This is a genomic window from Butyrivibrio sp. XPD2002 (assembly GCF_000423945.1).
Taxonomy (GTDB): domain Bacteria; phylum Bacillota; class Clostridia; order Lachnospirales; family Lachnospiraceae; genus Butyrivibrio.
The window spans coordinates 184988-242658 of the sequence record NZ_KE384114.1; the positions used below are offsets into that span (position 1 = coordinate 184988).

Below are 57671 nucleotides of genomic sequence, written 5' to 3' on the forward strand. Positions count from 1 at the left end.
TGTGGGCAGCTGATTATCTGTGTAAATCTTACCGTTTATTTCTTCATTGTCAGCAAGTGTTGTGAAGCCGAAGTTTTTCAGGTAGTCAAAACCAAGCTGAGGAGTGATGACCGTCAGAGTCTTAACTGCAATGACGTTCATGGAATCCTTGATGGCGTTTCTGATGGTTGTAAGTCCTCTGTAGGATTCGCCGTACCAGTTGTTAACGGGGCGTCCGTCAGGATAGTTAAACGGTGCGTCGTTGAATACTGTTGCAAGCGTAAGTCCGCCGCTGTCAAGAGCGGGAGCGTAGGTTGAAAGCACCTTGAAGGTTGAACCGGGCTGACGAACTGTGTCAGTTGCGCGGTTAAGTGTTCTTGATGCAGTCTTACTTCCGCGACCACCGACCATAGCTACAACGTAGCCCTGCTGGTGATCCTCGATGGTAAGTGATACCTGAGGCTGAGGTGTGAGGTTTATTGTCTCACCTTCAACTGTGTTGCTTCCTACTACAGCAGCTTTGTATTCTTCAATCTTGGCCTCTGCTTCCTCTCTTGAAGTGAAGAGCATGTTGAAGCCTTTGGATTCCTGCTGGAAGTAGCTTTTCATCATCTCTGAGCTGTAGTTGGTTCTGTTGCCCTCAGCGTCCACTGTGGTAAGTGCATACTCGAGAAGATACTTGGTTCCCTCAGGGTAGTTAGCTTCATCACCGAAAACTGAATCTGCAATCTCCTGAATGTGAGGATCCTGAGTTGAGTAGATCTTAAGACCGCCACTGTACAGAAGTGAGTAAGCCTGAGTCTCGTTATAGCCTGCATCGATGAGGTCATCGATAAGCTGATTGGTAAGGGCATCGACGAAGTAGGAGTTAGGACTTGAATCTGTGTTTTCCTCGTCTACGACCTGGATTCTTGAATATACATCATCGTTAATTGCTTCATCATACTCAATCTGAGTGATGTAGCCATGCTTGAGCATGTTGTTCAGAACCTTTTCACGGCGTTTCGCGTTGTTCTCCGGATGTGTGATGGGATTGAAGCGGCTGGGGTTCTGTGTAATACCTGCGATCACCGCGCACTCTGAAAGTGTCAGGTTGGTAACAGGCTTATTGAAATAACGAAGAGAAGCAGCCTGCACACCAAGTGTGTTACTTCCAAGGTTGATGGTGTTCAGATAGTTAAGAAGGATCTCGTCCTTGCTCATGTTTTTTTCAAGCTGAATAGCAAGGTACTGCTCCTGAATCTTTCTCTTAATCTTGGCGATGTCTGAATTCTCACTGGTCCAACCTGTAAATACGTTGTTTTTCAGAAGCTGCTGGGTGATGGTACTGGCACCCTGTGACAGGTCGTGGCTTGTGATTCCGACATACGCTGCTCTGAAAATACCCTGGATATCGATTCCGTTGTGCTGATAAAAACGCTCATCCTCGATAGCTACGAATGCATGAGCGAGGTTCTCGGGAATCATGTCCCAGGTTACCGGGATACGGTTGGAATCAGTGGATACGAGCTTCGCTGTCTGGTTACCTTCCGTGTCATATACAAAGGTTGAAAAACCTGTAGGAGTTACGCTGATATTTCCAATCTCAGGAGCGGTGTCGATTATACCTCTGAAGACGCCAATGCCTGCGCACACGCCGATAACTCCAAGTCCAATGCAAGCAATTAGTATGAGCTCAAAGGATATGAGGGAAATTTTCTTTCCCCACTTTGTGGTACTTGAGACAATATTATGCTGTTGATCTCGTATACCTTTTCTGCCAAAATTCATATTTTCCTCCGATTGATGTTTGATGATATAATGAACGGGTGATCTTCGCAGGAGCGGAGCGTTTCGTATATCACTTATTTTTTTGCATGGTAATTCATTTTCAAATTACAATTATACCAAATTAGAATAATAAAGGGTAGTTTCAATAGAATTATGGGAAAGACAGACAATTATAAGGTTATTCTTACGCCTGGATGCGATGAGATAGTTGAGAAGAAATCAAGGTTCATAGCTAACGTTTTACCTGTTACAAGCGTGCAGGAGGCAGAGGAGCAGATAGCGGCCTTTCAGAAGAAATTCTGGGACGCAAGGCACAACTGCTATGCCTTCATGATCGGATCAGACTTCGGAATCACACGCTGCAGCGACAACGGAGAGCCCTCCGGCACCGCCGGCAAGCCTATTCTCGAGGTCATAAAGGGCGCCGGAGTCACAAACGTTCTTATTATAGTAACAAGATATTTCGGTGGAGTTCTTCTTGGAACCGGTGGCCTTGTCCGTGCCTACACTCAGGCAGCCCAGGCCGGCCTAGCTGCCTCCGAGATCGGTGAGATGGTGTACGGCAAGCGCTATCACCTCACGGCGGACTACACCCTTATCAACAATATTCAGTACTATCTTCGCCAGGAGGAGATTCCGCTGGAGAACGAGACCTACACTGACAAGGTCGAGTACGACATCACTGTCCGCATGGAGGATTCTTCCAGAATCGTTGAGGGCCTCACCCAGAAGACAGAAGGAAGACTGGGGATTGAGGAGGTAGAAGAGGGATATTTCGCATTTTGATGGGATGATGATTTAGGAGCGCCTTTGGGCGCTCTTTTTTGTGATGTTTTGCGCTTTTTTTGCGCTGTTTTAGGAGGCTTTTTGTAGAAATAGGTCTTTATGAACTACCATGACCGATGACATCGGAAATGGTTTCAACAATACCTTGCGGTATAGTAAGGCACGTTCACGGTGCCACTACTCCGTCAGGCAAAGCCCTTCGGCATACTTGAAAATGTTATTTGATGCGCCTATGGCGCGTGGGAACTAACACCTTGTATATTTTACGCACCACAGGTTCTTGGTTTGTTAGATTCGTGGTACAACCCTATATATACAGTTTTCAAGGTTCCGATTGACTTATTCTATCACGAACAACTGTTTGTGTAAAGGCGATTCATCCCACGACCGACTTTATCGGAAGGGGTTTTCTCGCTGAATTTTATAATAGAGCGGGACAACTAGGCGGAAGATTTATGTAGAAATAGTTGTCTAGGAAAATAATCAGAACAACTAAGTAGTGAATTTTTGCTGAAATAGTTGTTCGGAAAAATAATCAGAACAACTAAGCAGTGAATTTTTGCTGCAATAGTTGTCTGGAAAAATAATCAGAACAACTAAGTAGTGAATTTTTGCAGAAATAGTTGTCTTGGAAAAAAATCAGAGCAACTAAGTAGTGAATTTTTGCTGAAATAGTTGTCTTGGAAAAAAATCAGAACAACTAAGCAATGAATTCTTATGAAAATAGTTGTTCTGAAAAAGGTTTTATGTGTAATGGTACACCTAAAAGGCGTCCCCGCAGGGGAACCAACATAAATAATTGTTCGCGAGTAAACGTAATAATTCCCCTGCAAGTAATACCCGCAGGGGAACGTTAATATAAAAATGACGCCAGGCACAAATTTGTCGTGCCTGGCGCTAATCTACCACAGTTTACAAAACCTGAGCATTTTCGAGATCAAGATCATCCTCCATGGTTTCTTCTTCAGAAACAGAAGGCTCCTTTGTTTCTGTCAGAGATTCAGCAGCAGTTTCTTTGCTTTCATCATTATTTGACACAGACTCAGCAGCAGTTTCTTTGCTTTCATCATTATTGGACACAGACTCAGCGGCAATTTCTTCCTCTTCATCATTTTCTGTAGAAACTTCCTCGTAGCTATCGTCGCCCATAAGCTCCTTTAGCATCTGCTGTAGCATGAGCTGAATCATCTGCTGCAGTTCATCAAGAATCTGGCTTTTCTTATTTTGAGAAAGTGAACCGGTACCGGAATCGGAGTTGTCACTTCGAACACTCATAGCGGTCTGGCCTGAGTCTGAAGGAGAAGCACTGCTAAGATCCAAAAGCTTTGTGAAGAAGGTCTGCATCTGCTCAAACAGTTTCTTGGCACCTGAGAGGTTGCCGTTTTCCTGAGAAATCAAGCCAACCTTCAGAATATAATTGCCATTTTCGTTCATGTCTTCTGGCATGGCATCACGTACAGCCTGCATGGCATTGTCGGCCATTCCTTCAGTATCCCTTAGGTAGGCGCAAAGTGTTGCAAAGCCCGGGTAATCAGTGTCTGTCGGGTCAACGTTGTAGGGATCGATTTCTTTTGAGAACTTATTCCCATCCTTGTCTATCCCCTGAGCTGTATAAATGCGGTTAGGGCCATCCACCTTCACTGTAATCTGAAGATCCTGGCCGCCATTTTGGGCACTAAACACAGAATCCGTATCACCATTTTCAATAGCTGAAGTCATGTCATCGGGGATGTGGGCGGTGATTATTCTGGTGTAGGAGAGGAATGCACCGTTATTAAACAGATCAGTTTTTGCACTCTGAACAGACAGATCATCCTCGGTTTCTTCTGCTACATCTGCCTCGTAATCATCTACTTTATTGGTTGCAAGATTAAGAGCGGACATAAAAGAGGCATCTTCATTTTCATCCGTTTGGGCTACCTTCGCTCCAGCCTGTGACTGCGACGGATTTACCTTGAACGCCCCAAACGCCATGTAAACACTGCGATAACCGCTAATGCTGTCAATATTATCCATATGGTATCCTTTCTGCGTATCCTCTGTCAGTCAGATACGCGCCACTCTCCATAGGACCGAGTGGGTGCTGCCAATTTTTCCGATATCTCCTTCCAGGGACAAAAATCAAGCGCCCTAATGCAGTCCCTTTGCACTAAAGCGCTATCCTTAGCTTTTATATATTTCGGTCTCATGAAAGGAGAACATAATAGAAAAAATGTGAAGAATGTGTGTAGTTTTTGAGGCTGCCCGATGACGTTTGCTTTGAAAACATGGTATTATACCGATTGAAAATAAAACATCTATCCCGTAGGTAGGTGCTTTTGCAATAAATTCCGGGTAGGTGAGGATTGTATGAAAAAAGGTCTGAAAATATTTAGCATTGTGATTCTTAGCATTATCTCTGCCGTAGCAATTTTAGGTGCAATTGCTTTTGTTGTGATTATGGTGATTGCGCTTGATGCTGATCCTATAATAAGGGAGGCTTACCCTTCACCCAATGGTGATTGCCAGATTGAGGTGGTGGATTACTGGATGGATGATAAGGAATACGCCGTTTATCTCTATGTGGATTACCCCAATTGGTTAGGAAAATATCCGGAGCCTGGGAAGGAGGTTTCCTCCAAGGCTATACAAATCAAGGAATATTCAGGATTTGCTGAGCAGGATTACCACGTTGTGTGGACTTCGGATAACACCTTCGAAGTAACAGCAGCGGGTAATGATGAAGTTAAATTCATAAGGGGCGAGGTGACAGACCACCATTATACAGTGGAGCAGGGGAGCTATGAAATTGTCATGCGAGAGTCCTGGTTTGATGATTTTGAGATAAAGGATGGAAAAGTCTACGAGAGATGCACGATTCACGTAGAGAACACCATGGATGTACCCGCTGTTTTCGGGCTTGAAGGCAGAGACTGGGATGAAAAGGGAAAGCTTTTAGATTCGGAAATGATCGTCGCTGTTGATGAAAATGACAATGAAGCTGTTTTCAGAGTTGAGCCTAATACAACTGAAAATATTGAGGTGACGTTCGTTGGCGATAAGGGGCCTGAGGATACCAGAACCAGCAGGGAGCTTCCATCGATTTTAATATTCAGACCGGTTTACGAATAAGATGATAATGGAAGTGTCTTGCTGGAAAGCAGGGCACTTTTTTGTTAATTAGTATTGGGGTAGTTCCTCTGCGAGGATAGTTTACATTTGTGAGTTACGTCTAATCGCGAACAAGTCTTTGTATTGGTTGAAGTTTGGGATTGCTTTTTTGGGAGGCGTTACACCTATTTCTGAGATTTCTTCTATTCCGGATGAACGGTTCTGAAATTAGTATACGTTATTTAGTGAATATTATTTTGTTGTTAAGTCAGTATGTAGGCCTTTTGCTATACTGACTGATTTATTTTACCTACAGGTTATTCTGGCTTCCTTAATAAATGTGATTTTCTGAAATTCCTTACGCCTATAATCAACATTTCTGTCACACCGGTGTAACACCCCCTGAAATTCTATTCTATATTCTGTACATTTTCTGGCAACCGGTACGTCTATAATAACAATTGTTCGCGAACAGACGCAACGGCCGCTGTAAGGTATATCCGCAGGGGGATCAATATCAACAATTGTTCGCGGATAGACGTACATCCCTCCGACACCTTATCCCCGCGAGTGAAATGCTATCATCATTTCATTCCATCAGAACAAAGCTACCATTAAAAAGATGCCTGCAGCATTGCGACAGGCATCTTACAAATTCTATTCTGTTTTATTTTACAGAAGCATTTGTCTGCTTTCTGATTGCTTTAACAAGCTTTTTCTTAGCTTTTCCTTTTATTCCATTAACCTTGATAGTAGCGTCTTTATTTATCTTCTTGAATGCTCCCTTGCCAATAGTCAATGATGCATTTGCATTGATGGTTACCTTCTTAAGCTTTTTGCATCCCTTGAAAGAACTCTTTCCGATTGAAGTAACGCCGCTTCCAATAGTCAACTTCTTGATTTTCTTGTTGTTCTTGCAGGCATTTTCTGCAATATCTGTAACAGGATATGTAACGCCCTGGACAGTTACTTTTTCAAGAGAAGCCTTCTTAACCTTGTCAATTTTAATTACTGTTGCTTTTGCATTTTTGCCGATTGTATAAGTTACGCCATCAATTGTTACAGTCATGGGTAGTTTTGAGTTTTTCTGACTACCACCATTGCCGGAAGCTGTCTTTTCATTTTCGGCATCAACGACATCCGGAACATCTTTATTTTTTAACACAATATATTTATGGCTCTTATTAGCTACCGGAAGCTTGGCATATACAGTAGAGTTATCGGCAACGCCATCGTTATTATCATCCAGAATCATCGCTCCAATAGGCTCACTTCTTATCATCCAGTAACCGGTAGAATAGTCATAATCCAAAGGCCTTACTATTTTCCTGGGAGCATATACGTTCTTCAATTTGTGACAGCAACTGAAGAAGTTTTCTATTTTCTTATCCTCTTTTATTGATGAAAGATCAAAAGAGCTGATATCAAGTGTCTGAAGGCTTGAACATCCCCCGAACATGAAAAGCATATCAGTTACCTTTTCAGTGTTAAAGCTTCTAAGATCAAGCCTTGTCAGACTTTTGCAATCGCCAAACATGATATCCATTTTTTTTACATTCGAAGTATTGAAATTGCTAAGATTAAGTGATGGTACCTTTTCCAAACCACGGAAGGTAGCATGCATATCTGTTACTTTTGAAGTATTCCATGTGCTTACATCTAACTGTTTTAAACTATGACAAAATGCAAAAAGCTGGCTCATTGTTGTTACATTTGAAGTATTAAAGTTAGTAGCATCAAGCTGTTCAAGATTAAAACAACCCATAAACATACTGAACATATTTGTCGGCTTGGCATTTTTAAAATATGTAGTATCCAATGCCTTCAAGCTGCTGCAGTGATAGAACATATCGGTCATGTCCTGGATATTTCTCATGTCGACAGCATTATTGAAATCAATACTTTCAACCTTTTTTAACCCGGTAAAGGCATGATCACTTGCTGCAGGAAACATGATTTTTGATGGACTGTAAATGTACACGATTTTCTGGTTGCTGTCATAATAGGCAGTAACATTTGAGCCGACTCCTTTTGTCTGAAAATTACCGGAAGGCGCCTTGTTGGTAAAAATGATTTTCTTCAGATTGTAATCAAAATCGTTATAGCTTTTACATGAAGAATTACCAAACTGTTTAAGCGCTACATTGAAATTAGCGCCATTAGAAAGCGTTCCTGCACCAGCAGCCCTGGAGTTTATGGATACGCACCCAAATAAGACCATCACACACATGAGTGTAGTGATGAAGAACAATAGATTCCCCAAACGTTTTTTCATTTTTAAAATTTCCCCTTTGATTTTTATTCTGCGAATACGCAGTGTCCCCTCGCAATGAATGATTATAACAAATGTATATAAAGTGTAACAAGGATTTATTTATGCGCCTTTTTTTAGTACAATTGTGAATCGGAAAGTGGGGACATTATGAGAAAATTTTCAAGCATTGTTGCTCTGAGCCTGATATGGGGAATAGCTCTTAGCAATATAAATAGTATTAATTCAAAAGCAGTAGCAATTGAGATCAGCTCAGGTGATGCGGAGGAACCAATCGATACAAAGGAAGCTGATTCTTCAAAAACAGAAGTTTCTTCTGGATATTCAGATACAGACAATATATCAGTATCTTCCGGTGATGCAGGCCCTTCAGAGGACGATATCCACGGAATTTATGTCAGTGCACACGTTGCAGGAACCACAAGCATGATGGAAGAAATCATCCAGCACATAGATGAGACTAACATAAATGCAGTTGTCATTGACGTAAAAACAGACGAGGGCACAATCTCCTTCGATATGGATTCCGAGCTTATTGACGAGCTGGGCGTTGAGGATATTCTTGTAAAGGATATGCCCGGTCTAATGAATACACTTCACGAGCACGGCGTTTACACAATTGCAAGATGCGTTGCCTTCAGGGATCCTTTTATTGACAGTGTTAAGCCTGAATGGATGCTGAAAAATGCAGATGGCAGCGTGTATGAGGATGCCAAGGAATTTAATTGGATTGATCCAAGAGTTAAGGAAGCCCGCGACTATCTGATCGAGGTTGCGAAGGGCTGTAAGGCAGCAGGTTTTGATGAGGTTCAGTATGACTATGTGAGATTTCCTACCGGAATAAAGGAAGAGGATCTGGGAATCAACGGCTACGGCAGGCGCAGGGCGGTATATGGGTTCGTTCGCTATGCTCACGCTAACCTTAGTGCAGAGAATATCCCCTTATCTCTTGATGTTTTCGGAACAATTATAAATTCTGCCGTTGACAGCAACATTGTTGGGCAGGAGTATTCCTGGCTTTCCATGGACTGCGAGTACCTCTCACCCATGATCTATCCCTCTCATTACTATGAAGGCTCCATGGGAATTGATTATCCGGACCTTCACCCTTATGAGACCATAGATGGTGCGATGAAGAACTCAGATGCGGCATTAAAAGTAGTTAATCCCAAGGGCACACGCAAACAGGCAAAGGTACGTCCATGGCTTCAGGGCTTTACTGCTTCATACCTTAGTAAATACAAGGACTACGGCGTAGAAGAGCTAAAGGACCAGATCAAAGCTGTGAATGATAACGGCGTATATTCCTGGATTATCTGGAATCCTTCATGTAAGTATCAGTGGGATGCTTTTAAATAAAATCCTCACTGCACCTGAACCTTCGCGTGCTGTCCGACGTTCCTTCTCTGGAAATAAGTCCAGTAACGAACCCATGCGGTAGCGCCGCTGAGGAACCATACGATTCCGGAGGAGAGCCATATTCCCATAGCGCCAAAGCCAAGGTAAGAGGTCATGAGAAGCGGAATTGTGAATCTGCCGATAACCTCGATCACTCCGTTGAACAGGGAGAAGAAGGCATCGCCGATTCCTGTGAGCACTCCGCGGACAACGTAGATCATTCCAAGAGCAAGATAGAACAGACTTGTTATCTTAAGTCCATTTGCGCCGAGGGCGATGACCTGCTCATCTGTCACGAACATACTGGTGATGGCTCTTCCGAAGAGTTGCATTGCTACAACAAGAACTGCAGTCAGCACAGCCATGATAAAGAGTCCTGTTTTGTAGCCTGCATATACGCGGTCATTTCTCTTGGCACCGTAGTTCTGCCCGCTGTAGGTTGAAAGTGAAGCGCCGAGAGTCTGGTAGGGCTGGTGGATCAGCTGCTCGATACGGTTTGTTGCTGTAAAAGCTGCTACAACAACAGTTCCGTAGGAGTTGACGATCCTCTGGACTGCCATGGCAGATATCGCGATAAGACTAAACTGAATCGACATGGGTACACCCAGGCGAACGATCTTGTAGGTCATATCGAAGGTTATGGACATGTCTTCCTTACTGAATCTGAAGTAAGGGTTAGTCTTATAAGCGTAAACAGCGCTAAGAAGCACGGAAATGAACTGTGCCAGCACTGTTGCAAGGGCAGCACCCATTATTCCGAATGAAAAGACGCAGACAAAAATGATATCCAGAACAATGTTGATAACTGTAGAAATAATAAGGAAATACAAGGGTGTTCTGGAGTCACCAAGGGCGCGCAGTACTGAGGACAAATAGTTGTACAAAGAGACAAACAAAAGTCCTACGCACATGTAGCGCACATACAAAATGGCGTCAGAAAGAATAAGCTCCGGAGTACCCAAAAGCTTAAGCAGAGAGGGGGCCATCACAAAGCCAGTAACACCAAAAAAGACCGGAACAAGTAGCATTATAAGTCCGGTGTTTACTATACATTTTTTTACATTGCTATCATCATGTGCCCCATAGAACTGGGATACCACGATTCCGCCGCCACCGCCGATTCCGTTGCACAGAGCAAAGAACAGGAAGGTGATGGAAGTGGTTGCGCCTACTGCTGCGAAGGCATCTGAACCGATGAATCTTCCTACGATCACTGAATCAGCGAGGTTGTATATTTGCTGGAAGATATTACCAATCAGGGTAGGTAGTGCAAACAGCAGGATGTGCCTTGCGGGGCTGCCCTTTGTCATATCTGTTATATTATTTTTCATTTTCAAAATCTCCATGAAAACATTTTTCAGTTTAGATGATTATAGTCCCACTGAAAAATAAAAATACTCAGTTGCTGTCATAAAAGTTATCATTTTTTGACATAATTGCACGACATTTGATTGTGTAAGTAATATAATGGTAAATGAGCGGCAACTAAGAAGTAGATGAAAGAGCGATATAAAGGCTTGTATTTATAGAGAATAAGAGCATAGACAGGGTATATAAAGCATGGATTACAGCAATTACGAGATATACGATTTTGATCACTACAGCGCGTTTAACATGGCGACCGGCTACAAGGAGAGAAGCTACCAGATGCACTGGCATTCCTATGGTGAGATTCTGCTTGTTGGTCCCGGAAAAACGAATATATATATGGTCGGAAAAAATACTTATGAGCTTGTGCCGGATGATATAGTCCTGGTGTGGCCTATGGAAATGCATGCGATCGTGGATGCAGACAGGGAAAAGGCGGTGGTTATACAGTTTTCAAACTCTTTCATGAACTCCCTTTTCGACCTTCAGAGGGTCATGCATCTGTATAGAAACCTCCATATTATCTGCGTGGAAGCCCATCCTGAGCTTGCGGCTAAGCTGAAGGTACTTATCGAAAAGATGAGGGATATCTTCTTTTCGGATAATCAGGAAAAGGAGATTAGGTGCTGCATGCTGCTGATGGAATTCATGCTGACGCTCCTTGAGCACAGAAATGAGCTTGCACCCGAGATGGACGAGGAGCCTTACGGCTATGCCGATGACGTGATGCAGCGCATGATAAGGGTCACCGATTATATCAAGAATAACCTCACAGCTGACGATCTCTCCCAGGGCACCATGGCTGAGATGGCAGGAATCAGCAGGGATTATTTTTCAAGGATATTTAAAAATGCCACCGGCATGAACTACAGCAAGTGGCTCAACATGATAAGGCTTGAAAAGGCATCGGAGCTCCTGACAGAGGATGGCAGAACCCTCACGGAGGTCGCCATGTTATCGGGCTTCCAGAGCATCCCCAGCTTTAACAGAGTGTTCCGCGAGGAGAAGGGCATGACTCCCAGGGACTACAGAGCGCTGTTTGTAAGTCAATCTGATTAAAAAACATGGCAGTCCGGAGTCACATTTCCGGATTGCTTTTTTTTACATATTCTGTATTGTATAATTTACATAAAAATAATCAGATACATGGATTTCCCAGAGGTGGAATGAGTATATTAGATTCAGACATAGAGGAGCGTGCTACGGAGGTAATAAAAAAATGGATACAGTTGTAAAAGAGGGATGGTTCAAGTTAAGTCTCCCTGAACAAATGGTTAACATTGGAAATGAAGTTAAAAGAGCAGTACGTTTCGATAAAGATAATGAAAAGAAAAGGAGTTTTATAGAGAAGGCTCTGCAGTATATGGAATTAACAATGAGTGATCCCAAGAATAATAAAGTGCTTCCAGAACTAAGGATGGGAAAGGAAGTACTAGAGGATTATATTGGAAATCATTACTTGAATTACACCAAGGAACAAATAATAGATTATTATTTAAGCTTTGTTTATATGCTTAAAGCATAATAGACAATATATATAATTATGACAAAATTTCAGGAGCAGTACTTTAGGGGATCCTTGATCAGGATTAAGGAAACGTAATGCAAATGACTAAATTGCCATCTGTCAGAAATAAAACGGAGATAATAGCTTAGAAGAAATAGCTGTTATCTCCGTTTTATTTCATTATAATCAATATCCCTGATAGGCGTCGATCAGCTTGTTCAGCTCCTTGTATGGATTGACGATGAGCCGGATTGTGTCGTTCAGCTCAAGTAGCTGGTCCTCCTCGCTGTTCCACTGAGGCCAGTGTGCCAGACCTCCCTCATTGGGATCACCGGTCTTGGCGAAGTTGGTCCAGTAGCTCACCATGAGCTCAGAGAGTGCTTCGTCCTTTTCGCTGTACATTCCGGGATGGCGCCAGAGATTGCCGTAGGCGTAGACCATCTCACCGGCGTGATTGTTGCTTAAGTACTTATTTGTTTTTGTGAAAAAGTACTGATATACAGGCTTTCCCTGCTGCTCCATGTACCTGCTCCATACAAAGTGGCTGTAGGAAAACCAGGCATCACTGTAGATAAAATTGGCACTTCCCTTGGCTTCTCCGCCGGCATCTATGATAAATGCCTCATCGCGGGTTATACTATCTGGAGGAACTACGGCAATAGCCTTTCTTGTGTAGGTTCCAAGAACCGGTACCAGTACCTGTTCGTAGTTGTCGTTTGTAACCTTGGTATCGAGCATGAAGGCATCTGCTTCCTTTAAATTGGAGCCGTTTAAAAGCGCCTGCTCGTGATTTTTGCCCTTTTCGTAGGTGAGGTAGGGCGCTTCCGTTATGGCGTAGCCATCGATGCACATGCTGTCATTTACGGAGCTTGTGGTTATCAGCTTTTTAGCGCTTACCTTTCGGAGATCCTCAATATTTTTAGCCCTGAATTCCTCCATGACTGTCTTGCCCTCTTCAAGAGCTTCCGGCATGGTGCGGAAGGTGTGATAGGGCTTCTTTACAGCAATTCCGCTGCTTTCTGCGATCGCCCTTACGAAAAGTCCCTCAGTCAGAGGAGATACGCACAGCGCATTTACGCTGGAGGAGCCTGCGGATTCACCCGCAATCGTGATGTTATCGGGATCGCCACCAAAGGCGCCGATATTTTCATGCACCCATTTTAGTGCCATTATCTGATCGAGAAGTCCGTAGTCACCGGTGGTTCCATTGGGGGATTCAGCCGCCAGCTCGTCATTTGCCATGTAGCCCAAGACACCAAGTCTGTATGCAAAATTGACCAGGATGACACCCTTTTTAGCGAAACTTTCTCCGCGATATTCCGTATAAAATGACTGGCCTGTGGTGAGGGAACCGCCATGTATGAAAAATACTACAGGGAGCGGTTCACCTGCGTAGTCAGCAGGCGCGAAAACATTCAGATAAAGGCAATCCTCGCTCATGGCATTTTTATACTGATCATCCAGTGAAAACCTGTAATCATGGGTACCAAGAATGCTCGAAAGAGAGGAGAGAAGCGGTGAAGTAACAGGCTGCATTGCCATGGGACCAAAAGTGTCGCAGACTCTTACGCCTTCCCACTTTTCAGAGGCCTCTGGCTCCTTCCAGCGAAGCTCGTCGATTGGCGGCTTGGCGTAGGGGATTCCTGCGAATATCTGAACCCGCTGATCCTCGCTGTACACGCCAGTAAGGTCGCCCTGAGCCACATGAACAACCTCGGTGGCCTTGGGATTTTTATAGGTCACTGCTGGTGTCAGCTTTTCCGGAGGCGCGGTCACCAGATAGTTTATTAAAAGAGTAAGCCCTAAAACCGCTGAAGCTATGACAAGCCTCTTAAAGTTCCACTGGTCCTTCTTTTTCAGGAAAAATCTGACACAGAAAAATGCCGCAAAAAGAAATATACCGACAGCCCATCCTGCCAGTATATTCTTAGATAACTCAAGTAAACATATGTAAATAGCTGCTATTATTATCAGTAAAATCATTTCTTCTCGTCTTTCATGAATTGCATCTTGTTGTCGCCGGCTGCCTTAGGCTGAGCGATGGCAACGCCGATCTGCTCGGCCCTCTTCTTGTCACGCATGCACTGCGGACAGATGGTTCCGAAGTTGGTAGGGGTTCCGCAAACCTGACAGTAGTTTCCCATGATTATCTGCTTCATGCTGGGGTCGTCCTTGTACTGGATGCGGCCCTGCTTTATCCACTCCTTCACCTTGGAGAGAGGGAGATTGAAGTGCTCAGCAACCTGGTAATCCTTGACATCGTTTGCACGGATGTAATCGCGGACATCACAAAAAAGCTCCTGCTCAGCGCACTTTGGACAAAGGTTCTTTTTCGAATCCTTCAGGAGCCTTCTGCCACAATTCAGGCATACCCTGGTCTGCGGCTCATTGTCTTTATGAAGTTTGAGTTTATCACCCTGAAGAGCTTCAAATCTTTTCAGGTTCTTCTCATAATCATCCATACTTATATTTTAAATCGTATAGAATCAAATTTAAATATGTGACAAGCAGTTTATATTTATTTAATGATATTACGGTGTTTTATTTTATTGCATATGATAATACCTCGTGATATACTTACTGAGTTTTGAAAACAAATAACATTGATTTCCTATTATTAATAGTAACAATGTCCAATCAATAGAAGCATTTATGTACGGAGGAAAACCATGAAACAGACAAGAAACGATGTCAGAAACGTAGCAATTATCGCCCACGTCGATCACGGTAAAACAACACTGGTTGACGGACTGCTTAGACAGAGCGGAGTATTCCGTGAGGGCCAGGACGTCGTAGAGCGTGTTATGGACTCAGGCGATATCGAGCGTGAGCGTGGAATCACCATCATGTCCAAGAACACAGCCATCAGCTATAAAGACATTAAGATCAACATTATCGACACACCCGGCCACGCAGATTTCGGTGGAGAGGTAGAGCGAGTTCTTAAGATGGTTAATGGCGTTATTCTTGTTGTTGACGCTTTCGAGGGTGCAATGCCCCAGACCAAGTTCGTTCTTGGTAAGGCCATGGAGCTTAAGCTTCCCGTAATTGTTTGTATAAATAAGATCGATAGACCTGAGGCTCGTCCTAACGAGGTTATTGACGAGGTTCTTGAGCTTCTTCTTGACCTTGGTGCAGATGATAAGCAGCTTGACTGTCCTTTCGTATTCGCATCTGCTAAGGCAGGTATTTCATCAATGTCACTTGATGAGCCCGGAAGCGACCTTAAGCCTCTTCTTGACACTATCATCAACTACATCCCTGCTCCTGTAGGTGATCCTGATGCCAGCACACAGATGCTCATCAGCACAATCGATTACAACGAGTATGTTGGTCGTATCGGTGTAGGAAAAATTGATAACGGTACACTTAAGGTTAACCAGGAGGTTGTTATCGTCAATCACCATGAGCCTGATAGAATGATCAAGACTAAGGTAAGTAAGCTTTATGAGTTTGAAGGCCTTGGCAAGGTTGAGGTTCAGGAGGCAGGAATCGGTGCAATCGTTGCTGTATCCGGTATTTCAGAGCTTAAGATCGGTGATACACTTTGTGCAGTTGATGCTCAGAATGCTATTCCTTTCCAGAAGATTTCCGAGCCTACAATTTCAATGAACTTCATCGTTAATGATTCACCTCTTGCAGGCCAGGAAGGTAAATATGTAACATCACGTCACATCCGTGACCGTCTTTATAAGGAGCTTAACACAGACGTATCCCTCAGAGTTGAGGATACAGATACCACAGAGACCTTCAAGGTTTCAGGACGTGGTGAGCTTCACCTTTCAGTTCTTATCGAGACAATGCGTCGTGAGGGCTATGAGTTCGCAGTAAGTAAGGCTGAGGTTATCTACAAGACCGACGAGAACGGCAAGAAGCTCGAGCCTATGGAGAAGTGCTACATCGACGTTCCCGAGGAATTCTCAGGAAGCGTTATCCAGAAGCTCGGTGAGAGAAAGGGTGAGATGATCAACATGGGACTTGCAAACGGTGGTTACACACGCCTTGAGTTCCTTATCCCTTCAAGAGGACTTATCGGTTACAGAGGTGAGTTCATGACAGATACCAAGGGTAACGGTATCATGAACACAATCTTTGATGGATATGCTCCTTACAAGGGAGATATCTCCTATCGTAAGCAGGGTTCACTTATCTCTTTCGAGACAGGTGAAGCCGTTACTTACGGTCTGTTCAATGCACAGGAGCGTGGACAGCTCTTTATCGCTCCCGGCGACAAGGTTTACTCAGGAATGGTAATCGGTACATCAGGTAAGAGCGAGGACATCGAGGTTAACGTTTGTAAGACAAAGCACCTCACAAATACAAGAACCTCTTCAGCAGATGAAGCTCTTAGACTTGTTCCTCCGCGTATCATGTCACTTGAGCAGTGCATCGACTTCATCGATACAGACGAGCTGCTTGAGGTTACACCTATGACTCTCAGAATCCGTAAGAAGATTCTTGATCCTACTCTTAGAAAGAGAGCAGGCTTCGCTGCTAAAAACAAAAAGTAAAGAATAATAAACAGTGCCCTGGCAGATGCATCTTCACTTCCAGCCTCCGATAAGCTTCGCTTAAATCGGCTGGGCAGTGAACAAACATCCGCCAGGGCTTTTTATTACCCTTTAGACATTAATGAGCTTGTAAAAGACAGGGAAAATGCTGACTTCCAGAAATGGATCAGTAAGTATGCAGAGCGGTTTAAGGATATCTCAGATCTTCAGGATATACCGACAGCGCCCTGCTTCTATGATCCGATTCGTCCGGATTATGTGAGAAAATTCTTCCACGAGATTTTCTTTGGTGTATAAGGAAGTAGCATAAATTATTGTGTCCACAAAATATACTTGACAGTATATTTTGTGACAATTATAATCGTGTCTAATTATTTTCAGAAAATTGGAGGAGCAAAGTATGGAAAAAAGAGAGACGATTGTAAAGGGTTTTTATGCGAAATATCCGGAGGAAAACAGGCTGGATGCTTCCAGGCAGGGACAGGTTGAGTACATAACCACCATGCACTATATCCACAAATATTTAGGTGAAGGCAAAAAGGTTGCCGAGATAGGTGCAGGCACAGGAAGAATTTCTATAGCACTTGCTAACGAAGGCTTAGACGTAACAGCGATTGAATACTCTGATTCCAATTTTGATAAACTCCAAAAGAATGCAGAAGGCATTGATAACATTAAGACATATCACGGTGATGCGGTAAATCTTAATATGCTTGAAGATGAAAGCTTTGATATGACACTTTTGTTTGGACCAATGTATCACCTCTATACAGAGGAAGAGCAGCTGGCAGCGCTCAGAGAAGCAAAGCGTGTAACCAAGAAGGGCGGTGTTATCCTCATTGCATTCATTTCTGTTTATGCGATCATGGACACTAACTATCTGTGTAACCAGTGCGGAACCTTCCAGGAAGGATTTCGTGAGAACTTCACAGAAGATTTCAAAAACAGACATTTCGCGGAGCAGCTTTTTACTGGCTTCGATATTGTTGAATTCGAGGAACTGCTTGGTAAGACACCGCTTGAAATCATAACTACTGCCGCTACGGATGGTGTTCTTGAGCTTGCACAGGGTCGCAGCGACTTTGACTTAGACGGAGAGAATTTTGATAAGTACGTCAAATATCATCTCGCATTTTGTGAAAAGAGAGAGCTTCTAGGTCATTCAAGCCACTTGCTGACTGTATGTAGGAATTAGTAATTAGTTTAAACAATAAGAGCTGATTATCACAGTATGGTGATAGCTGGCTTTTTTTGAGAGGATGAAGTGTGGCGTTAGAAAGGCGTTACACCAGGTTGTGAGAACATTGAATACTGGTTGCCTGCGGGTGTGACGTTCAGGAAGAAGTTACGTCTAATCGCGAACAATTGTTATCAGAGACGCACCAGATGTCGGGAAATTTACAAGATTAAGAATAGTTTTACAGATGGAGTTGAGTCAGGATGCTCTATAATGGGAGCGTAGGATGAACAGTTTTAGAGATGATGGATTTTGAGGATATGCTTGAGCTGATTCCAATGGATGATTTTCATCCAGTTCATTCAAGTTTTAAAGAATTGACTGAACGCTAGCTTTAAATATACGCAATAACGTTAATGTATTTAGAAATCGTTCAGTCTATGAAATGACTTGTTCGCGCGCTGACGTAACGGTCCCCGAATATCAGCCCCCGCAAGCAATCGATTTGGGATATGTTCACGAGTCGACGTATCATCTGCTGACTCTACTCTAATACATATTCAAACCACTCATCATCAACCTGTACAAATCCAACAGAGGTAAACATTCGTTGGCTCTGGGTATTAAATGAATAGATATTGGCTTTGACCTTATCTATTCCTTTTTCTTTTGCAAGCGCAAGCATATCAAGAATGCATCTTCTTCCAATGTGCTTGTTTTGATACTCCTTGCAGATTACGATTGCAAGCTCGGCATTGTCCCTAAGTGAAACATCTCCCACAAGCTTTCCTTGATAGCTGATATAGTAGCAGCACCCATGACTACTGAGGAAATCGTACATGGCATGTAAATTATCAATATCATAAACGTGGTCGATGTTGTCGACCTGCTTGCAGACATCAGGATCCTGATACCAGGGAAGGGACTCCTCATCATTTCTGTAGTACGGAATGAGAGTAACATCTTCGTCGATTACGCGATAGCAGTTAAGCCTGAAAATATCACATCCATCGCGGCATCCATCATATACAAAGCCGTATTTTTGAGCGATGTGCTTTGTGACCTGTTGCTTGGGACTGCATTCTATGATGGCATTTTTTCCAGTAAGTCTTACCTTGTCGCAGAGTATTTCTGTAAGTTTGCAGGCGTAACCTTTTTCCCAGGCGGATTTGTTCAGAATCCATCCTATTTCAATAGAATCCTGCTCGTACTCATGATAGATGACATATCCGATATAGTTCCCATCATTGTCCTCCGCTGCATATATAAGAGGTGTCTCGGTAAGAGCTGCTTCCTTAAGAAAATTCTCAGTTTTTTCAAGATTATATGGCTCTTCAATATATTTCATTACATCAGGATCAGAGATTGTTCCGTAAAGATTCATCAGATCTGATTCAATCATTTTTCTGATATTCATAATTGATCATTTTCCCCAAATATGATTTTTGCCTCAAAATAAGACCTTATTATTATATCTTTTTTTGTATAATAGGAAAGAAGCTAGATCAGGAAGCAGAATATGTAAATAAATAATCACAGGAAAATATTATGACTAGAGAACAACAGAGACAACTGAAAGCATTAAAGATTGCACTACCGAAGATGCTTAAGGAGATTGCGAAAGAAAAGAAGCTCAAGAAAAAAGACGATATGCTCTATGATAAGAAAGGTGATCTGTTCTTCGATTGCTTTCTTTTTGTTTCGGTTAATAGTGCTAATGAATGTATCTGCTCTACAGAAGAGAGGTTTAAGCCTATGTGGCTCGATGATCTTTTTTGGGAGCTTTTTGATATGAAGGAAAACAGCAAGGAACCGGTGTCTCTTAGGGCGACAGGAGCCTTTGCGGTGAGCGGTGCTTCTATATACAAAGATGAGACAATTCTTTCCAAATGGACTGAAGAGGCGCTGCGTGGTGTGGTTGAAAAGTACGTAGATCATTTTTGCGAGAGTATGAAAAATACAGACTATGCGCTGTTCGAGGAAACGATTCACGAAGGATATCATCATGAATTGAGAGCTGCGCTGTATTACCTTCATACCGGGCAGTATCAGAAGGCATTAGATGAAGTTGGAGATCAGAGAGGGTATTTTCACAATGGCGGGCTGGATATCAACGATGCCATAAGGGCGTATGCAAATGCAAATAAATAAAAATATGGCAGTTGAATTCGAACGTTCACGAATTAATAAATGGTATTTTGCAGTTATTTTACGGATTTTTAATAGATTTCCTTCTAAAAATTCGATAAGATATATATAGAGTCACCATGCAATTTAATTCTATTGTCTTTTTCTGAAAAATGGAGAGTGAATTATGTTTGAGAAGTCCATTCTGGTAGTAGATGATGATGATATGGTCCTTATGGTGCTTGAGAGGATACTTTCCCAGGAGTTTAAGGTCTATACTGCTGAGTCCGGCGAAAAGGCGCTGGAGGAATTCGATCAGCATCGGCCTGATATAATTCTGGCTGATTATATGATGCCCAAGATGAATGGCTTCGACATGATGGATAAGCTTCATGAGAAATACGGTCGTGGCATTTTCACGATTTTCATGACTGCAAATGATCAGGAAGATACTGAGATTGAAGTGTACAAGCACGGAGCGCTTGCCTTCCTCAGAAAGCCTATAAAAGCGGATGAGCTCCTGACTACCATCAGATCAAGTATGGATAAGCTCGAGGCAATGAGGAAAAACAGTACACAGTAATAATGTTGAAGTGATAAAGCACCATCCTAGGCAACGGGATGGTGCCTTTTTAGGGAATTATTCTGAAAATTGACGAGCAATTTATTTCAGAGATGGTTCACTGTTTGACAAATTCACTGGAGCTTACGATAATAATTCAGTACTGAAAAGTCAGATTTAAATTATTAGCTGGAGCAAGAATTTTGTCCCAGACTTTATTATCAGAGGTGAAATATGTACGAGGAACTTACACAGCAGGCATCAAAGGTTACTGAAGAATTATGTGAAAAAGCAAAGCTGAAGAAAGGACAGATCCTTGTCATTGGCTGCTCAACATCAGAGGTTTGCGGCGATACTATCGGCACCGGTTCTAATCTTGAAGCGGCAGAAGCAGTTTTTGCAGGAATTTATTCAGTTACACAAAAGCATGGAATTTATCTTGCAGCTCAGTGCTGCGAGCATCTTAACAGAGCCATAATAATAGAGGCTGATGCAGTTCCCGGACAGGATATAGTCAATGTGGTTCCCCAGCCTAAGGCAGGCGGATCCTTTGCAACTACTGCTTACAAGACCTTTGAGCATCCGGTTGCAGTTGAAGAGATAAGAGCTGATGCAGGTCTTGATATCGGCGACACTCTCATCGGAATGCATCTTAAGAAGGTTGCAGTTCCCTTAAGACTTGAAAATAGGGAAATCGGACAGGCACATATCACCGCCGCAAGAGTACGTCCTAAATTCATCGGCGGAATACGTGCAAAGTATGATGAGACATTGGAGTGAAAGAATGTCCCCTCCTTACTGGTTATCCAGTAAAGAGGGGACATGTCAGTTTAAGGACGCCTCTAAATGATTTAATCTGTTATGCCAAAACCTCTATTGTATAGATAAGTATCTCCGTAGATCAGGGTACCATCGCTGTTTTCCTTAACTTCCGGTACATTTACAGGTAGATGCCCCTGCGGTTTGTTTGCACCAAATATTGTTTCCATTGCAGCGATGATATTGGCATTCATAGCCTTCATACCTGTTCCGCTGTCTGTTTTTTCTGTAGGGTCAGTACCAAGCCCGAATCCCATATATGCAAGGACGATAGCATCTGCATCTGTGAAAATAGCAGCATCATAGGGGAGATTTGAGCTTAAGAGTATGAATTTTCCGCCTGCGGCATGAGTATCTTCAATAGCACTCGACACACCAATGTACTGCGGGTTTTCTTTATCAAGAGCGCTGTTATTGTTTGCATAGGAAAGGCCTATTACAATATCCGATGAGGATATTTTTTCCTTCATATCATCCGGATAGTGAAGCTGGACATCTGCTGAAGAATCATAGTAATAATCAATATTTATGTTAGCATCGTCAGCTATATAATTATTTTTTTTCAATTCATTTACTACGTATTGCAAGGTGTTGGCGTCTGTACTCTGTCTTCCCAGAACAAATATATTTTTTGTGTCCTTTGAAACAGGAAGAGTATTGCCTTCATTTTTAACAACAGTAATGGCTTCTCTTGCCATTTTAATTTCCGCATCATGATGTTCCCGAGAGCCAACCGTAGTAATGCTGTCGGCCACCTTTTTTTCAATGTCAGGAGTCTCATCATCATACATTATTCCGTATTTGAGCTTGAGAGTCAGGATACGCGTTACGCTTTCGTCGATTGTGTCCTGACTGATTTCGCCGGATTCAACCTTAGAGGCTATTCCTGATATATATCCATCATAGAAGGCTATTGCTTCTTCGTTTTTCATATCAAGGGGAATCAGCAAAAGATCGACATCGCTGTTGATGACCTCTTTGGCAATGTTTACGCTGTACTCTACATAATTTGTTCCACCCGGAACAATTCCTGAGTTACCTATAGCGTCCATCTCCAGTGCATCGGTGACGACAACTCCGTTAAAACCAAGATCTGTTCTGAGGATATCGGTTATCATTTTGTGGGACATGGTGGCAGGGTAGAAGCCCTTTGTAACACCATCTCCAAAGGTCTTTTCCTCGTCAATCAGAGGATAGGTTATGTGGGCGGTCATTATCATGTCAGCGCCGGCGTCAATAGCAGCTTTAAAAGGTACAAGCTCTGTTTCCTTTAGTTCATCATAGGTCTTTTCCACGGAAGGGGTGCCTATATGACTATCTACATCTGTATCACCATGACCGGGGAAATGCTTGTATGCTGCAATTATATTGCTTTTTTCCAGCCCTTTTACATAAGAGATTCCAAGCGCTGCAACTGTATTGGGGTCATCTGAAAAAGATCTTGTTCCGATAACAGGATTATTAGGATCGCTATTTACATCTATGTCAGGTGCAAAATCAGTATTGAAACCAACAGCTGACATCTCTTCTCCGATAATCATGCCTGTTATTTCTGCATTGTTTTCGGCATCGGAAGTTGCTCCTATTGCCATATTTCCTGTCATACGGGTACCAGAGGTCAGCCTTATTACAATACCGCCTTCTTCATCAACAGATGTCAGATAGGGTATGTGCGTAGAAACACCTTCTATATTTCTGTTGTTCTCCTGAAGGTCATGTAATAGTCTTGTGATCTGCTCGTTTCCGGTAATGTTATGACGAAAAAGGCATAATCCACCGTATTGATGGCGCCTTAGAGCTTCGCTGATTTGGGGAACGGCATTTATATCTGTAATATTTTCTTCGTTCCAGGTGCGGATTGAGGGAATGATCATCTGAGAGATCTTTTCATCAAGAGTCATTGTTTGGACTATTTGTTTTGCTCTGGCTTCAGGTTCCTGGCTTGAAGAATAGCCGGTCAATACAAATGAACCAATGAGTATGGAAAGGACAAGTAACACGGATAACATTCTGGAAAATTTAGATTTCATTTTCTGAATCCTCCTGGGTATTGTACTTTGAACTATATGACAATGATATTTTATCATTTGTGCTGTGACATAAATCATGACCGGCGTTTATTTAATATAATTTTTAGATGATCACCTGACCTTCAAAACCTCCGAATCAGGACTCCCTCAGGCATCTTTCCAACCTTATAGATAGTTTATAGAAATATAATTATTTCCAATTTATCCATGTGCTATCATCAAATTATGGAAGAATCAAAGAAACTGATCGCTTTTATGGGAGGAATGCTCGATCAGGAAAAGAACAGTAACTTTATACGGGAACTTGAAAAAGAGAGTAACAGACAGGGGTATTTCATCATAGCCTTTAGCTTTTCTGAGACTACGGTTTGGGATCAGGACAGGGACAACTGTGAGCTGAAGCTTATCGACTTGTGCTCCCACCTTGATATCAAGGTCATAATTGTGCAGCTTGAGTTCATAAAAAATGATTATCTTGTTGTAGCAATAGAGAAGCTGGGGCAGAGGAAGGGTATACCTGTTATTGTCATGGAAAAATATCTTCCCGGCAGGATTAATATTTCCATGCGCTATAGTGAAGGATTCAAATCAATAGTAAGGCATGTGATAGATGTTCATGGTTGCCGTAATATCAACATGATTGCGGGACCACAGGGAGATCATTTCTCCGAGGATAGAATCAAAGCATATAAAGAGGTTCTGGCTGAGAAAAATATTTCCTTTGAGGAGGGAAGGCTTTTGTATGGTGATTTCTGGGACAGACCTGCAAGAGAAGCCACAAGGTGCTTCATAGAATCCGGGGATAAGATAGATGCCATTGTGTGTGCAAATGATGCTATGGCCATAGCATGTGCGGATGAGCTGAGAGCCTTGGGATACAGGGTTCCGGAGGACATTATTGTTACCGGTTTTGACGGAATAAAAAGCGGTCTGTTTAATGTGCCATCAATATCCACGGTTGCCCCTGACTATGAGAGTGAAGCAAAAAAAGTCATCAGCCTTATTAAGGACCACAAGGACTCTGACAATGCAACAAGTCATGATGTGGATTTTAAACTTAAGCTTAGGAACTCATGTGGCTGTAGCAGAGCAGAGGATATATTGTCTCTTGAGGATATAAATGTGCTCTCAAACAGCTATGCTGATGTAAACTGGGCAGTTAACAGTATTAACAACCTTATGGCTGAGGCAGCAGTACTGGAAACACTTTGTGACCTGTCAAAAACGATTACCACTACTTTGTGGCTTTGGAAGAGACAATTCCAGTTTGTAGGAGTGTTCTCGGATCTTTTGGCCCCTGAAATTGAAGGAATAGGCAACCACAGATATATAACCATGTTCAGGTCTGAAAAAGGCGAGCGTTCCGGAATAGGAACCTCCTATGACGAGGCGGAATTTATACCGGGCTTTGAGGATATCATAAACAGTGCTGAGTCGAATCTTCTTTTAGTGCGTCTTCTTCACGCAGGAAATCAGGTCTTCGGTTATCTTTGCTATGGCATAAAGGATACCACAAACAGGGATATCAGAAGATGTGAAGAGTTTGGAATGTTCCTGTCTTCATCCATAAATGCAGTAATTGCCAACAGGAACCTTGCCAGGATGCGCCACGAGATAGAGCAGGTATCTGTTTTGGATTACCTTACAGGTATCTATAACAGAAGAGGCTTCATGGCAGAGCTGAAGAAAATAGTGGAGTCAACCAATAATTACGGAAAGTATCTGACCATTTTTTCCATAGATATGGACAGACTAAAATATATTAACGACATGTTTGGACATGCTCAGGGTGACTTTGCAATAAAGAGTATGGCTGAAGCAATAAAGCATTTTTCTTCAAGAAACGGAATCTGCGCCCGCTATGGCGGAGATGAGTTCGCCTGCGCAATTATCACTGATACGGATGTGAATTTGTCTGCTGAAACAGTGAGAAGCAGACTTGATGTTTTCCTTATGGCAAAGGAAAGTGTTGCTGAAAAAGAATATAAAATAGCCGCCAGCATTGGAAGCGCCGGAGGTGTAATAAATAATACAATCGATGTCCAGAGTCTCATGGACATAGCTGATGAAAAGATGTATGCGGATAAAAATGAAAGAAAGCAAGCCAGGAAGTGAGTCAGGGGGGCAATCCATATATCGCGTATAAAAAAGCAGGAGTTTTTGATGCTCCTGCTTTTTCTTAAATTACTTATTGATTGCTTTAACAAGCTTTGTCACAATAATATTTCTTTTAATACCTGCAACAAAAGTGCTGGCTTATCTGTTATAAGAATAGTAAACTAATCAAGCACGGAGGAAGGCATATTATGAGAAGAATAATATTGATAATGCTAACAACATGTATGTTTTTGAGTGGATGTAGTGCTATAGACAAAAAGGAAAAGCCTGCTGATGCGGAAGAGAAAACTGTTGAAGAAACCAATCAGAATGATGAGCCTGCAGCGGATGTAGCAAATGTTGCAGAATCTGAAGTGATTGCAGATGAAAACACAGATGACGGAGATGTTAAGGATGTAAATGACGATGATCCCGATAAGGAAACGGAATCATCTGATAGTGATACTACTGCTTCCATCCAAAATGAAATCGCTGAGATCGAGACAAAATACCAGGAGTATGAAGATCTTGACTGGGCTAGTATGCCCCAACAGCCAGCAAACATCACAACGTACGAGATGTATAAGCTTTGGGATGATGAACTAAATTCAATCTGGAGCAGGTTGGTGGAAGAGGTGACTCCCGAGAAGAAGGAAGAATTACTAGCTGATCAGCGTGAATGGATAAAGAAAAAAGAAGCAAGTGTTAAGGCTGCCGGAGAAGAGGCTGAGGGCGGTACACTTCAGCCACAGCTTGAGAATGGAACAGCCTGCAGATATACAAGGAAAAGGGTATATTATTTAGCTTCTGAACTCGCTGCTGCTAGAGGAGAGAGCTTTAAAACTCCGGTAAAAGTTGAAGAGAGCTTTGCTGATTTTGACCTCAGCCTGGATGAGGTGTTTTCTAAGTTTGAGGGGCAGTGGATTTTTGATGTGGACAGAGGTGCCTGCATAGGTGTAGAAAAGTCGCAGGAAAGCCCCTATGCGCCTGAAGGAAGTACCTGGACGGTATGGGTTACAGGAGGCGACATTATTTCAGACCTGGATGTAATTGATTATACGGATACTACAATAACCTTTTATAGGAACAATACCAATTTTGATTCGTATTATATACTTCGATTCAACTTGGAAGGCGGCGTTGAGATGGCATACGGAAATTCACTGGAGGCCATGGATGATGTGATTGTATCTTATTGATATCTTATAACGCGCTATGGAGATATGTTATGAATAAGAACAAAAAGGCTGGGATTGAATTATTAAAATCGTCTCACCAAAACTCCTTCTGCGCTGCCAACACAGCCGCTGCTTAGAAGGAGTTTTTTTATGCCTCGCTGTAGGGAAGTATCCTCGGGAAGATCTGCGAACACAACTGTATTCCTTTGTCCGCCTGCGATGTGGAAAACCCACTCAAGAAAATCCATGGCATCAGGAAATTCTTCCTCAATATCAAAGGCATTCTGAAAACGGATAATATTGGAATCCTCTTTTAAAAGTGTCTTAAGCTTTGGCGCCAAAAGCCAGCTCTCACAGCGGATGGCGCTGTTTTCTTTTTCCGGAAAATACTTAGCAAAAAACTCCTTAGCCATATCCAGTGACATATTCAAGGGGGCGGATTTCATGACCGCATCAGAGGGAATGTGTAGGTAAAGATTTTCATTACCATCTATGATTTCGTATTCCAGTTCGCCGATTCTAAACAGTTTGGCGTTCACCTGCCTGGTGGTCCAAAAATCTCTGTCGAAGCCGTAGTACCCGTAGGATACGAAGTGCTCATGGACAAATCTTGAAAAGCATCCAATGGTAGCTATGAAAATATCCTCAGGGAACCTCTGCCAGGAGCCGTTCAATCTATTCTCCACGGAATTTACAAGGTGATCGGTTAAAATTTCAAGCCCTGGAATTGATGCAGATGTATTATCATCTCCAGCATTTTCAAAGCATAACAAAACAGCATCAGTAACCTCGCCCGGCATACTGATGTCCTCCAGCAGCTTTCTTAATGAATTTTCTAAATTATATTTTTCGCTCATGCTCTTATGGTAAGATAAGAATAGAGCTAAGTCAAACGGTGTAACGTCAGTAAAAGAACAAAATATTGCTGATAAGTCATATATAAAACAGGGGGGAGAAAAAGTGAGTATACAAAGGCTTCGCGAACTTGGAGTTATGATCGACTGTTCCAGAAATGCAGTTGTTAAGCTTTCTGCGCTTAAGGACTTTATAAAGATATGCGCTGATTTTGGATACGACTACGTCGGGCTCTACACCGAGGATACCTTTGAGGTGACAGACGAGCCTTATTTTGGATATCAGAGAGGCCGCTATACTCAGGCTGAGATAAGGGAAGCGGACGAGTATGCAAAGAGTCTCGGTCTTGAACTTCGTCCTTACATTCAGACCCTTGCCCACATAAATCAGATAGTCGACTACGCCGATTATATTGATCACATCGATCTTGAGGATATTTTGCTGGCGGGGGATCCGCGAACGGAGCGACTTCTTGAACATATACTCTCTACAGTTTCCAAGACCTATTCCACGCGAAAAGTGAATATCGGAATGGATGAAGCCCACATGGTGGGGCTCGGAAAATATCTCGACCTTCACGGATATCAGAACCGCGTCGAGATATTACTTCAGCACCTCGATATGGTGGTTAAGCTATGTAAAAAGCATGGACTTCAGCCGCAGATGTGGAGCGATATGTTTTTCAGACTTTTATCACAGGGTGGTTATGGTGCAGAGGATGAGGAGTCTGCAAAGAAGCTGACGGAAAGCTTTGCAAAAGAGGTGAAGATCCCTGAGGGACTGGAGCTGGTTTACTGGGATTATTATAGTACAGCACCCGACCACTACAAGAGGATCCTTGCTCAGCACAAGGTGATGACAGACAACATTTCCTTTGCAGGCGGTGCATGGCGCTGGATGGGATTTACGCCCTACAATGATTACAGCATTCACGCTACACAGGCAGCTATAAACGCATGCCTTGAAATGGATGTGGATTCCTGCGTTATGACAATGTGGGGAGATGACGGGACAGAGTGCAGCATGTATGCTGTTTTACCTGTTCTGTACGAGGCAGCAAGGCTTGGCGGAAAACTCCCGGATAAAGGAGCCCCGGAGGAACTTTTCGAAAACGTAACCGGCTACACCACCGAGGATTTCATGCTTCTTGATATCGCGAACCCTGGCAGCAGGGGAGAGAAACGAAACCAGCTATCGAAGATACTTTTGTTCAACGATCCGCTTCTTGGAATATATGACAGCCTTGTTCCAGATGCTGTTTCGGATTATTATAATAGAGCTGCAGATAAGCTTTTTGCAGTTATGAAAAATGGCAGCAGAAGGTTTGACCAGGTTTTCGAAATGCAGGCGCAGCTTTGCAGCGTCCTTTCTTTGAAGGCAGACCTTGGAATAAGACTTAGAGACGCATATCAAAATAGGAAAACAGACACTCTGACAGATATCTGTAATAACGTCATTCCTGAACTCATCAAAAGGCTTGACGCTTTTTATGAAGCATTTAAGAGTCAGTGGATGCTGGAAAATAAGTCCTTCGGCTTCGAGGTGCAGACCATAAGAATCGGCGGACTGAAGCAGAGGCTGATCGACATTCAAAGTTATCTTGAGGATTATTTAAGCGGAAAGCTGCAGACCATAGAAGAGCTTGAAACCAAGGCACTACCAGTGGGCTATGCACTTCATGGTGAAAGTATTGATTCACCTGAATATAACAGATATCAGAAGCTTGCCACCACCTCCAGACTGACCTGGTGATAAGAATATGAATAGTAGAAATAAGCGACCTGCATCAAAGCAGATCGCTTAATTTTTTACCATAGAAAAAGTCTTTTTCCATTTCATAGAACTCTGACCACATTGAAAGAGTTCTGCATTTATCCTTGCGCTCGCATTCGTTGGCATTTTTCTCCAGGCAGACTACGGGAGAAAAGGTGCCTTCCATAAGCTCAATTATCTCACCGACGGAATAATCACCGGGGTCCCGTAAAAGCTTGTAGCCGCCGTGTTTTCCGCTTGCTCCTATAATAAGTCCTCCCTTAACCATTTCCTTGGCAATGATCTCCAGATACTTTTTGGAAATAACCTGTCTCTCTGCAATATCTTTAAGAGGTATATAAACATCGCTGTTCTGCTGGGCCAGATCAATCATGACTCTGAGCGCATATCTTCCTTTTGTTGAAAACATAAATCTCCTCCTTATACATTTGACCTTTATATAAATAATAAGTTATAAGGCATATTCCTGTGGATTATGCTTTGCTTATAGCAGGTGAAAACTAAAGCTTATAGTAAAACATATTGACATAGTAGGTAAATAGATTGTATCATCATTTTCAACAAAAGCAAGCAGCAAAAAGCAAACTGCAAAAGCTTTAAGCCAAAAAATAATTGGTAAAAGAGAGGAGAATTTTACTATGAAAAAGAATCTACTTACAAAAATGGGAACACTTGTTATATCAGGAGCGCTTATCGCATCTTCACTTGCAGGTTGCGGAGCAAAGGCTGATTCATCTGACAGTGCATCAGCAGAAACAACAATTACAGAGGAAGAGACAGCAACAGCAGATGCTGCTGAAGAAACAAGCGAAGCTACAGAAGATGCAACAGAGGATACAGCAAAGGTTTACAGAACACTTGATGAGATCAAGGAGAGCGGAACAATCAACATCGGAGTATTTTCAGATAAGAGTCCCTTCGGTTACGTTGATGAAAACGGTGAGTACGCAGGCTACGACGTATACTTCGCAGAGAAGATCGGTGAGGACCTTGGCGTAGATATCAACTATGTATCAACCGAAGCAGCTAACAGAATTGAGTATCTTCAGACCGGTAAGGTGGACATCATCCTCGCAAACTTCACGGTTACTGAAGAGAGAGCGCAGGAGGTTGATTTCGCACTTCCTTATATGAACGTAGCACTTGGCGTTGTATCACCTTCAGACAAAGTGGTTGAGAGCCTTGACGATGTTACAGCTGATGATCAGATCATCGTAATTTCAGGAACAACAGCTGAGACATATCTTGAGAAAAACTATCCCGATATCAAGCTTCAGAAGTATGATGCATACGCAGAGGCTAAGACAGCCTTCGAAAACGGCAACGGGGTTGCATGGGCTAACGACAATACAGAGGTTATTGCATTTTCACTTGAGAACGAGGGCTACACTGTAGGAATTCCTTCACTGGGTGATGCAGACACAATCGCACCTGCAGTAACAAAGGGCAATGAGACACTTCTTACATGGCTCAACGATGAGATTGAGACAATCGGTAACGACAACTTCTTCCATAAGGATTACGAGGCAACACTTCTTGATACCTACGGAGCAGATTATGAGAACACTCTTGTAGTAGAGGGTGGCAAGGCAGAGTAATCATGGATTTAAACGTGCTCAAATCATACATACCACTATATAACGAGGCACTACTCCTTACTGTTAAAATAGGCTTTATCGGTATCCTGACAGCTTTCGCCATAGGGCTGTCAGGGGCCTGGGCCATTTATTTTAAGATTCCTGTTGTGAAAAAAGTGCTGACAATTTACATAGAACTATTCAGAAACACTCCGCTACTGGTTCAGCTTTTCTTTATCTATTTTGCATTGCCAAAGCTTGGACTTAAGATTTCAGCGGAGCTTTGCGGCATTTTAGGACTTGGACTCATCGGCGGAGCCTATATGATAGAGACCTTTAGAAGCGGTCTTGAGTCCATAGATAAGGTTCAGAGTGAAAGCGCTCTTTCTCTTGGGATGACGGAAGGCCAGGTCTTTTTTGACATAATACTTCCTCAGGCGTTCTCGGTAAGCATGCCGGGAATCATGGCTAACGTTATATTCCTTCTTAAGGAAACTTCAGTATTTTCGACGATCAGCCTGATGGATCTTATGTTCACAGCCAAGGATCTCATAGGAATGTATGCAAAGACAATTGAATGTCTGTTTTTACTTGTAGTTTATTACCTGATAATGCTGCTTCCTGTATCAATACTTGGATCGATCATAGAGAGGAGAGTGCGATATGCAGAGTTTGGGGATTGATGTGCTTTTTAAAGGCACCAATATGATAAGGCTCCTGAAGGGACTCTGGGTGTCGGTGGAGATAAGCCTGATATCGGTTGCCATAAGTATTGTTCTGGGACTTATCGTGGGAGTGCTTATGACAGCGAAGAACAGGATTATACGACTTTTCTTCAGAGTATATCTTGAGATAGTCAGGATAATGCCTCAGATGGTACTTTTATTCATTGTCTATTTCGGAACGACCAGAGTGTTTGGTATGAACATTTCTGCGGAGCTTTCCGCGATCATAGTTTTTGTTTTCTGGGGAACTGCAGAGATGGGAGACCTGGTAAGAGGATCTATAAAAAGCATACCAAGAATTCAGTATGATTCAGCATATGCGCTTGGCATGGATAAATTTCAGGTGCATTTTTTCATAATATTTCCGCAGACAATAAGACGACTTATTCCGCTATCCATAAACCTCGTCACAAGAATGGTTAAGACCACTTCACTTGTGATGATGATCGGAATCGTTGAGGTTTTGAAGGTGGCGCAGCAGATAATCGAGGCCAACAGAAAAGCTTCTCCCAATGCAGCATTTGGGATTTTCGCAGTTGTGTTTTTGTTATATTTCCTGGTTTGCTGGCCGATTAGCAGATTTGCAGTAAAGCTTGAGAAAAGGTGGGCGTAAGATGAGCGAGCTCGTTAAAGTAAAACATTTACATAAAGAATTCGGTAACAACGTAGTTTTAAAGGACATAAATCTCTCCGTGAAAAAAGGAGAGGTCGTGGTTATTATAGGTCCTTCCGGCTGCGGTAAAAGTACATTCTTAAGGTGCCTGAACGGTCTTGAGGAGATTCAGGGCGGCGTAGTCACGGTGGACGGACTTCCCGTTGAACCTGATAAAAAGGACATCAGTAACATTAGGCAGAAAATCGGGATGGTTTTCCAGTCCTACGATCTTTTCCCGCATAAGACGGTGCTTGAAAATACAATTCTGGCTCCAATTAAAGTGCAAAAGAGAATAAAGGACGACGCCATAAGAGAGGCTCTTGAACTTCTTGATAAGGTGGGACTTGCAGATAAAAAGGACTATTATCCGAGACAGCTCTCCGGCGGACAGAAGCAGAGAGTAGCAATTGTCAGGGCTCTGCTCATGCATCCGGATGTTCTTCTTTTTGATGAAGTAACTGCTGCTCTCGATCCTGAGATGGTTCACGAGGTTTTGCAGACCATGCTGGAGCTTGCAAAGTCAGGTTCGACCATGATAATTGTTACACACGAGATGGCCTTTGCAAAAGCAGTGGCAGACAGAATCGTATTTTTTGACAAGGGAGAGATTGTTGAAGAAACGAGGGATGTTAAGGAATTCTTTGAGGAGCCAAAGACGGAGAGGGCGAAGAGATTTTTGAAGACCTTTGCGTATGAGTGATTCTCCTTGCCCTCCCCTCGGGGCGCCCATCGTCCGGGAGACGATGGTTTTGCGCGGACATAAATCGCCTGATGAGGGGATGGCCCATTTAGTGAACTAAGTCACTCAGCTTCTTTCCAAAGAAAAAATCATGCTCTATCTGGGCAAATTCCTTCCACATAGGAAGGGTAGGACAGGATTCCACACGAGGACAATCCTCGGCATCGGGAAGAAGGCATGCTATAGGAGCTATGGGGCCTTCCATAATTTCAATAATTTCACCGACAGTATATTCTTCAGGGGATCTGGTAAGGGCATAGCCGCCATGCTTTCCGCTTGTAGCAGAAATCAGCTTTGCTTTTACCAGGTCCTTTGCAATTATTTCCAGATATTTTTTTGAAACGCCTATTCTCTCGGCGGTGTCTTTTAACGGTACAAGCTCTTCAGAATGCTGCTGCGCCAGGTCTATCATGATTCTGAGAGCATATCTTCCTTTTGTTGAAAACATAGTAACCTCCGTGGATTATTTTTTCGAATACTTGCTAATTATTACTTCGACCGCCTTAAATGGTGGTTATGGAATTGTATTCACCTATTATTCTATAGGGTAAGTGTAAAAGAAACAATGTGTATTTTTCACAATTCGAACTGGTTATATAAAAAGTATTAAAATTGACTATATTTATATAATCAGAGATGCTGTATAGTGGCACATAAGTTATTAAAAACAACAGGAGACATATATAAGGTATGAAGGTTGCAGCAATTAATGATTTATCAGGATTTGGAAAGTGCTCGCTTATAGCTGATATTTCAGTTCTGTCGTCTATGGGAGTAGAGGTCAATCCGGTGCCGACGGCACTCTTTACGGCACAGACAGGTTTCCATTCATTTTACATGCATGACACTAAGGACATGGTAAGGCATTGCACAGAGGAATGGAAAAAAATGGAGGCGGAGTTTGATGGAATCCTGACCGGTTACATTCCCTACGAAAAAGAAGCAGATTACGTTCTTGATTTTGTGGAGACGTTCAATAAAAAGGAAACAGTTTTGCTGGTAGATCCCGTCATGGGAGACAGAGGAGAGTGTTATTCAAACTATTCCGACGGACTACTATCCAGGATAAAAAAGATGGTATCGATAGCAGATATTATCACTCCGAATCTCACAGAGTTGTGCATACTTGCAGGAGTCGATGCTGCGCAGATTGTTCGGGATACAGCTAAAGGAAATCATCTTAAGAAAATCGAGAACATAGCAAATAAAGTTAGAGCACATGATAAGCAGAGCGTGGTAGTTACAGGCATTTTTATAGAGAATGACAAGCTGTGCAATATGGTGGTCCATGAAGGTGGAACAAACATAATAGAATGCAGCTACAACGGACGGGGGTATTCCGGAACAGGAGATCTGTTTGCAGCATCGCTTCTCGGAAATGTCCTGAATGGGAAAAACATAACGGATGCCGTTTCAGACACTACTGAGTTTATAAACAAAGCAATATCAGCAACAAAGGAAGAGGACGGAAATTATGGAACCGGGTTTGAGAAGATTCTGGGGAATTCAAATTTTTGAGCCTGAGAATTTCTGCAGATGTGATACTTCTAAGACAAAACAGTCATGGCTTATCTCATGACAAAACATAAGGAGGAGAGACACTATGAAAAAAGACAACATTAACTCAAAGACAAGACTTATGGCCTACACAGGAGTTCTTGCGGCACTTACCACCATTTTCACTGCGTACATTTTCCATATACCGGTTGGCGTAAATGGCGGATATGTACACTTTGGTGACACCGTGATTTACCTGGCAGCAGCACTGCTTCCTACGCCTTATGCGATGCTGGTTGGCGCAGTTGGTGGAGGACTTGCAGATCTTCTTACAGCTCCCATGTGGACTATAGCAACCGTGATTATTAAGATGCTGATTGTTCTGCCATTTACAAGTCGCAAATCATCACTTCTTAATAAGCGCAATATGGCAGCTCCGATCATTTCCTTTTTCATTTCAGCAACCGGATATTACATAGCTGAGATGTTGCTTTTCGGAACAAAAACAGCCATCCTCTCAGCCTTTGCGGGAAGTTTTGTTCAGTCAGGAGGAAGTGCACTGTTTTTCTATATAGCTGCGGTAGCTTTTGATGGAGTTGGTGTTAAGAAGACAATCTTTGAATATTGAGTTTTAACCGGAGGAGAATGAAAAAATGGCAGACATTTTATATACATACAAGAATTCAGTGTATGCAAACATAACAAACAAATGCAATTGCAGATGCACCTTTTGCATACGATTTCAGAAGGATGGAGTAGGGAGCTCCGATACACTGTGGCACCAGGTAAATCCTTCTAAGGAAGAGGTGCTTGATGCGATAAGAAATTATGATTTTACAGGATTTGATGAGCTTGTGTTTTGCGGATATGGGGAGCCAACCTGTGAGCTGGACATTCTATTGGATGCAGCAAAATTAGCTAAGGAGGAGAAGTCACTTAAGACCCGCCTCAACACCAACGGACTTGGCAATGAGCAGAACGGAAGAAACATAGTTCCTGAGCTTGCAAAAGTAATTGACAGTGTATCAATCAGTCTTAATGCTCCTGATTCTGTGAAATATCAGGAAGTCACAAGACCTCAGTATGAAAGCGGTTTTGAAAAGATGATTGATTTTGCTACCAAATGCAAGAAGCAGATAAAGGATGTAAAGTGGTCAATCGTCGATGTTCTGCCGGAGGAAGACATTGAGAAATGCAGGCAGCTATCTGAAGATACCGGCGTGGAGCTTAGGATACGACACTTTAGTAAATAAATTCATGGACACTCAGTAATCATCATGATAAGTTCATGAGTGTCAAAAATAGATACGTGGACACTAGATAACTAATCAGATAGATTATCGAGTGTCCATTTTGCTTTGTTTTGATGAATTCCAAACTGAGAACGGAGGAGTGTCAGCTTAAGAAAGATAGCATACTCGCGTCAATTTGAGAAATAGAAGGCACACATGTTAAATTTACTCGGATAAAGTGATTATATTCACCCATTGACAGGGTAGGTGAATAGAGATATCCTTTTAAACAATTGCGAAGACAGATGGACATGCAAGTACGGTCGCCTGGCATATGCTTTTGCGGTGAATAAAGGTTTTACGGCAAGGTAAAACTAAAACTTATATTTGCCTATAAGATTAGTATGCTTTACGCGAAAGACAATGTACCGCATAATCTGTATAAATTTAGAGCAGAGAGCAACAAGCTCAATCTCTATAGGGTTTTTAGATAAGAGGAGAGATGACTATGGAAAAGGATGATGAAAAGATCTGGGAAGAAATCAAAAAGCAGGTTTCGGAAGTAAAGTATGGAACGGTTCTTATAACGGTACACGATGGCAGGATCGTGCAGCTTGAAAAAAGCACAAAGGTTAGATTCTAAAAAGACGCTGTCCGGCAGCGTTTGTCTATAAGGGAGATTATTCACATGGCTAGATCAATTGAAGAACTTGAAAAAAACCACCCTTGCTTTGGTGGGTGCAAATTTAACGCAGGAAGAATTCATCTTCCGGTGAGTCCCGGCTGTAACATAGCCTGCAGATTCTGTGACAGAAGCATAAACGATGTGGAGCAGCGACCGGGAGTTACATCTAAAGTAATATCCCCTGATGAAGCAAATGATTTCATAGGAAAGGCAATAGAACTTGTACCGAGTATCAAGGTTGCAGGAATTGCAGGACCGGGAGATACACTGGCAACCGACTATGCGCTTCAAACCTTTGAAAAAATCGGCGAGGCACATCCGGAGCTTCTTAAATGTATGAGTACCAATGGTTTACTTCTAAATGAGAGAGCACAGGAAGTCATAGATGCAGGTGTTGATACTCTTACGGTTACGGTTAACGCAGTAGATCCGGAGATTGAGGCTAAGCTCAATGATTACATCATCTATCACGGTGAGAAGATCGAAGGAGTAGAGGCAGCGAAGATTCTTATTGAAAATCAGTTAAAGGGAATCAAAAAGGTTGCTGATGCGGGAGTCACAATAAAAATCAACACAGTTCTTGTTCCCGGAATCAACGATCATCACATTAGTGAGATCGCAAAAACGGTGAAGGAAGCAGGGGCTATCATCTACAACATCATTCCTCTTATTCCTCAGCATAAGCTTAAAGATATTGAAAGACCTACCTGCGAACTTCTTGAAAAGGCCAGAGAGGATGCAGAGCAGTACATCAAGGTATTCAGGCACTGCGCTCATTGCCGTGCAGATGCTGTGGGAGTTCCGGGAGTATCCGAATACAGCAAGCTTGTTTATCAGAACAGACTGAATGTCAGAAGCACCTTTTCACATGGATAAAAAGTGAGGTTCATCAATGGGAAACGCAGTATATCGCGTGGCAATTGCATCTACGGATAACAGATATGTTGATCAGCATTTTGGAAGAGCGGAGAGCTTTCTCATCGTAGATGTGGATGAGGACGGCAACTACGAAGAGATAGAGCAGAGATTTGTTATTCCTGTCTGCAACGGTGGAAGTCATGATAACGAAAAATTAAAAAAAGGCGTTGAAGCGCTTCTTGATTGCAACTTTGTACTTGCAGCGAAAATCGGACCGGGAGCTTCCTACGAGCTGAAGGATCACGGCATTGCATCCTTTGAAATGCCGGGAGAAGTCGGGGACTCGCTTTACAGGCTGGACGGATATATAAAACTGCTGGAAGAGATGGGCGGAGTACTGGCATAGAGATTTTGAAGACAGAGCATCTGCAAAATTTTGAAAACTGCGTACTGAAACATTGAGAGGTTGTTGTATGGGGAAATATGATTTTGACAAAGTAATCGACAGAAAAGGAACAGCCAGTCTGAAATTCGACTTTGGAATGCAGCGAATGGGCAGAACCGACCTGCTTCCACTGTGGGTTGCGGATATGGATTTTAAGCTTCCCGATGAAATCATAAGTGATCTCAGAAAGCGTGTAGATCATGGAATTTTCGGATATACGGATCCATGTGAAGAGTATCACGAAGCTGTATACAAATGGTTTAAGGATCGGCATGGTCTGGAGATTAAAAAGGACTGGACTACGGTTGTTCCGGGAGTGGTTTATTCCATTGCCATGGCAATAAAGGCTTATACATATGAGGGAGACAGCGTGATAATTCAGGAGCCTGTCTACTATCCCTTTAAGGAAACAATTCTTCTAAATAAAAGAAAGTGTATAAACAACCAGCTCGTAAACAGAGACGGACATTATGAAATCGATTTTGATGATTTTGAAAAGAAGGTAAAGGAAAACAATGTAAAGCTTTTCCTTCTGTGCAGTCCGCATAACCCTGTAGGAAGAGTGTGGAAAAAAGAGGAGCTGAAAAAGCTTGGTGATATCTGCCTTAAATACAATGTGATCATTTTTTCGGATGAGATACACGCGGACTTCATTTATCCGGGATATAAGCATATATCATTTCTAAAGCTTGGTGAGAAGTACATTAAAAATCTTGTGATTGGAACATCTCCCAGCAAGACCTTCAATATGGCAGGACTTCAGGTTGCTAATATCCTGATTCCGGATAAGACATTGAGAGATGCGTTCAGAAGAGAGAATGAAGCAGCTGGTTACAGTCAGCCCAATGCGATGGGACTTGCCGCAACCATATCCTGCTTCAGGAAGGGCGGAGAATGGGTTGATGAATTAAAAGAATATCTCACCGGGAACCTTGCATTCGTAAGAGATTACCTTGAGAAAAATCTTCCTGAGGTCAAGCTCATCGAACCTGAAGGGACATATCTTATATGGCTCGATTTTTCAGAGGTGACAGATGACTATCACGATTTAAAGCACCTCGTAGTTGATGAAGCAAAGCTCTGGCTGGACGGTGGAATAATCTTCGGAAAAGAGACAGCCCTGTTTGAAAGAATAAATATAGCAAGTCCGCGAGTTGTGATAAGGACAGCGCTAGATAGCCTGCACAGGGCTATAGAAGCAAGAAAAAAATAACAAAAAGACTGACCTAAGAAAACCACAGCAAGTAGTAGCCAATTAGGTCGAAGGTCGGAGGAGTAAGTTATGGATTGCAATGGATGCAATAAGTGTACAGAAGTGCATTGCAGCATAGATACAAAGTGTCAGCAGCTGGACAGAAATCTTATGGATCAGTGGGGAGCCATAAGCTTTCCAATATATCAGACAGCTACCTTTGCGCATCCGGGTCTGGGGGAGAGCACCGGATACGACTACACAAGAATGCAGAATCCGACAAGAAAGCAGCTAGAATCGATAGTTGCATATCTTGAAAACGGAAAAGACGCAATGGCCTTTGCCAGTGGAATGGCAGCCATAGCAGCCGTCATGGAGCTGTTTAAGCCCGGAGATCATTTCATCATCGATTCGGATCTCTACGGCGGAAGCATAAGACTTTTCAACGAGATAAGTAAAAAAAATGGTCTTACATATTCAGCGGCCAATCTTAGCAGCGATGATGTGACACCTTTTATAAATGAAAATACAAAAGCGATATATCTTGAGACTCCGACCAATCCGATGATGAATGTAACGGATCTTGAGAAGCTTTCGAAGATAGCGAAGGAAAAGGGACTGCTTTTAATAGTTGATAACACCTTCCTTTCACCGTATTTTCAGAATCCACTGGATTTCGGAGCAGACATAGTTGTTCATTCTGGAACAAAATTCCTGGGAGGACATCACGACACGATAGGCGGTTTCCTTGTTGTAAAGGACGAGGAGCTGGATGAAAAACTGAGGTTTATCTATAAGACAACAGGCGCAGGGCTTAGCCCATTTGACAGCTGGCTGATTCTTAGAGGAATAAGAACGCTTGCGGTAAGACTTGAGAGAGCCCAGCAAAACGCTCTGGCTCTTGCAAAGTATTTACAGACAAACGTGCATGTGACAAAGGTGATCTATCCCGGACTTCCGGAGCACCCAGGCTACGACATCATGAAAAAACAGGCAAGAGGCTTTGGTGCGATGGTTACCTTCGAAGTGGATTCGGTAGAGTTTGCACACTCAATACTAAACAACGTGCAGCTCATATATTTTGCGGAGAGCCTTGGAGGAACAGAGACACTTATAACCTATCCGGTGACACAGACGCATGCGGATGTTCCAAAGGACGTTCTTGAAAAGAACGGAATAAACGACAGAGTCTTAAGACTTTCAGTCGGAATAGAAGGAATTGCAGATCTTATCTGTGAGTTTAACAGAGTATTTGCGATAGCCAAAGAAGAAGCGAATTAAGAAAATTCAACATAAAGAAAGAGGAGATGAAAAAAATGGCAGAACTGAGACAAATTGCAATCTATGGAAAAGGTGGAATCGGTAAGTCCACAACAACACAGAACCTGACAGCAGGACTTGTTGAGCACGGGAAAAAAGTAATGGTTGTAGGATGCGACCCTAAGGCTGATTCAACAAGACTCTTACTTGGTGGTCTTGCACAGAAAACTGTTCTCGACACCATAAGAGAAGAGGGTGAGGATATCGAGCTTGGCAGAATCATGAAGGAAGGCTTTGGCGGAACAAAGTGCGTAGAGTCCGGCGGACCTGAGCCCGGTGTAGGATGCGCAGGACGCGGAATTATCACTTCAATAAATATGCTTGAGAACCTGGGAGCATATACAGATGATCTTGATTATGTATTCTATGACGTACTCGGCGATGTAGTTTGTGGTGGTTTTGCAATGCCTATTCGTGAAGGTAAGGCAAAGGAAATTTATATTGTAGCTTCCGGTGAGATGATGGCTCTCTATGCAGCTAACAACATCTCAAAGGGTATTCAGAGATATGCAAGAACAGGCGGAGTAAGACTTGGCGGTATCATCTGCAACTCAAGAAACGTTGACAGAGAGCTTGATCTTCTCAGAGCATTTTCAAAAGAGCTTGGCACTAAGCTTCTCTACTTCGTACCCCGTGACAACGTGGTTCAGCATGCTGAGATTAATAAGAAGACAGTTATTGAGTATAAGCCTGATTCAAACCAGGCACAGGAATACAGAAACCTGGCACAGGCAGTAATTGAAAATAAAGACTTCGTTATTCCTACTCCCATGACCCAGGAGAGACTTGAAGAGATCCTTCTCGAGTATGGCATGATGGAGCTTTCAGACGACTACAAGATCTGATATTTGTTCTGTAAAGGAGCTACACAGGTGGCGGGGAGACCTGAGAACAAGGGTAAGAAGATCGTTGTAATCTTCCCTGATACAGGACTTCGCTATCTGTCAACGAACCTGTTTAACGTATAAAAAGAGATCAAGGAGTTTATATGTCATATTTGATAGCGGTGGCATCATCGGACGATGTGAATATTGATCTGACTTTTGGAGCTGCCGAAGGCTTTTCAATATACGAGGTGCAGGGGACAACTTTTGAAAAGGAGGAATACAGAGCTGTTCCGGTCATAGCCGATGAAGGGGCCACAGAAAATAACGAGAAATCCGGCAGTCCGGAAGGCAATGGTGATTACTCCATAAAGAGTGGAGATGCCTGCGGCTCCGGGAAAGGCTGCGGAGATGGCAAGGGCTGCGGACATGGAGGAGAACCGCTTCCCAAGGTGGAGCTTATAAGTGACTGCAGAAGCCTTGTCTGCAAAAAGATTGGTTTTCAGGCTCAGAAGCAGCTGGAGAAAAAGCAGATATCAAGCTTTGATGTAGCTTGCGGCGTTACGGATGCACTTACCAAGATAACAGCTTATTTCGACAAGATTGATAATCACAAGCCATTTAGTCATAAGTAAAAGCTATAACAATGAAAAGTAAAGCTTATGTCTGGCAATCGGAATTACTTAGTTTTACTATAAACTAAGGCATGATATTATCCTATTAACAAATTTGAAGGGAGATACGAAACATGGCACAGATTAAAGAAAGTTCACTGGAACTTATTGGTAACACACCTATTCTTAAACTTAATGGATACAGCAAGAAAGCAGGAGTAACAAACGCTACACTTCTTGCAAAGCTCGAGTATTTGAATCCTGCCGGATCAGTTAAGGACAGAATCGCCCTTGCTATGATCGAAGAGGCAGAGAAGAGCGGAAAGCTTAAGCCCGGAGCAACAATTATTGAGCCCACATCAGGTAACACAGGAATCGGACTTGCAGCTGTAGCAGCAGCAAAGGGGTACAAGGCGATCCTCACACTTCCTGACACAATGAGTGTTGAAAGAAGAAACCTCCTTAAAGCTTACGGCGCAGAGCTGGTGCTCACTGAGGGAGCTAAAGGAATGAAGGGAGCTATTGCAAAGGCCGAGGAACTCGAGAAGGAAATCGAGGGAGCAATCATCCTTGGACAGTTTGTGAATCCTGCAAATCCTGCTGCACACAAGGCTACTACAGGTCCTGAGATCTGGGAGCAGACAGACGGAAAGGTTGATGTATTTATCGCAGGTGTAGGTACAGGCGGAACAATCACAGGTGTAGGCGAATACTTAAAGGAAAAGAATCCTGACGTAAAGGTAATCGCAGTTGAGCCCGCAACAAGCCCCGTTCTTTCAAAGGGAACAGCAGGTGCCCACAAGATTCAGGGTATCGGCGCAGGCTTTGTACCGGATGTTCTTGATACAAAGATTTTTGATGAAGTAATCGCGATCGAAAATGAGGATGCCTTTACAGAGGGCAGAAAATTCGCTCTTTCAGAAGGAATACTTGTTGGTATATCTTCAGGAGCAGCTCTTAAGGCAGCAACAATCATAGCAGAGAGAGAAGAGTACAAGGGCAAGAACATAGTTGTTCTTCTTCCTGACTCAGGTGACAGATACCTTTCAACACCTCTTTTTGCAAATTAAAAAGCGAGGTTAACCGACCGGACAACCGGAGGTTCACTGATAGCACGGAATCATTTGCCGTGTTATTGGTGAACCTCCTTTTTTTCAAAAAAGTGCTCCGCAGGATTCACACACGCACGAATGGAAAATGTTGCATTCTGCAACCGTGCTCGGCGCAAGAGTTTTGCAAGCAAAACTCTAATTTATATATATTCAGGTAGAAAAATATGGCAGAAATTTATTCAGGTGTAAGAGAAAGTAAAAAAGGCAGAGTTAACGATTATGGCGGAACAGGAAAAAAGGCTGAGGAAAGCTTTAGAAAGGGCTGCCTGAAGAAAGCGGACAGGAGCTTTGCACAGGGACTTCAGTGCCAGCAGATAAACAGTATGGCTGCACTTATGTCATTGGAGGATGCAGTTTTCATAGCACATTCACCGCAAGGATGCATAGGCTGCACATCCCTGGCAGTTGATATGTACCGTGTAGGTCAGGCCCACAGAGGTGTTAAGTACATTAAGAATCCTCACATAATCGTAACTAATCTTGATCAGAAGAGTGTTATTTTCGGAGGAGAAAAAAAGCTTCGCGACTCAGTGAATAAGGCAATTGAACGCTATGATCCAAAGCTGATATTCGTCTTTGCATCCTGTGCATCGGGAGTTATCGGAGATGATATTGATGCGATCTGTGCTGACCTTCAAAAAGATGCGGAAAAAGCGATAATTGTACCGATACACTGTGAAGGCTTTAAATCCAAGATATGTGCTTCAGGTTTTGATGCTGCTTTTATAGCTATCGAAAAATATATTTTGTCAAAGGAAAAGGTAGCTAAGAAGGATAACCTTGTTAATCTTTTTGCACCTGTATCCATAAGCTATGCAGACCAGAAAGAGATGGAGCGAATGCTGGGGCTTCTGGGAATAGAGACAAACTATATTCCCTTTTACAGCTCACTTGAAAAGATAAGAAAGATACCTTCGGCAGCAGCCTCCACCTCCATCTGTAAGGTATTCGCGGATGAATTCATGAAGGAGCTGGAGACTGTATATGATATTCCATATTCACATACGGTTATGCCAATCGGACTTAGAAACACGGATAAGTGGTTCAGAGGAATTGCAAAAGTAATGGGAAAGGAGAAAGAGGCTGATGAAATCATTGAAAAAGAGCATGAGAGAATTACTCCGCTTGTTAAGAAAATTCGTGACAGATTACAGGGAAAACGAGTCTTTATATGCGGTGGCACAGGCAGAAGCTTCGCGGCAGCAGCTCTTATTGATGACTTCGGTATGGAACTAGTCGGCCTTGAAACTCCTACTTATGATGACGACGCCCAGGTGGATATTGAATATCTGAATGGCATTCACAAGGACTTTGTGGTTGATATAGCCAATATGCAACCCTTCGAACAGGTGAATCTGATTCAGAAAATTAAGCCGGATGTTTTTATCGGCGTTCCGGAATGGGCTGCCAAATTAGGATTACCGACAACTCATGTGCTTGATATGAAGAGACCTACCATGGGCTATGACGGATTGATTTTCCTTGGTAACAAGATAGCAGATCAGTTGGAAAATCCGGGCTTTAATAAGAAGTTGTCAAGGCATGTGAAGCTTCCTTACAAAGAAAGCTGGTACAGCGAAGATGCTTTCAAATATATCGTGGGAGGTGAGGCAAATGTCTGAAATACTAGAGAATCCACGAGGGGGATGTGTACTTGCAGGAATAAATTCAGTACTCGGCGCAATAAATAAAGTTTGTCCTATATTACACGCCGGCCCCGGATGCTGCATGCAGACATGTGCTGCTGAGCAGGGACAGTCAGGTAACAAGAGCTCAGCCTTTGTATCAAGTGTATCCATTCCTTCCACCAACATGCTGGAGAGAGAAGTAGTATTCGGAGGTTTGAATAAACTTCGAACAACCATACAAGGTGCAATTGACATCATGGATGCCGATGCATTCTTTGTTCTTACAGGATGTACTGCAGGAATCATCGGAGATGATATTGTTTCCGTGACAGAGGAATACAGGAAAAAGGGCTATAAGGTATACCCTATCGATACTCCGGGATTTGCAGGTGACAGCAATCTTGGTTATGAAGTCATATGGAACAATCTGATCGATCAGGTCATTAAAGAGAATGTTCTCAAAGATGACAAGCTTGTAAACGTATTCGGAATTGTTCCCTACCATGATCCTTTCTGGAGCGGAAACCTTGAGGAGATATCAAGAATTCTGACAGGACTTGGACTTAAGGTTAATACATTCTTCACAGGACATCAGGGAATAGAGACAATTGAAAACTGCTCAGGCGCTGCACTTAATATCATCATAAATCCATGGCTCTTTAAGGGACCTGCCGAAAAATTCGAGGAGAAGTTTGGAGTAAAAAGTGTCCGATATCCTGGACTCCCGATTGGAGCAACTGATACGGAACGCTTTGTAAGACTTGTTGCAGAGGCTCTTCACCTTGATACTAAGCTGGTGAATGATTTTCTTGAAAAAGAAGAGGATTACGTATACAGCTATCTTGCGCAGTCAATCGGAGCTCTTAGCTGGAAGCGATTCGCTGTAGTAGGAGACGCTTCGAGTGTATGCGGAATTACAAGATATCTTGCCAATGATTACAGCTTTACTCCCAAGCTTGCGGTTATTTCCGAGCCTGTATATGGGGATGAAAACAAGAACAGGATAATAAATGAAATAACAGGTCTTGAATACGCGCAGCCTCCGAAGGTTGTGTTTACAGCAGACCAGTATGAAATCAATAAGGCACTTCTGGAGGAAGAGGAGCTGACACTCATTGTGGGAAGCAGTAATGAGCGTGAAGCAGCATCCTTAAAGGAAGTGCAGTGTATAGCTGCGACATTCCCGTTAAAGGACAGACTGATTTTTAACAGGGCAATAGCAGGATACAGAGGAAGTCTTACACTCACAGAGGATCTTTATGACAATCTGTAAAGGGCGCTGGAATGCCGCATGAGCGGCATTCTTTCATATATTTACGAAGAGGAGATGAAAAATGGCTATCAATTTAAACAACTCCAATGTTGCTACCAGAGAAAACCGTATTGGTTCTATCACCGGTTACATTGGTTCTTTGAAGGATCTGGCAACTCAGAGTGAATGCGGAACACTTAAGGGATGTTCACGCTGCTTTTCACAGTCCAGTTCCTGTTTGTCAAGCTGTGCACTTGGACAGCTGTCAGCTATAAGAGATATAGCGATAATACATCACGGTCCTGCCGGATGTTCTGTGGCAGCAGCCGGAACCTACTACCTTGATAAGGTTATGGCAAAAAAGCGTGGTGTTACAAATAACACAGTTTATGTCGGTACAGACATGAATGAAAATGACACGATTTTCGGTTCGACAGAGCAGCTTAAGAAAATCGTCCTTGAGGTTAATAAGAGATACAGTCCCAAGGCTATTTTCGTTACAAGCTCATGTGCAACAGGTATTATCGGTGAGGATATTGATAGCGTTGTTGAGGATATACGCGATCAGATAGATGTACCTGTGGTAGCTGTTCACTGTGAGGGCTTTAAGTCCAGAATCTGGGCAACCGGTTTTGATATATCAGACCATGCAGTACTTCAGTCTATCGTGCAGCCTCCGAGAGAAGGCGTTAAATCCAATAAGATTAACTTCAAGAATTTCTATGAAAGTGCAAGACCGGAGATCATAGAGATGTTTAAAAACTTCGATCTTGAACCCACCTTCCTGTACTGCAATTCTACAGTTGAAGAATTATCACATCTGTCTGAGGCTCTGGCTACAACCTGTATATGCGGAACCCTGGGTAACTACCTTGGAAATGCCCTTGAAGAAAAGTATGGCGTTCCCTATATAAGATCAATAAATCAGTGTGGTATTGTGGGCTTTGAGACATGGCTCAGAGAAATCGGAAGAGTAACCGGAAGAAGCGAGAAGATTGAGAAATATCTCGAGGAGCAGCGTGCAATTTACCTTCCTAAGATTGAGGAAGTGAAGAAGCAGCTTAAGGGACTTAAGGCTGTTCTTGGAATGGGCCCCGGTTATACATTCGAGGTTTCACGAGTTCTTAATGAGCTTGGAATCGAAGTGGTTTGGGCTCTTGCATGGCACTATGATAAAAAATACGATAATGGAGATGTTCCGCCTTCAATGAAGTATCTTCTCGACAATGATATTGATTTTGAAGCGAGCGTATCCGATCAGCAGAACTATGAGGTTATGAATATCCTTAATAAATATCAGCCTGACCTCTACCTCTCAAGACACCCCGGTTCAACAGTATGGGCTATAAAGAATGGTACACCTGCTGTCTATGTTGCTGATGAGTATATGATTTTCGGATATAAGCATACATTGGATTTTGCTTATTCAATTCTGGATAGTATACAGAACAGAAGCTTTGAGAAGAATCTTGCAAAGAGAACAAAGCTTCCATACACAGACTGGTGGTACAAGCAGAACGTAGGTGAGTTCCTTGTTCATGACAAGGCATAAGAGTAGGAGGCTAAATAGTAATGGCAAAATTATTGGACAAGCAAAGATATAAATGTGCGCTTGCTGCAATGCAGACAGTGCAGGCAATAGACAGAGCTATACCGGTTCTTCATTCAGGTCCGGGATGCGCTCAGAAGCTTTCAGACGGTACAGGCAGCAGTGGATATTTTTCACCAAACATTTTTCCCTGCACAAGTATCAATGAGAAAGATGTTGTATTCGGTGGTGTAAAAAAGCTCCATTCTACAATAGACAACGCCCTCAAGGTAATCGACGCAGATATGTATGTCGTACTTACGGGATGTATTCCTGAAATTGTGGGAGATGATTCAGGCGAGGTTGTTTCCGAATTTGCAGATGCGGATAAGCCTGTTATATATGCGCCTACAGCAGGATTTAAGGGAAACAATTACAAGGGACATGAGCAGGTTATTGATGCTATCATCGATCAGTACCTTGAAAAGCCTGAGGCAAGACAGAAAGGTCTTGTTAATATCTGGGCTGATGTTCCGTATCAGGATCTGTTCTGGCTTGGTAATCTAAGAGAGCTGGAGAAGCTCCTTGAGGAAATCGGACTTACTCCCAATACTATATTTGGCTATAACAGAGGAATTGATAACATCAATAAGATTCCTTATGCTGAGTTTAACCTTCTGGTATCCCCCTGGGTTTCTCTTAAGAATGTCAAGAAGATGGAGAAAAAACTGGGAATTCCTTACCTTCACTATAAGACACTTCCTGTCGGGGCTTTTGAAACAAGTAAGTTCTTGAGAGAGGTAGGAAAGTATGCAAATGTCGACGAAAAGAAGGTTGAAGAAGTAATCACAGAGCATGAGAAATACTACTATTATCTGATTGAACGTTATGCAGATCTTTTCCTGGAAAACCGTGTAATCAACAAGCAGTTCTCTGTTGTGGCTGATGCACAGTATACACTTGGTATCACTAAGTTTTTGACAAACGATCTGGGACTTATCCCTGCAAAGCAGTTTATCGTGGATGATACACCCAAGGAATACAGAGAGGCTATTGCTGAGGAGTTCAAGAACCTGAATTACGGTCTTGAAGCTGAGGCGGTATTTGAGACTGACGGCTACAAGATCCATGAAGCCATAAAGGAGCATGATTACCATGGCTATCCGCTTATTCTCGGTGGATATTACGATAAGGAAATCACGGATGACCTTAAGGGTAACTTCCTTAACATCTCATGGCCTGTAAAGGACAAGATCGTATTTGATGATTTCATTGTGGGATATACCGGTGGGATCAGACTTATTGAGGATATTTATACTGTAGCGTCCCAGAGATTCAACTGATTTATAATGTTTATGCCCTGCCGAAAATGGCAGGGCTTTTTTTATGATATAGGAAATTCCTATATCATAAAAAGCGCTCCGCTATGGATGCGCACTCGCGCGATAGGAATATGTTGCCTTCAGCAACCGCGTCTACGTTCCACTTCGGTCGTTGCAAAGCAGATGTCCCCCGGACATCTTGCAACGGCGCGAGAATGTCGCAAGCGACATTCTTTCTTGTGTAAAGACTTAGATGGTGATCAGCTTATATGATAATGAATTCTTATTGCTAACCATAATAACTACTTAATTGTGCAAGGCAGCGACTCAGAGTATAGTCTTCTTAACAACAAAACAAGTTGCTGACTGGACAACCGGAGGCGAATGACTACTATCATTGGGTAGCTCATTTTCCTTCGGTTTTTTCAGTTTACGGGAATAAATGGTCAGCAAAATTTAAGGTGCAGTATATAGCTGCAAGAAGGAGGAGAAAATGAAGAAATTACAGGCTATCAAATTTATTACCGCAGGAGCAGCTACAATGGCAATGATGGCTGCACTTACAGGATGCCAAAGCTCAGCAGGCACAGGAGCTCAGGCAGCAAATACCACTGAGACAGAAGCAAAGGATGAAGTAGAAGTAAAGGATGAAGCAACTGCAACAAGCGATTCAGCAGACGGAGAGGTTAAGACAGTTATTGTAGGATCCGGAATCAATTACAACCCCTTCTGCTACCTTGACGAAAATGGTGAAGCAGTTGGATATGAGTACGACGTACTTGCCAAGATAGATGAGCTTCTTCCTCAGTATGAATTTGAATATCAGTCAATGGCCTTTGATCAGCTGGTACTTTCACTTGAGGCAGGAAAAATAGATATAGCGGCACATCAGTATGAATATACGGATGAAAGAGCAGAGAAGTATCTTTTCTCAGGTGAGACCTATACATCATACATTACATACCTTGCAGTACCTGTAGACAGCGATGTGGACAGCCTTGAAGATCTTGCAGGTCAGAAGATAAGAACCGGCGGAAGAACAAGCGCAACAACTCAGATACTTACAAAGTGGAATGAAGAGCATCCCGGACAGGAAGTTGAACTTGTAACAGCTGAATCAAGCTCTGATGAAGAGGCCGCAGCAGCAATTAAGTCAGGCGCTGCAGCAGCAACTGTTCTTAAGAAGAGTGATGTAATAAAGCTTAATACTAACTTCAGTGATGATGGAAAAGACTTCATTAAATCAGTCGGAGAGCCTATAAACAATTCAAAGACCTACTATCTGTATCGCAAGGATGAGACAGAGCTTCAGGAAGCTATAGACGGTGCACTTAAGCAGCTTAAGGAAGACGGAACTCTTTCAGAGCTTGCTATCAAGTGGGTAGGATACGACGTAACTGAAGAGGAATAATGACTATGGGAAATTATTTTAGTATTGATAGATTTATAAATGTATTTCCTAAAATAATTTCAAATATATCGGTTAATTTCCATATAGTGTTTTGGTCAATGCTTTTTGGCACGATATTAGCAGTCTTGGTTGCAGTCTTAAGGCTTAAGAAAATTCCGGTAATAAGTCAGATTATAAGTGTTTATATCTCGTTCATGAGAGGAACGCCACTTCTGGTTCAGATGATGATCGCATTTTACGGGATTCCACTTTTGCTAGGATCACTTTTCCTGAATGTGTTTGGAATAAACCTGAATAGGATAGAACCGGTAATATTTGTGGAAATCGCGATTATATTGAATGAAGGAGCATTCCTCGGTGAAATATTCAGAGGGGCCATAACCTCTGTACCTTCCATTCAAACAGAAGCCGGATATTCAATTGGGATGACAGGAGCGCAAACTTTTAGCCGAATTGTGCTCCCCCAGGCCTTTAAGGTTGCACTGCCTCATTACGGTGTGGATCTGGTCGGAGTGTTTCAGAATACATCATTGGTATTTACACTCGGCGTAGTAGATGTTTTGGGAAAAGCAAAAACACTTGGTGCGGCTACAGGGCACACTTTGGAAGGATATATAGCAGCGACACTTGTTTATATTACCTTCAGTTTAATTTTGAAGGGTGCTTTTTTACTACTTGAGAAAAAACTGAAGTAAAGGGGAAAATATATGTCATTTAATGTATCAAGTTTTTTAGAATCCCTGATATCTGCTTTTAAATATGCACCTGTGACATTGGAATTGACTGCTATTACATTTGTAGTGAGCCTGATTTTGGGAACCTTTATTGCTACCATTAGGCATTACAGGGTTCCTGTATTATCACAGTTTTTTGCAATTTTTGTCACGATTTACATGGGGCTTCCGATGATGGTAGCCCTTATACTTTACAATCTGATCTTTATGACCTTTTACAATGATTTTGCAGAAGCTTTTCATATAAGCGTTCAGATAAGTGATATAAATCCTATTTTCATTGGCTTTTTTGCACTTATTCTTGGGACATCCTGCTCGATCAGTGAAAGCGTAAGAGGTGCATTCAGGGGAATTGACAAAACACAGTACGAAGCAGGTTATAGTATAGGCCTTACAAAATTTCAGACACTAAGGCGGATTATTTTTCCGCAGATGGTTCCGATACTTTTACCGGGAATGCAGAATTCACTTATCGGATTACTGAAGGCATCAAATCTGGTAAGTGCGATATCCGTAATAGAAATAATGACAGGGGCGCTTCTTCCGGCGCTACTATATTACAGCTACCTGGAAGGGTACGTCGCAGCAGCTCTTGTTTACTGGATTATCGGTGCATGTATAGAATTACTTGCGGCAATTGCAGAGAAAAACTCCGGGAAATATTTGAAAAGAACAGTTGGTTAAAGCAATCTGATCGGTGGATCAGAGCCGGAGATAAGGAGTGATTACAGGGTGATAGAGTTAACTAGTGTAAAAAAATCGTTTGCAAAACAGGAAGTACTTAAGGACGTTTCACTAAGAGTTAATGATGGTGAAGTAGTGGTCATACTTGGCCCAAGCGGCTCGGGAAAGACAACGCTTCTTAGATGCATAAACTTTTTGGAACGTGCTGACAGTGGTCTTATGAATTTTGGGGGAAATGAGATAGATTTGCGGAAAACAAAGAAAAAAGAGATTTTGTATGTCAGAAGACATTCAGCATTTGTTTTCCAGAATTACGGACTTTTTGCACACAAGACAGCGATCCAGAACGTAATGGAGGGTCTTACACAGGTACAGAAGAAGTCAAAGGCTGACGCAACGAAAATTGCTGAGGATGCTCTTAGCTGGGTTGGACTACTTGATAAAAAGGATTATTATCCTTCACAGCTTTCAGGCGGACAACAGCAGAGAGTCGGAATCGCACGAGCCATTGCCTTAAAGCCTGATGTTATTCTCTTTGATGAACCAACCTCTGCTCTTGATCCTGAGCTTGTGGGCGAAACACTTGAGGTTATAAAGAAGGTTGCAAAGAGCGGAATCACAATGGTAGTTGTTACACACGAAATGTCCTTTGCGGAGGAAGTTGCTGACAGGGTAATCTTCATGGACGGTGGCGTTGTGGTAGAGGAAGGAAAGCCGGACGAGATATTCTATCGTCCGAAGGAGGAACGTACACGACAGTTTTTATCCAGGATCATGCCGGTGGATTCCTATGTAATCTAATAATTTTTAAGTCCAGGGAGCTTTTCGCAGCTCCCTTTTTCAATATCATTGATATGTTCTAACGGGAGAAAAAATGAAATATGACAGGAAATAGAAAACTGGTTAAGGAGATAATCATCCTTATCATACCGGCAATTATTGAATACTCGTTCCAGGCACTTGTCAATTATGCCGATTTTATTATGGTGGGGAAGCTTGGCATAGAGGCATCGGCAACTATAGGAATTACAAATGAAGTTACATTTCTTATAAAGGCAGGAGTAAATGCATTGGGTGTTGGTGTGCTTGCATATATGGCAAAAGAGATAGGCGCAGGAAACAGGGGAAAACTAAGGAATGCAACCCTGCATGCATATTTTCTTGCTTTAGTGGTGGGGATATTTACTACAGCTATCCCTCTTATCATTAGTCCGTACCTGCCGGTATTTCTTGGGGCTGCAGAAGATATAAGAAGACCTGCATCCATGTACTTTTCCATATGCTCATCCATGGGGATTTTCTTTGCTTTTAATGTGACAGCAGGAAGCATAAGAAAAGCGTATAAGGATATGGTCACACCATTACTGGTTAATGGTTTTATAAACATTCTGAATGTAATACTTAACTGGTTTTTGATTTACCCTGACAAGACAATAAGCTTTTCGGGAATGGAAATAAATATCAGAAGAGGCAATCTGGGTGTTATGGGAGCAGCCTATGCAACTGCAATTGCCACTATGACAGGCGGAATCCTTATGCTGTTTTTCAATGAAAAGCATAAGGATACTGCGATGATAGCAAAGGCTGATATCAAGGACAATTTTCTGAGGGCTGAAGGAAAAGAAATTATAGGGAAGTATATTTTAGTTGGCATACCTGCTTTTCTGACATCTGTAGTTACAAGCCTTGGGAGAGTCATTTTTACTGCTATGGTAGTTCCTCTCGGAACAGAAATATACGCTGCCCACTCTATTGCATTTACGGCCGAATCTGCTTTTTACATCCCTGCTGTCGGAATGGCCAGCGCTGTTGCATCCCTTTCCGGCAATGTAAGAGGTGAAGGAAATCTAAAAAAACTAAACAGGCAAACCAACATGGTCTGCGTGATTATTGTATTCATTATGATGATAGCAACAGGAATATTACTGATATGTGCCGATGGAATTATTTCATTTTTTACAAATGATGCAGGTGCACTTATTCTGGCGCCGAAGCTCCTGCGTATTGTTGCAATAAATGAGCCTATGTTCGGAATCTCCATAGTCATGCAATATGTATTTAATGGAATTGGAAAAACCAAGATTCCATTGGTGGTATCAGGATTTACGCAATGGTTTGTGAGAGTCCTGGGGGTATTTATATTTGTTCATGTATTAGGATTTGGAATAGAAATAGCGTGGATATGCATGATATCGGATAATATCCTTAGAGCAATACTGCTATATGGCTGGTATTGGGCAGATAATAAAAGGATATTGGCGTGATGAGCAGACTTAATTTTTTGCTATAATAGTAAACAAGGCGAAAACTGGAGGTGGAAATTGGGATTATCTTAGGATAAGGTATTAGCTAAAAAAGGTGTATAATAAAGATAAAAACAGATGTCGATGATTGTTTTTATAGGAGAAATGTTATGTGTAAAGTTGTTGACGTCAAAATTGGTAACAGACAAGTGAAAGTTGCTGATATAAAAAGAAAATATCTGGAAAACATAGCTGAGTCAGCAAAAGAGTGTTCTTTAATCGATAAGATAATATTGTTTGGGGCTAGCATTGAAGACAGATGTACAGAAGAATCTGATATAGATATAGCTGTTTTTGGAAGCCAGCCAAAAGGTAAAGCATTGACATCAAAGCAATTTATGCGATTTGCTGATAAACTCTCTGAGTTCGATGATTTTTTACAGAGCTATGACATTCTTTATTTTAAAACCGGAAAGGAAGATGATTCTGCGATACTTGCAGAAATAAGCAGAGGAGAGGTCTTGTATGTCAGGGAGTAGTTACTCATTAAATATGGGACAGATTAAAGCTGATTTGTTTATAGCTGGTTCAACAATTGATGAAGTAAAGAAGAATGCAATAAACGAGCTCCTTAACTATGCACGGTCGTTGGGAATAAGTATTATAGTTCCAAAGTATATTGAAGATAAGAAACTGGTGCGATGATTTACAGAAAAAGGGCTTCAAATAGTTATAGCAATGATGCGAAAATAGCATAAACTGGGCAGTATACATTTATTTGTGGATAGTATGCTGCCCTTTTTATCGATATAATTTTTAGTTGAGGGAGAAATTATTCATACTCCCGATGAATATGATTTTCCGGATTCTTTATATCAGGATCACTGGGAAAATGCTGAAGCATTTGGAGTTGTGGGCGATAACGATGAGCTTATGGCATGCATTGAAGTCTGTCCCGAAGAATGGTCAAACAGACTTAATGATATAGGGAGACGTGAAGTTAGAATCAATTTGGGTTATTTTTTCAATAGAGATGGAAAAAGATGGTGAGAGCTTGGATGTTTATATAGCGTGTAAGTAAGGTGGTGCTTATGGAAAGGAAATCTATTCTGATCAAAGATACAACAAGGGAAGAACGAGAACAAATAGTTAAGAATTCCCTTGATTGTGGTGGAGGATGTGAGAACTGTTCATCATGCTGGCTTGGTGGTGGTAGTCCCTGGGATATATATCAGGACTACATTGACGGCAAAAAAGAAATCCGTGAGATAAACATGGAGTACATGGAAAAATATCGCCAGGACAGACAGATTCATTGAGAGGATTTATGATTTATGGGAAGTGCACCGGAGATAAACAACTCTACAAGTGAAGAGCGAAGAGCATATATAAAAAAGCGTTTTCCATGCATTGCAGACTGCGATATGTGTGGCCTTTGCAAGGTTTTTCATGGAAAAGATGCTGAGACGGCTTATACTGATTACATCGATGGAAGTAGAGATTTTATGGATGTGTCAGCAGACTATAAGTAATGGTGACTTTTGATCCGCGGAAATAGCATTAACTGTGCAGTATACATTTGATTGAAAGAAACATGAATCGGTACCGAGAGAATGGTTTTGGTCTGTGGGCTATATGCTTGAAAGATACCGGAGTTAGAGGAGATAAGACTCAGAGGACTGAAGAAAAGAAAAAGTGATGGATAGAAATTTATTAGAAAATCATTATAAAAAAATACTCACAGACAACAAAGAGAGATTTTTGGAAGGCGGTGTCGGGGATGCTTTCCTTTCCAATGCAAAAAATGATAACAGGATGGCTCTGGTCGTTCTTATACGGATTACATCCGAGATAGCGGGCAAGATAAATAAATGTATATCTGAATTACGTGATATAGAGCCGGATTTGTATTATTACCCATGTGAGGATTTTCATATTACGGTCATGGATATCTTAAGAGGGGAAGAAGGCAGGGAGTTGCCACATAATCTGGATGATTACATAAAGTGTATCAGAGAATGCTGTTCGGAGATTGATCCTTTTAAAATCACCTTTGATGGCCTTGTGGCTAGTGATAATGCAATTATGGTAAAAGGCTATTACGATGAACAGTTATTAAGGTTTAGAGAAAGCTTGAGAAATTCACTTGCGGTTAACGGATTATTATTGGAAGAGAGATATAAAACAATTTCTTCGCATATAACAATTTCCAGACTTTATGATAAATATAAAAATCCTACGGAGCTTATGGATTATATAGAAAAGCCACATTCATTTGGAACGATGACAGTTAAAAATATGGAAATCTCGTTTCATAACTGGTATGACACACGAAAACAGTTATTAAGCGTGGTGGAATTATGAGAAAAAAGAATGTTTGCCTGAGGCATATTTCAGAAGTTTTTTATAGCTTCAGTTGAATAAAATTCCCACTTGTTTTCTTCTCCTATGAATAATAAAATTTTTAGAAAGAAATTTTAAGGAATGGGAGAGAAACATGGCACAGAGAACAGATATTCACAAGGTACTAATAATCGGCTCAGGCCCCATTGTTATCGGACAGGCTTGCGAATTTGACTATTCAGGAACTCAGGCGTGCAAGGCTCTCAGAAGTCTTGGCTATGAGATTGTTCTTGTTAATTCCAATCCCGCTACGATCATGACTGATCCGGAGATGGCTGACAGGACTTATATTGAGCCTTTAAATGTGGACCGCGTTGCGGCTGTAATTGAAAAAGAAAGACCGGATGCCCTTTTGCCCAATTTGGGAGGACAGTCTGGTCTTAATTTATGCGCGGAATTATATAAGGCCGGTGTACTTGATAAGTACGGTGTTAAGGTTATAGGTGTTCAGGTTGACGCTATCGAGCGAGGTGAGGACAGAACCGAGTTCAAAAAGACCATGGACATGCTGGGCATAGAGATGGCAAGATCCAAGGCCTGCTACAGCGTAGAGGAAGCTCTGGCTGAGGCGGATGAGCTTGGATATCCCGTGGTATTAAGACCCGCTTATACAATGGGCGGCGCAGGTGGCGGCCTTGTTTATAACAAGGAAGAGCTGCAGACAGTCTGTGCCAGAGGTCTTGCTGCTTCAATCATCCATCAGGTTCTCGTTGAGGAGTCAATCCTTGGCTGGGAGGAGCTTGAGCTTGAAGTAGTAAGAGATAAGGATAACAACATGATCACCGTATGCTTCATTGAGAATGTTGATCCTGTAGGTGTTCACACAGGAGACTCCTTCTGTACTGCACCCATGCTCACAATAGATGAAAAGCTCCAGGAGGAGCTGCAGCGTCAGGCCTACAAGATTGTTGAGCATATCGGTGTCATCGGCGGAACCAACGTACAGTTCGCTCATGACCCCAAGACCGGAAGAATCGTTGTTATCGAGATCAATCCCCGTACCTCAAGATCCTCTGCCCTTGCAAGTAAGGCAACAGGCTTCCCGATCGCACTTGTATCAGCTAAGCTTGCTACAGGTCTTACTCTTGCTGAGCTTACTGATTCAAAGTTCGGAACTCTTGATAAGTATGTTCCCAACGGAGACTATGTGGTAGTTAAGTTCGCACGCTGGGCGTTCGAGAAGTTCCACGGAGTAGAGGATAAGCTCGGAACGCAAATGAGAGCCGTTGGTGAAGTAATGTCCATCGGTAAGAACTTCAAGGAGGCCTTCCAGAAGGCTATAAGATCCCTTGAGAAGGGAAGATACGGTCTTGGTAATGTTAAGAAGTATGAGGAGATGGATAAGGACGACATTCTTCATCTTTTAAAGGATGCTTCCTCTGAGAGATATTTCCTTATATATGAAGCCTTCAAGAAGGGCGTTACCGTTGATGAGATATTCGATATTACCAAGGTTAAGCACTATTTCCTTAATGAGATAAAGGAGCTCGTAGACGAGGAGACAGCTATCGTCAAAGAATTTAAAGGCAGTGTTCCTACCAAAGAGGTTCTTCTTAAGGCAAAGGAGGACGGCTTTGCGGATAAGTATCTCTCAGGTCTTCTTGATGTATCTGAGGATGATATCAGAAATAAGAGAGACGAATTCGGACTCACTGAAAAGTGGGACGGCGTTCACGTATATGGAACAGACGG

At 42.4% G+C, this 57671-nt stretch carries 54 protein-coding genes (2 of these 54 running past the window's edge); 43 read left to right on the plus strand and 11 right to left on the minus strand.

Annotation, left to right across the window (positions count from 1 at the left end):
* Nucleotides 1-1749, minus strand: the 5' portion of a protein-coding gene (locus G587_RS23365) for a transglycosylase domain-containing protein (RefSeq protein WP_081679500.1). 1095 nt of this gene lie to the left of the window's left edge; 1749 of the gene's 2844 nt are visible here — the first part of the coding sequence; its start codon is at nt 1747-1749; its stop codon lies beyond the left edge, outside the window.
* Between the two features lie 153 nt (nt 1750-1902).
* Between G587_RS23365 and G587_RS0117135 the strand changes: the two genes are divergently transcribed.
* Complete coding sequence (locus G587_RS0117135; protein WP_035787125.1) at nt 1903-2535, plus strand: YigZ family protein; 633 nt, start codon at nt 1903-1905, stop codon at nt 2533-2535.
* 912 nt (nt 2536-3447) lie between these two features.
* On the opposite strand, the gene G587_RS0117140 is transcribed toward G587_RS0117135, so the two are convergent.
* On the minus strand, nt 3448-4551 hold the full coding sequence (locus G587_RS0117140; RefSeq protein ID WP_026493234.1) for a hypothetical protein: 1104 nt from the start codon (nt 4549-4551) through the stop codon (nt 3448-3450).
* Nucleotides 4552-4884: 333 nt separating this feature from the next.
* Here G587_RS0117140 and G587_RS0117145 point away from each other — a divergent pair, with 333 nt between their 5' ends.
* Nucleotides 4885-5646: a hypothetical protein gene (locus G587_RS0117145; protein ID WP_026493235.1), complete on the plus strand. Its 762-nt coding sequence runs from the start codon at nt 4885-4887 to the stop codon at nt 5644-5646.
* Nucleotides 5647-6292: 646 nt separating this feature from the next.
* Here the strand turns inward: G587_RS0117145 and G587_RS24725 are convergent.
* Complete coding sequence (locus tag G587_RS24725) at nt 6293-7900, minus strand: BspA family leucine-rich repeat surface protein (protein ID WP_081679501.1); 1608 nt, start codon at nt 7898-7900, stop codon at nt 6293-6295.
* A gap of 147 nt (nt 7901-8047) precedes the next feature.
* On the opposite strand from G587_RS24725, the gene G587_RS0117155 reads away from it, so the two are divergent.
* Entirely contained in the window at nt 8048-9256 is a 1209-nt protein-coding gene (locus G587_RS0117155) for a putative glycoside hydrolase (RefSeq protein ID WP_035787127.1), read from the plus strand.
* A 5-nt stretch (nt 9257-9261) separates the two neighbouring features.
* On the opposite strand, the gene G587_RS0117160 is transcribed toward G587_RS0117155, so the two are convergent.
* Nucleotides 9262-10626, minus strand: coding sequence for an MATE family efflux transporter (locus G587_RS0117160; RefSeq protein WP_196812608.1), 1365 nt, complete (start codon nt 10624-10626; stop codon nt 9262-9264).
* 229 nt (nt 10627-10855) lie between these two features.
* Between G587_RS0117160 and G587_RS0117165 the strand changes: the two genes are divergently transcribed.
* Together G587_RS0117165 and G587_RS0117170 are read left to right on the plus strand one after the other, a co-directional pair.
* On the plus strand, nt 10856-11722 hold the full coding sequence (locus G587_RS0117165) for an AraC family transcriptional regulator (protein ID WP_026493239.1): 867 nt from the start codon (nt 10856-10858) through the stop codon (nt 11720-11722).
* A 160-nt stretch (nt 11723-11882) separates the two neighbouring features.
* Nucleotides 11883-12188, plus strand: a complete 306-nt coding sequence (locus G587_RS0117170; RefSeq protein ID WP_026493240.1) for a hypothetical protein — start codon at nt 11883-11885, stop codon at nt 12186-12188.
* 168 nt (nt 12189-12356) lie between these two features.
* Here the strand turns inward: G587_RS0117170 and G587_RS0117175 are convergent, their stop codons facing one another.
* Both G587_RS0117175 and G587_RS23375 read right to left on the minus strand, forming a co-directional pair.
* Nucleotides 12357-14153: a carboxylesterase/lipase family protein gene (locus G587_RS0117175; RefSeq protein WP_026493241.1), complete on the minus strand. Its 1797-nt coding sequence runs from the start codon at nt 14151-14153 to the stop codon at nt 12357-12359.
* Nucleotides 14150-14632 carry a hypothetical protein gene (locus G587_RS23375; protein ID WP_051201120.1) on the minus strand — a complete coding sequence of 161 codons (483 nt, stop codon included), beginning with the start codon at nt 14630-14632 and terminating at the stop codon, nt 14150-14152. Before G587_RS23375 ends, G587_RS0117175 begins: the two co-directional genes overlap by 4 nt.
* A gap of 207 nt (nt 14633-14839) precedes the next feature.
* On the opposite strand from G587_RS23375, the gene typA reads away from it, so the two are divergent.
* Nucleotides 14840-16681, plus strand: coding sequence for a translational GTPase TypA (gene typA / locus G587_RS0117185; protein ID WP_026493242.1), 1842 nt, complete (start codon nt 14840-14842; stop codon nt 16679-16681).
* A 400-nt stretch (nt 16682-17081) separates the two neighbouring features.
* Entirely contained in the window at nt 17082-17876 is a 795-nt protein-coding gene (locus G587_RS0117190; protein WP_026493243.1) for a class I SAM-dependent methyltransferase, read from the plus strand.
* A gap of 526 nt (nt 17877-18402) precedes the next feature.
* Here the strand turns inward: G587_RS0117190 and G587_RS26360 are convergent.
* Entirely contained in the window at nt 18403-19275 is an 873-nt protein-coding gene (locus G587_RS26360; RefSeq protein ID WP_242830106.1) for a GNAT family N-acetyltransferase, read from the minus strand.
* A gap of 131 nt (nt 19276-19406) precedes the next feature.
* On the opposite strand from G587_RS26360, the gene G587_RS0117200 reads away from it, so the two are divergent.
* The 3 genes from G587_RS0117200 (at nt 19407) to G587_RS0117210 (ending at nt 21327) form a co-directional block, all read left to right on the plus strand.
* Entirely contained in the window at nt 19407-20009 is a 603-nt protein-coding gene (locus G587_RS0117200; RefSeq protein ID WP_026493245.1) for a hypothetical protein, read from the plus strand.
* Nucleotides 20010-20172: 163 nt separating this feature from the next.
* Nucleotides 20173-20568, plus strand: a complete 396-nt coding sequence (locus tag G587_RS23380; RefSeq protein WP_051201122.1) for a response regulator — start codon at nt 20173-20175, stop codon at nt 20566-20568.
* Nucleotides 20569-20781: 213 nt separating this feature from the next.
* The gene (locus tag G587_RS0117210) at nt 20782-21327 is read left to right on the plus strand and encodes a TIGR01440 family protein (RefSeq protein ID WP_026493246.1); all 546 of its coding nucleotides are present in this window, start codon (nt 20782-20784) and stop codon (nt 21325-21327) included.
* A 71-nt stretch (nt 21328-21398) separates the two neighbouring features.
* Here G587_RS0117210 and G587_RS0117215 read toward each other — a convergent pair whose 3' ends face one another.
* Nucleotides 21399-23396 carry a glycoside hydrolase family 3 protein gene (locus G587_RS0117215; RefSeq protein WP_026493247.1) on the minus strand — a complete coding sequence of 666 codons (1998 nt, stop codon included), beginning with the start codon at nt 23394-23396 and terminating at the stop codon, nt 21399-21401.
* Between the two features lie 225 nt (nt 23397-23621).
* On the opposite strand from G587_RS0117215, the gene G587_RS0117220 reads away from it, so the two are divergent.
* Together G587_RS0117220 and G587_RS0117225 are read left to right on the plus strand one after the other, a co-directional pair.
* Nucleotides 23622-25511 (plus strand): diguanylate cyclase, encoded by a 1890-nt coding sequence (locus G587_RS0117220; RefSeq protein ID WP_196812609.1) that lies wholly within the window; start codon nt 23622-23624, stop codon nt 25509-25511.
* A gap of 191 nt (nt 25512-25702) precedes the next feature.
* A complete protein-coding gene (locus tag G587_RS0117225) occupies nt 25703-26692 on the plus strand; it encodes a lysozyme inhibitor LprI family protein (protein ID WP_026493249.1) in 990 nt (329 codons plus the stop codon).
* 62 nt (nt 26693-26754) lie between these two features.
* Here G587_RS0117225 and G587_RS23385 read toward each other — a convergent pair whose 3' ends face one another.
* Nucleotides 26755-27471 (minus strand): acyltransferase domain-containing protein, encoded by a 717-nt coding sequence (locus G587_RS23385; RefSeq protein WP_051201123.1) that lies wholly within the window; start codon nt 27469-27471, stop codon nt 26755-26757.
* Between the two features lie 160 nt (nt 27472-27631).
* On the opposite strand from G587_RS23385, the gene G587_RS0117235 reads away from it, so the two are divergent.
* On the plus strand, nt 27632-29278 hold the full coding sequence (locus tag G587_RS0117235) for a beta-N-acetylhexosaminidase (protein WP_026493250.1): 1647 nt from the start codon (nt 27632-27634) through the stop codon (nt 29276-29278).
* A gap of 34 nt (nt 29279-29312) precedes the next feature.
* On the opposite strand, the gene G587_RS0117240 is transcribed toward G587_RS0117235, so the two are convergent.
* Nucleotides 29313-29708 carry an RrF2 family transcriptional regulator gene (locus G587_RS0117240; RefSeq protein WP_026493251.1) on the minus strand — a complete coding sequence of 132 codons (396 nt, stop codon included), beginning with the start codon at nt 29706-29708 and terminating at the stop codon, nt 29313-29315.
* Between the two features lie 229 nt (nt 29709-29937).
* Here G587_RS0117240 and G587_RS0117245 point away from each other — a divergent pair, with 229 nt between their 5' ends.
* From G587_RS0117245 to G587_RS0117260, 4 genes are read left to right on the plus strand one after another with little or no spacing between them, the layout of a single operon-like run.
* The gene (locus G587_RS0117245; RefSeq protein ID WP_026493252.1) at nt 29938-30897 is read left to right on the plus strand and encodes a transporter substrate-binding domain-containing protein; all 960 of its coding nucleotides are present in this window, start codon (nt 29938-29940) and stop codon (nt 30895-30897) included.
* 2 nt (nt 30898-30899) lie between these two features.
* Complete coding sequence (locus G587_RS0117250) at nt 30900-31559, plus strand: amino acid ABC transporter permease (protein WP_026493253.1); 660 nt, start codon at nt 30900-30902, stop codon at nt 31557-31559.
* Nucleotides 31540-32214 (plus strand): amino acid ABC transporter permease, encoded by a 675-nt coding sequence (locus tag G587_RS0117255; protein ID WP_026493254.1) that lies wholly within the window; start codon nt 31540-31542, stop codon nt 32212-32214. Before G587_RS0117250 ends, G587_RS0117255 begins: the two co-directional genes overlap by 20 nt.
* A gap of 1 nt (nt 32215) precedes the next feature.
* On the plus strand, nt 32216-32956 hold the full coding sequence (locus tag G587_RS0117260; RefSeq protein WP_026493255.1) for an amino acid ABC transporter ATP-binding protein: 741 nt from the start codon (nt 32216-32218) through the stop codon (nt 32954-32956).
* An 88-nt stretch (nt 32957-33044) separates the two neighbouring features.
* On the opposite strand, the gene G587_RS0117265 is transcribed toward G587_RS0117260, so the two are convergent.
* Nucleotides 33045-33443 (minus strand): RrF2 family transcriptional regulator, encoded by a 399-nt coding sequence (locus G587_RS0117265; protein WP_026493256.1) that lies wholly within the window; start codon nt 33441-33443, stop codon nt 33045-33047.
* Between the two features lie 242 nt (nt 33444-33685).
* Here G587_RS0117265 and G587_RS0117270 point away from each other — a divergent pair, with 242 nt between their 5' ends.
* From G587_RS0117270 to carB, 26 genes are all read left to right on the plus strand, one after another.
* Nucleotides 33686-34513, plus strand: coding sequence for a bifunctional hydroxymethylpyrimidine kinase/phosphomethylpyrimidine kinase (locus G587_RS0117270; RefSeq protein ID WP_026493257.1), 828 nt, complete (start codon nt 33686-33688; stop codon nt 34511-34513).
* A gap of 85 nt (nt 34514-34598) precedes the next feature.
* Entirely contained in the window at nt 34599-35120 is a 522-nt protein-coding gene (locus G587_RS0117275; RefSeq protein ID WP_035787129.1) for a TIGR04002 family protein, read from the plus strand.
* Between the two features lie 25 nt (nt 35121-35145).
* Nucleotides 35146-35745: a TIGR04100 family radical SAM protein gene (locus tag G587_RS0117280; RefSeq protein ID WP_026493259.1), complete on the plus strand. Its 600-nt coding sequence runs from the start codon at nt 35146-35148 to the stop codon at nt 35743-35745.
* Nucleotides 35746-36232: 487 nt separating this feature from the next.
* Nucleotides 36233-36367 (plus strand): YezD family protein, encoded by a 135-nt coding sequence (locus tag G587_RS25225; protein WP_196808918.1) that lies wholly within the window; start codon nt 36233-36235, stop codon nt 36365-36367.
* 45 nt (nt 36368-36412) lie between these two features.
* Complete coding sequence (locus tag G587_RS0117290; RefSeq protein WP_026493260.1) at nt 36413-37285, plus strand: radical SAM protein; 873 nt, start codon at nt 36413-36415, stop codon at nt 37283-37285.
* Nucleotides 37286-37301: 16 nt separating this feature from the next.
* The gene (locus tag G587_RS23390) at nt 37302-37673 is read left to right on the plus strand and encodes a NifB/NifX family molybdenum-iron cluster-binding protein (protein ID WP_035787132.1); all 372 of its coding nucleotides are present in this window, start codon (nt 37302-37304) and stop codon (nt 37671-37673) included.
* 67 nt (nt 37674-37740) lie between these two features.
* Nucleotides 37741-38925 (plus strand): MalY/PatB family protein, encoded by a 1185-nt coding sequence (locus G587_RS0117300; protein ID WP_026493261.1) that lies wholly within the window; start codon nt 37741-37743, stop codon nt 38923-38925.
* A gap of 69 nt (nt 38926-38994) precedes the next feature.
* Nucleotides 38995-40185, plus strand: coding sequence for a trans-sulfuration enzyme family protein (locus tag G587_RS0117305; protein WP_081679505.1), 1191 nt, complete (start codon nt 38995-38997; stop codon nt 40183-40185).
* A 35-nt stretch (nt 40186-40220) separates the two neighbouring features.
* Nucleotides 40221-41069, plus strand: coding sequence for a nitrogenase iron protein (gene nifH / locus G587_RS0117310; RefSeq protein ID WP_026493263.1), 849 nt, complete (start codon nt 40221-40223; stop codon nt 41067-41069).
* A 143-nt stretch (nt 41070-41212) separates the two neighbouring features.
* Nucleotides 41213-41683 carry a NifB/NifX family molybdenum-iron cluster-binding protein gene (locus G587_RS0117320; RefSeq protein ID WP_026493264.1) on the plus strand — a complete coding sequence of 157 codons (471 nt, stop codon included), beginning with the start codon at nt 41213-41215 and terminating at the stop codon, nt 41681-41683.
* A 113-nt stretch (nt 41684-41796) separates the two neighbouring features.
* A complete protein-coding gene (gene cysK, locus G587_RS0117325; protein ID WP_026493265.1) occupies nt 41797-42732 on the plus strand; it encodes a cysteine synthase A in 936 nt (311 codons plus the stop codon).
* A gap of 206 nt (nt 42733-42938) precedes the next feature.
* Nucleotides 42939-44396, plus strand: a complete 1458-nt coding sequence (locus tag G587_RS0117330) for a nitrogenase component 1 (protein ID WP_026493266.1) — start codon at nt 42939-42941, stop codon at nt 44394-44396.
* A complete protein-coding gene (locus G587_RS0117335) occupies nt 44389-45675 on the plus strand; it encodes a nitrogenase component 1 (RefSeq protein ID WP_026493267.1) in 1287 nt (428 codons plus the stop codon). Before G587_RS0117330 ends, G587_RS0117335 begins: the two co-directional genes overlap by 8 nt.
* Before the next feature lie 61 nt (nt 45676-45736).
* Nucleotides 45737-47206 carry a nitrogenase component 1 gene (locus G587_RS0117340; protein WP_026493268.1) on the plus strand — a complete coding sequence of 490 codons (1470 nt, stop codon included), beginning with the start codon at nt 45737-45739 and terminating at the stop codon, nt 47204-47206.
* 20 nt (nt 47207-47226) lie between these two features.
* On the plus strand, nt 47227-48525 hold the full coding sequence (locus G587_RS0117345; RefSeq protein ID WP_026493269.1) for a nitrogenase component 1: 1299 nt from the start codon (nt 47227-47229) through the stop codon (nt 48523-48525).
* A gap of 472 nt (nt 48526-48997) precedes the next feature.
* Nucleotides 48998-49915: a transporter substrate-binding domain-containing protein gene (locus tag G587_RS23395; RefSeq protein WP_051201124.1), complete on the plus strand. Its 918-nt coding sequence runs from the start codon at nt 48998-49000 to the stop codon at nt 49913-49915.
* 5 nt (nt 49916-49920) lie between these two features.
* Nucleotides 49921-50610, plus strand: a complete 690-nt coding sequence (locus tag G587_RS0117355; protein WP_026493270.1) for an amino acid ABC transporter permease — start codon at nt 49921-49923, stop codon at nt 50608-50610.
* Between the two features lie 12 nt (nt 50611-50622).
* Nucleotides 50623-51333: an amino acid ABC transporter permease gene (locus G587_RS0117360; RefSeq protein WP_026493271.1), complete on the plus strand. Its 711-nt coding sequence runs from the start codon at nt 50623-50625 to the stop codon at nt 51331-51333.
* 48 nt (nt 51334-51381) lie between these two features.
* The gene (locus G587_RS0117365; protein WP_026493272.1) at nt 51382-52134 is read left to right on the plus strand and encodes an amino acid ABC transporter ATP-binding protein; all 753 of its coding nucleotides are present in this window, start codon (nt 51382-51384) and stop codon (nt 52132-52134) included.
* An 80-nt stretch (nt 52135-52214) separates the two neighbouring features.
* Nucleotides 52215-53597, plus strand: a complete 1383-nt coding sequence (locus tag G587_RS0117370; protein ID WP_026493273.1) for an MATE family efflux transporter — start codon at nt 52215-52217, stop codon at nt 53595-53597.
* Nucleotides 53598-53746: 149 nt separating this feature from the next.
* A complete protein-coding gene (locus tag G587_RS0117375; RefSeq protein ID WP_026493274.1) occupies nt 53747-54115 on the plus strand; it encodes a nucleotidyltransferase domain-containing protein in 369 nt (122 codons plus the stop codon).
* Nucleotides 54102-54281 carry a hypothetical protein gene (locus tag G587_RS0117380; RefSeq protein WP_026493275.1) on the plus strand — a complete coding sequence of 60 codons (180 nt, stop codon included), beginning with the start codon at nt 54102-54104 and terminating at the stop codon, nt 54279-54281. Before G587_RS0117375 ends, G587_RS0117380 begins: the two co-directional genes overlap by 14 nt.
* 386 nt (nt 54282-54667) lie before the next feature.
* Nucleotides 54668-54895: a hypothetical protein gene (locus tag G587_RS23400; RefSeq protein ID WP_022763541.1), complete on the plus strand. Its 228-nt coding sequence runs from the start codon at nt 54668-54670 to the stop codon at nt 54893-54895.
* Between the two features lie 15 nt (nt 54896-54910).
* A complete protein-coding gene (locus G587_RS0117390; RefSeq protein ID WP_026493276.1) occupies nt 54911-55108 on the plus strand; it encodes a hypothetical protein in 198 nt (65 codons plus the stop codon).
* 166 nt (nt 55109-55274) lie between these two features.
* Nucleotides 55275-55940, plus strand: a complete 666-nt coding sequence (locus tag G587_RS0117395) for a 2'-5' RNA ligase family protein (RefSeq protein WP_026493277.1) — start codon at nt 55275-55277, stop codon at nt 55938-55940.
* 133 nt (nt 55941-56073) lie between these two features.
* On the plus strand, nt 56074-57671 hold the beginning of the coding sequence (gene carB, locus G587_RS0117400; protein WP_026493278.1) for a carbamoyl-phosphate synthase large subunit. Its footprint extends 1642 nt past the window's final position; the window shows 1598 of its 3240 coding nt (coding positions 1-1598); its start codon is at nt 56074-56076; the stop codon falls past the right edge of the window.

What these genes read in the sequence shown, in the direction of transcription:
- G587_RS0117135 (WP_035787125.1), top strand. Translation starts at nt 1,903, where the DNA reads ATGGGAAAGACAGACAATTATAAGGTTATTCTTACGCCTGGATGCGAT.
- G587_RS0117140 (WP_026493234.1), bottom strand. Translation starts at nt 4,551, where the DNA reads ATGGATAATATTGACAGCATTAGCGGTTATCGCAGTGTTTACATGGCG.
- G587_RS0117145 (WP_026493235.1), top strand. Translation starts at nt 4,885, where the DNA reads ATGAAAAAAGGTCTGAAAATATTTAGCATTGTGATTCTTAGCATTATC.
- G587_RS24725 (WP_081679501.1), bottom strand. Translation starts at nt 7,900, where the DNA reads ATGAAAAAACGTTTGGGGAATCTATTGTTCTTCATCACTACACTCATG.
- G587_RS0117155 (WP_035787127.1), top strand. Translation starts at nt 8,048, where the DNA reads ATGAGAAAATTTTCAAGCATTGTTGCTCTGAGCCTGATATGGGGAATA.
- G587_RS0117160 (WP_196812608.1), bottom strand. Translation starts at nt 10,626, where the DNA reads ATGAAAAATAATATAACAGATATGACAAAGGGCAGCCCCGCAAGGCAC.
- G587_RS0117165 (WP_026493239.1), top strand. Translation starts at nt 10,856, where the DNA reads ATGGATTACAGCAATTACGAGATATACGATTTTGATCACTACAGCGCG.
- G587_RS0117170 (WP_026493240.1), top strand. Translation starts at nt 11,883, where the DNA reads ATGGATACAGTTGTAAAAGAGGGATGGTTCAAGTTAAGTCTCCCTGAA.
- G587_RS0117175 (WP_026493241.1), bottom strand. Translation starts at nt 14,153, where the DNA reads ATGATTTTACTGATAATAATAGCAGCTATTTACATATGTTTACTTGAG.
- G587_RS23375 (WP_051201120.1), bottom strand. Translation starts at nt 14,632, where the DNA reads ATGGATGATTATGAGAAGAACCTGAAAAGATTTGAAGCTCTTCAGGGT.
- typA (WP_026493242.1), top strand. Translation starts at nt 14,840, where the DNA reads ATGAAACAGACAAGAAACGATGTCAGAAACGTAGCAATTATCGCCCAC.
- G587_RS0117190 (WP_026493243.1), top strand. Translation starts at nt 17,082, where the DNA reads ATGGAAAAAAGAGAGACGATTGTAAAGGGTTTTTATGCGAAATATCCG.
- G587_RS26360 (WP_242830106.1), bottom strand. Translation starts at nt 19,275, where the DNA reads ATGAATATCAGAAAAATGATTGAATCAGATCTGATGAATCTTTACGGA.
- G587_RS0117200 (WP_026493245.1), top strand. Translation starts at nt 19,407, where the DNA reads ATGACTAGAGAACAACAGAGACAACTGAAAGCATTAAAGATTGCACTA.
- G587_RS23380 (WP_051201122.1), top strand. Translation starts at nt 20,173, where the DNA reads ATGTTTGAGAAGTCCATTCTGGTAGTAGATGATGATGATATGGTCCTT.
- G587_RS0117210 (WP_026493246.1), top strand. Translation starts at nt 20,782, where the DNA reads ATGTACGAGGAACTTACACAGCAGGCATCAAAGGTTACTGAAGAATTA.
- G587_RS0117215 (WP_026493247.1), bottom strand. Translation starts at nt 23,396, where the DNA reads ATGAAATCTAAATTTTCCAGAATGTTATCCGTGTTACTTGTCCTTTCC.
- G587_RS0117220 (WP_196812609.1), top strand. Translation starts at nt 23,622, where the DNA reads ATGGAAGAATCAAAGAAACTGATCGCTTTTATGGGAGGAATGCTCGAT.
- G587_RS0117225 (WP_026493249.1), top strand. Translation starts at nt 25,703, where the DNA reads ATGAGAAGAATAATATTGATAATGCTAACAACATGTATGTTTTTGAGT.
- G587_RS23385 (WP_051201123.1), bottom strand. Translation starts at nt 27,471, where the DNA reads ATGCCGGGCGAGGTTACTGATGCTGTTTTGTTATGCTTTGAAAATGCT.
- G587_RS0117240 (WP_026493251.1), bottom strand. Translation starts at nt 29,708, where the DNA reads ATGTTTTCAACAAAAGGAAGATATGCGCTCAGAGTCATGATTGATCTG.
- G587_RS0117245 (WP_026493252.1), top strand. Translation starts at nt 29,938, where the DNA reads ATGAAAAAGAATCTACTTACAAAAATGGGAACACTTGTTATATCAGGA.
- G587_RS0117250 (WP_026493253.1), top strand. Translation starts at nt 30,900, where the DNA reads ATGGATTTAAACGTGCTCAAATCATACATACCACTATATAACGAGGCA.
- G587_RS0117255 (WP_026493254.1), top strand. Translation starts at nt 31,540, where the DNA reads ATGCAGAGTTTGGGGATTGATGTGCTTTTTAAAGGCACCAATATGATA.
- G587_RS0117260 (WP_026493255.1), top strand. Translation starts at nt 32,216, where the DNA reads ATGAGCGAGCTCGTTAAAGTAAAACATTTACATAAAGAATTCGGTAAC.
- G587_RS0117265 (WP_026493256.1), bottom strand. Translation starts at nt 33,443, where the DNA reads ATGTTTTCAACAAAAGGAAGATATGCTCTCAGAATCATGATAGACCTG.
- G587_RS0117270 (WP_026493257.1), top strand. Translation starts at nt 33,686, where the DNA reads ATGAAGGTTGCAGCAATTAATGATTTATCAGGATTTGGAAAGTGCTCG.
- G587_RS0117275 (WP_035787129.1), top strand. Translation starts at nt 34,599, where the DNA reads ATGAAAAAAGACAACATTAACTCAAAGACAAGACTTATGGCCTACACA.
- G587_RS0117280 (WP_026493259.1), top strand. Translation starts at nt 35,146, where the DNA reads ATGGCAGACATTTTATATACATACAAGAATTCAGTGTATGCAAACATA.
- G587_RS25225 (WP_196808918.1), top strand. Translation starts at nt 36,233, where the DNA reads ATGGAAAAGGATGATGAAAAGATCTGGGAAGAAATCAAAAAGCAGGTT.
- G587_RS0117290 (WP_026493260.1), top strand. Translation starts at nt 36,413, where the DNA reads ATGGCTAGATCAATTGAAGAACTTGAAAAAAACCACCCTTGCTTTGGT.
- G587_RS23390 (WP_035787132.1), top strand. Translation starts at nt 37,302, where the DNA reads ATGGGAAACGCAGTATATCGCGTGGCAATTGCATCTACGGATAACAGA.
- G587_RS0117300 (WP_026493261.1), top strand. Translation starts at nt 37,741, where the DNA reads ATGGGGAAATATGATTTTGACAAAGTAATCGACAGAAAAGGAACAGCC.
- G587_RS0117305 (WP_081679505.1), top strand. Translation starts at nt 38,995, where the DNA reads ATGGATTGCAATGGATGCAATAAGTGTACAGAAGTGCATTGCAGCATA.
- nifH (WP_026493263.1), top strand. Translation starts at nt 40,221, where the DNA reads ATGGCAGAACTGAGACAAATTGCAATCTATGGAAAAGGTGGAATCGGT.
- G587_RS0117320 (WP_026493264.1), top strand. Translation starts at nt 41,213, where the DNA reads ATGTCATATTTGATAGCGGTGGCATCATCGGACGATGTGAATATTGAT.
- cysK (WP_026493265.1), top strand. Translation starts at nt 41,797, where the DNA reads ATGGCACAGATTAAAGAAAGTTCACTGGAACTTATTGGTAACACACCT.
- G587_RS0117330 (WP_026493266.1), top strand. Translation starts at nt 42,939, where the DNA reads ATGGCAGAAATTTATTCAGGTGTAAGAGAAAGTAAAAAAGGCAGAGTT.
- G587_RS0117335 (WP_026493267.1), top strand. Translation starts at nt 44,389, where the DNA reads ATGTCTGAAATACTAGAGAATCCACGAGGGGGATGTGTACTTGCAGGA.
- G587_RS0117340 (WP_026493268.1), top strand. Translation starts at nt 45,737, where the DNA reads ATGGCTATCAATTTAAACAACTCCAATGTTGCTACCAGAGAAAACCGT.
- G587_RS0117345 (WP_026493269.1), top strand. Translation starts at nt 47,227, where the DNA reads ATGGCAAAATTATTGGACAAGCAAAGATATAAATGTGCGCTTGCTGCA.
- G587_RS23395 (WP_051201124.1), top strand. Translation starts at nt 48,998, where the DNA reads ATGAAGAAATTACAGGCTATCAAATTTATTACCGCAGGAGCAGCTACA.
- G587_RS0117355 (WP_026493270.1), top strand. Translation starts at nt 49,921, where the DNA reads ATGGGAAATTATTTTAGTATTGATAGATTTATAAATGTATTTCCTAAA.
- G587_RS0117360 (WP_026493271.1), top strand. Translation starts at nt 50,623, where the DNA reads ATGTCATTTAATGTATCAAGTTTTTTAGAATCCCTGATATCTGCTTTT.
- G587_RS0117370 (WP_026493273.1), top strand. Translation starts at nt 52,215, where the DNA reads ATGACAGGAAATAGAAAACTGGTTAAGGAGATAATCATCCTTATCATA.
- G587_RS0117375 (WP_026493274.1), top strand. Translation starts at nt 53,747, where the DNA reads ATGTGTAAAGTTGTTGACGTCAAAATTGGTAACAGACAAGTGAAAGTT.
- G587_RS0117380 (WP_026493275.1), top strand. Translation starts at nt 54,102, where the DNA reads ATGTCAGGGAGTAGTTACTCATTAAATATGGGACAGATTAAAGCTGAT.
- G587_RS23400 (WP_022763541.1), top strand. Translation starts at nt 54,668, where the DNA reads ATGGAAAGGAAATCTATTCTGATCAAAGATACAACAAGGGAAGAACGA.
- G587_RS0117390 (WP_026493276.1), top strand. Translation starts at nt 54,911, where the DNA reads ATGGGAAGTGCACCGGAGATAAACAACTCTACAAGTGAAGAGCGAAGA.
- G587_RS0117395 (WP_026493277.1), top strand. Translation starts at nt 55,275, where the DNA reads ATGGATAGAAATTTATTAGAAAATCATTATAAAAAAATACTCACAGAC.